The sequence below is a fragment of the Kitasatospora misakiensis genome, assembly GCF_042656005.1.
Lineage (GTDB): Bacteria > Actinomycetota > Actinomycetes > Streptomycetales > Streptomycetaceae > Kitasatospora > Kitasatospora misakiensis.
In genome coordinates, this window is record NZ_JBHSOF010000015.1 from 57672 (window position 1) to 113490 (window position 55819).

Annotated in this window: 50 protein-coding genes (2 of these 50 only partly in view); 28 read left to right on the forward strand and 22 right to left on the reverse strand. The window is 75.0% G+C overall.

Annotation, left to right across the window (positions count from 1 at the left end; all coding sequences use genetic code 11):
- Together ACFP3U_RS14300 and ACFP3U_RS14305 are read right to left on the reverse strand one after the other, a co-directional pair.
- Positions 1 to 618, reverse strand: the 5' portion of a protein-coding gene (locus ACFP3U_RS14300) for a right-handed parallel beta-helix repeat-containing protein (protein WP_380225854.1). It extends 471 nt beyond the left edge of the window; only the first 618 of its 1089 coding nucleotides appear in the window; it begins with the start codon at positions 616 to 618; its stop codon lies off the left edge, out of view.
- A gap of 322 nt (positions 619 to 940) precedes the next feature.
- The gene (locus ACFP3U_RS14305) at positions 941 to 2239 is read right to left on the reverse strand and encodes a cytochrome P450 family protein (protein ID WP_380225855.1); all 1299 of its coding nucleotides are present in this window, start codon (positions 2237 to 2239) and stop codon (positions 941 to 943) included.
- Between the two features lie 181 nt (positions 2240 to 2420).
- On the opposite strand from ACFP3U_RS14305, the gene ACFP3U_RS14310 reads away from it, so the two are divergent.
- Positions 2421 to 3482, forward strand: a complete 1062-nt coding sequence (locus tag ACFP3U_RS14310; protein ID WP_380225856.1) for a deoxyribonuclease IV — start codon at positions 2421 to 2423, stop codon at positions 3480 to 3482.
- Here the strand turns inward: ACFP3U_RS14310 and ACFP3U_RS14315 are convergent.
- Positions 3472 to 4890, reverse strand: coding sequence for a lamin tail domain-containing protein (locus ACFP3U_RS14315; protein WP_380225857.1), 1419 nt, complete (start codon positions 4888 to 4890; stop codon positions 3472 to 3474). The two genes, ACFP3U_RS14310 and ACFP3U_RS14315, sit on opposite strands and share 11 nt — an antisense overlap.
- Positions 4891 to 5210: 320 nt before the next feature.
- Here ACFP3U_RS14315 and ACFP3U_RS14320 point away from each other — a divergent pair, with 320 nt between their 5' ends.
- The gene (locus ACFP3U_RS14320) at positions 5211 to 7307 is read left to right on the forward strand and encodes an MMPL family transporter (protein WP_380225858.1); all 2097 of its coding nucleotides are present in this window, start codon (positions 5211 to 5213) and stop codon (positions 7305 to 7307) included.
- Between the two features lie 97 nt (positions 7308 to 7404).
- Here ACFP3U_RS14320 and ACFP3U_RS14325 read toward each other — a convergent pair whose 3' ends face one another.
- Positions 7405 to 7617: a hypothetical protein gene (locus tag ACFP3U_RS14325; RefSeq protein ID WP_380225859.1), complete on the reverse strand. Its 213-nt coding sequence runs from the start codon at positions 7615 to 7617 to the stop codon at positions 7405 to 7407.
- A 4-nt stretch (positions 7618 to 7621) separates the two neighbouring features.
- Positions 7622 to 10795 carry a DEAD/DEAH box helicase gene (locus tag ACFP3U_RS14330; RefSeq protein ID WP_380225860.1) on the reverse strand — a complete coding sequence of 1058 codons (3174 nt, stop codon included), beginning with the start codon at positions 10793 to 10795 and terminating at the stop codon, positions 7622 to 7624.
- 236 nt (positions 10796 to 11031) lie between these two features.
- Here ACFP3U_RS14330 and cspE point away from each other — a divergent pair, with 236 nt between their 5' ends.
- The 9 genes from cspE to ACFP3U_RS14375 all read left to right on the forward strand — a co-directional run bounded on the left by cspE (position 11032) and on the right by ACFP3U_RS14375 (position 20137).
- Entirely contained in the window at positions 11032 to 11235 is a 204-nt protein-coding gene (gene cspE / locus ACFP3U_RS14335; protein WP_465261963.1) for a transcription antiterminator/RNA stability regulator CspE, read from the forward strand.
- 143 nt (positions 11236 to 11378) lie between these two features.
- On the forward strand, positions 11379 to 13124 hold the full coding sequence (locus tag ACFP3U_RS14340; protein ID WP_380225862.1) for an RICIN domain-containing protein: 1746 nt from the start codon (positions 11379 to 11381) through the stop codon (positions 13122 to 13124).
- A gap of 120 nt (positions 13125 to 13244) precedes the next feature.
- A complete protein-coding gene (locus ACFP3U_RS14345) occupies positions 13245 to 13691 on the forward strand; it encodes a nitroreductase family deazaflavin-dependent oxidoreductase (protein ID WP_380225863.1) in 447 nt (148 codons plus the stop codon).
- Between the two features lie 111 nt (positions 13692 to 13802).
- Positions 13803 to 13994, forward strand: coding sequence for a YegP family protein (locus tag ACFP3U_RS14350; RefSeq protein ID WP_380225864.1), 192 nt, complete (start codon positions 13803 to 13805; stop codon positions 13992 to 13994).
- 121 nt (positions 13995 to 14115) lie between these two features.
- Positions 14116 to 15363: a glycosyltransferase family 4 protein gene (locus tag ACFP3U_RS14355; protein WP_380225865.1), complete on the forward strand. Its 1248-nt coding sequence runs from the start codon at positions 14116 to 14118 to the stop codon at positions 15361 to 15363.
- Complete coding sequence (locus tag ACFP3U_RS14360) at positions 15360 to 16508, forward strand: glycosyltransferase (protein ID WP_380225866.1); 1149 nt, start codon at positions 15360 to 15362, stop codon at positions 16506 to 16508. Before ACFP3U_RS14355 ends, ACFP3U_RS14360 begins: the two co-directional genes overlap by 4 nt.
- A 240-nt stretch (positions 16509 to 16748) precedes the next feature.
- A complete protein-coding gene (locus ACFP3U_RS14365) occupies positions 16749 to 17594 on the forward strand; it encodes an SGNH/GDSL hydrolase family protein (RefSeq protein WP_380225867.1) in 846 nt (281 codons plus the stop codon).
- Positions 17595 to 18435: 841 nt separating this feature from the next.
- Positions 18436 to 19578, forward strand: coding sequence for an NUDIX hydrolase (locus ACFP3U_RS14370; protein WP_380225868.1), 1143 nt, complete (start codon positions 18436 to 18438; stop codon positions 19576 to 19578).
- Positions 19579 to 19684: 106 nt separating this feature from the next.
- Positions 19685 to 20137 (forward strand): DUF6188 family protein, encoded by a 453-nt coding sequence (locus ACFP3U_RS14375; protein ID WP_380225869.1) that lies wholly within the window; start codon positions 19685 to 19687, stop codon positions 20135 to 20137.
- A gap of 6 nt (positions 20138 to 20143) precedes the next feature.
- On the opposite strand, the gene ACFP3U_RS14380 is transcribed toward ACFP3U_RS14375, so the two are convergent.
- The 4 genes from ACFP3U_RS14380 to ACFP3U_RS14395 form a co-directional block, all read right to left on the reverse strand.
- Positions 20144 to 20518: a hypothetical protein gene (locus ACFP3U_RS14380; RefSeq protein ID WP_380225870.1), complete on the reverse strand. Its 375-nt coding sequence runs from the start codon at positions 20516 to 20518 to the stop codon at positions 20144 to 20146.
- Positions 20519 to 20642: 124 nt separating this feature from the next.
- Positions 20643 to 21044: a roadblock/LC7 domain-containing protein gene (locus ACFP3U_RS14385; RefSeq protein ID WP_380225871.1), complete on the reverse strand. Its 402-nt coding sequence runs from the start codon at positions 21042 to 21044 to the stop codon at positions 20643 to 20645.
- Positions 21045 to 21126: 82 nt separating this feature from the next.
- Complete coding sequence (locus ACFP3U_RS14390) at positions 21127 to 22236, reverse strand: hypothetical protein (protein WP_380225872.1); 1110 nt, start codon at positions 22234 to 22236, stop codon at positions 21127 to 21129.
- Positions 22233 to 22616: a hypothetical protein gene (locus ACFP3U_RS14395; RefSeq protein ID WP_380225873.1), complete on the reverse strand. Its 384-nt coding sequence runs from the start codon at positions 22614 to 22616 to the stop codon at positions 22233 to 22235. The genes ACFP3U_RS14390 and ACFP3U_RS14395 overlap by 4 nt, the downstream gene beginning before the upstream one ends.
- 861 nt (positions 22617 to 23477) lie before the next feature.
- Between ACFP3U_RS14395 and ACFP3U_RS14400 the strand changes: the two genes are divergently transcribed.
- The 4 genes from ACFP3U_RS14400 to ACFP3U_RS14415 all read left to right on the forward strand — a co-directional run bounded on the left by ACFP3U_RS14400 (position 23478) and on the right by ACFP3U_RS14415 (position 25358).
- Complete coding sequence (locus ACFP3U_RS14400; RefSeq protein ID WP_380225874.1) at positions 23478 to 24296, forward strand: YVTN family beta-propeller repeat protein; 819 nt, start codon at positions 23478 to 23480, stop codon at positions 24294 to 24296.
- Between the two features lie 56 nt (positions 24297 to 24352).
- The gene (locus tag ACFP3U_RS14405; RefSeq protein ID WP_380225875.1) at positions 24353 to 25000 is read left to right on the forward strand and encodes an alpha-ketoglutarate-dependent dioxygenase AlkB; all 648 of its coding nucleotides are present in this window, start codon (positions 24353 to 24355) and stop codon (positions 24998 to 25000) included.
- Positions 25001 to 25071: 71 nt separating this feature from the next.
- Positions 25072 to 25242: a VOC family protein gene (locus ACFP3U_RS14410; RefSeq protein WP_380225876.1), complete on the forward strand. Its 171-nt coding sequence runs from the start codon at positions 25072 to 25074 to the stop codon at positions 25240 to 25242.
- Positions 25221 to 25358, forward strand: a complete 138-nt coding sequence (locus tag ACFP3U_RS14415; RefSeq protein WP_380225877.1) for a VOC family protein — start codon at positions 25221 to 25223, stop codon at positions 25356 to 25358. The genes ACFP3U_RS14410 and ACFP3U_RS14415 overlap by 22 nt, the downstream gene beginning before the upstream one ends.
- Before the next feature lie 30 nt (positions 25359 to 25388).
- Here ACFP3U_RS14415 and ACFP3U_RS14420 read toward each other — a convergent pair whose 3' ends face one another.
- The gene (locus ACFP3U_RS14420; RefSeq protein ID WP_380225878.1) at positions 25389 to 25916 is read right to left on the reverse strand and encodes a nucleotidyltransferase domain-containing protein; all 528 of its coding nucleotides are present in this window, start codon (positions 25914 to 25916) and stop codon (positions 25389 to 25391) included.
- A gap of 317 nt (positions 25917 to 26233) precedes the next feature.
- On the opposite strand from ACFP3U_RS14420, the gene ACFP3U_RS14425 reads away from it, so the two are divergent.
- On the forward strand, positions 26234 to 26965 hold the full coding sequence (locus ACFP3U_RS14425; protein ID WP_380225879.1) for a dienelactone hydrolase family protein: 732 nt from the start codon (positions 26234 to 26236) through the stop codon (positions 26963 to 26965).
- Between the two features lie 622 nt (positions 26966 to 27587).
- Here the strand turns inward: ACFP3U_RS14425 and ACFP3U_RS14430 are convergent.
- The 5 genes from ACFP3U_RS14430 to ACFP3U_RS14450 all read right to left on the reverse strand — a co-directional run bounded on the left by ACFP3U_RS14430 (position 27588) and on the right by ACFP3U_RS14450 (position 35646).
- Positions 27588 to 28952 (reverse strand): MFS transporter, encoded by a 1365-nt coding sequence (locus ACFP3U_RS14430; RefSeq protein WP_380225880.1) that lies wholly within the window; start codon positions 28950 to 28952, stop codon positions 27588 to 27590.
- Entirely contained in the window at positions 28949 to 29320 is a 372-nt protein-coding gene (gene nirD, locus ACFP3U_RS14435; protein WP_380225881.1) for a nitrite reductase small subunit NirD, read from the reverse strand. The genes ACFP3U_RS14430 and nirD overlap by 4 nt, the downstream gene beginning before the upstream one ends.
- Positions 29317 to 31920 carry a nitrite reductase large subunit NirB gene (nirB, locus tag ACFP3U_RS14440; protein WP_380225882.1) on the reverse strand — a complete coding sequence of 868 codons (2604 nt, stop codon included), beginning with the start codon at positions 31918 to 31920 and terminating at the stop codon, positions 29317 to 29319. The genes nirD and nirB overlap by 4 nt, the downstream gene beginning before the upstream one ends.
- Positions 31921 to 32029: 109 nt before the next feature.
- Complete coding sequence (locus tag ACFP3U_RS14445) at positions 32030 to 33367, reverse strand: NAD(P)/FAD-dependent oxidoreductase (protein ID WP_380225883.1); 1338 nt, start codon at positions 33365 to 33367, stop codon at positions 32030 to 32032.
- Entirely contained in the window at positions 33367 to 35646 is a 2280-nt protein-coding gene (locus ACFP3U_RS14450) for a molybdopterin oxidoreductase family protein (RefSeq protein WP_380225884.1), read from the reverse strand. The genes ACFP3U_RS14445 and ACFP3U_RS14450 overlap by 1 nt, the downstream gene beginning before the upstream one ends.
- Positions 35647 to 35838: 192 nt before the next feature.
- Here ACFP3U_RS14450 and ACFP3U_RS14455 point away from each other — a divergent pair, with 192 nt between their 5' ends.
- The 5 genes from ACFP3U_RS14455 to ACFP3U_RS14475 all read left to right on the forward strand — a co-directional run bounded on the left by ACFP3U_RS14455 (position 35839) and on the right by ACFP3U_RS14475 (position 42095).
- Positions 35839 to 36984, forward strand: a complete 1146-nt coding sequence (locus tag ACFP3U_RS14455) for a uroporphyrinogen-III synthase (RefSeq protein WP_380225885.1) — start codon at positions 35839 to 35841, stop codon at positions 36982 to 36984.
- Positions 36984 to 37838, forward strand: coding sequence for a sirohydrochlorin chelatase (locus ACFP3U_RS14460; RefSeq protein WP_380225886.1), 855 nt, complete (start codon positions 36984 to 36986; stop codon positions 37836 to 37838). The genes ACFP3U_RS14455 and ACFP3U_RS14460 overlap by 1 nt, the downstream gene beginning before the upstream one ends.
- A 168-nt stretch (positions 37839 to 38006) precedes the next feature.
- A complete protein-coding gene (locus ACFP3U_RS14465; RefSeq protein ID WP_380225887.1) occupies positions 38007 to 39506 on the forward strand; it encodes a carboxyl transferase domain-containing protein in 1500 nt (499 codons plus the stop codon).
- Positions 39507 to 40231: 725 nt separating this feature from the next.
- Entirely contained in the window at positions 40232 to 40627 is a 396-nt protein-coding gene (locus ACFP3U_RS14470; protein WP_380225888.1) for an aggregation-promoting factor C-terminal-like domain-containing protein, read from the forward strand.
- A gap of 250 nt (positions 40628 to 40877) precedes the next feature.
- A complete protein-coding gene (locus ACFP3U_RS14475; RefSeq protein ID WP_380225889.1) occupies positions 40878 to 42095 on the forward strand; it encodes an ROK family transcriptional regulator in 1218 nt (405 codons plus the stop codon).
- A gap of 428 nt (positions 42096 to 42523) precedes the next feature.
- On the opposite strand, the gene ACFP3U_RS14480 is transcribed toward ACFP3U_RS14475, so the two are convergent.
- On the reverse strand, positions 42524 to 42979 hold the full coding sequence (locus tag ACFP3U_RS14480; protein WP_380225890.1) for an HD domain-containing protein: 456 nt from the start codon (positions 42977 to 42979) through the stop codon (positions 42524 to 42526).
- Between the two features lie 150 nt (positions 42980 to 43129).
- On the opposite strand from ACFP3U_RS14480, the gene ACFP3U_RS14485 reads away from it, so the two are divergent.
- Entirely contained in the window at positions 43130 to 44056 is a 927-nt protein-coding gene (locus ACFP3U_RS14485; protein ID WP_380225891.1) for an AEC family transporter, read from the forward strand.
- A 17-nt stretch (positions 44057 to 44073) separates the two neighbouring features.
- Here the strand turns inward: ACFP3U_RS14485 and ACFP3U_RS14490 are convergent, their stop codons facing one another.
- Positions 44074 to 44544 carry a MarR family transcriptional regulator gene (locus ACFP3U_RS14490; protein ID WP_380225892.1) on the reverse strand — a complete coding sequence of 157 codons (471 nt, stop codon included), beginning with the start codon at positions 44542 to 44544 and terminating at the stop codon, positions 44074 to 44076.
- A 127-nt stretch (positions 44545 to 44671) separates the two neighbouring features.
- A complete protein-coding gene (locus ACFP3U_RS14495; protein WP_380225893.1) occupies positions 44672 to 45265 on the reverse strand; it encodes a TetR/AcrR family transcriptional regulator in 594 nt (197 codons plus the stop codon).
- A gap of 170 nt (positions 45266 to 45435) precedes the next feature.
- Here ACFP3U_RS14495 and ACFP3U_RS14500 point away from each other — a divergent pair, with 170 nt between their 5' ends.
- Together ACFP3U_RS14500 and ACFP3U_RS14505 are read left to right on the forward strand one after the other, a co-directional pair.
- Complete coding sequence (locus ACFP3U_RS14500) at positions 45436 to 46455, forward strand: aldo/keto reductase (RefSeq protein WP_380225894.1); 1020 nt, start codon at positions 45436 to 45438, stop codon at positions 46453 to 46455.
- Positions 46456 to 46560: 105 nt separating this feature from the next.
- On the forward strand, positions 46561 to 47256 hold the full coding sequence (locus ACFP3U_RS14505) for an alpha/beta fold hydrolase (protein WP_380225895.1): 696 nt from the start codon (positions 46561 to 46563) through the stop codon (positions 47254 to 47256).
- A 121-nt stretch (positions 47257 to 47377) separates the two neighbouring features.
- Here the strand turns inward: ACFP3U_RS14505 and ACFP3U_RS14510 are convergent, their stop codons facing one another.
- Complete coding sequence (locus ACFP3U_RS14510; protein ID WP_030303654.1) at positions 47378 to 47641, reverse strand: dsRBD fold-containing protein; 264 nt, start codon at positions 47639 to 47641, stop codon at positions 47378 to 47380.
- Positions 47642 to 47973: 332 nt separating this feature from the next.
- Between ACFP3U_RS14510 and ACFP3U_RS14515 the strand changes: the two genes are divergently transcribed.
- Positions 47974 to 48876, forward strand: coding sequence for a DMT family transporter (locus ACFP3U_RS14515; RefSeq protein WP_380225896.1), 903 nt, complete (start codon positions 47974 to 47976; stop codon positions 48874 to 48876).
- A gap of 47 nt (positions 48877 to 48923) precedes the next feature.
- Positions 48924 to 49595: a DUF6629 family protein gene (locus ACFP3U_RS14520; protein ID WP_380225897.1), complete on the forward strand. Its 672-nt coding sequence runs from the start codon at positions 48924 to 48926 to the stop codon at positions 49593 to 49595.
- Positions 49596 to 49627: 32 nt separating this feature from the next.
- Here ACFP3U_RS14520 and ACFP3U_RS14525 read toward each other — a convergent pair whose 3' ends face one another.
- From ACFP3U_RS14525 to ACFP3U_RS14535, 3 genes are all read right to left on the reverse strand, one after another.
- The gene (locus tag ACFP3U_RS14525) at positions 49628 to 51067 is read right to left on the reverse strand and encodes an MFS transporter (protein WP_380225898.1); all 1440 of its coding nucleotides are present in this window, start codon (positions 51065 to 51067) and stop codon (positions 49628 to 49630) included.
- Positions 51064 to 51693 carry a helix-turn-helix domain-containing protein gene (locus ACFP3U_RS14530; protein ID WP_380225899.1) on the reverse strand — a complete coding sequence of 210 codons (630 nt, stop codon included), beginning with the start codon at positions 51691 to 51693 and terminating at the stop codon, positions 51064 to 51066. The genes ACFP3U_RS14525 and ACFP3U_RS14530 overlap by 4 nt, the downstream gene beginning before the upstream one ends.
- 88 nt (positions 51694 to 51781) lie before the next feature.
- Positions 51782 to 52702, reverse strand: a complete 921-nt coding sequence (locus ACFP3U_RS14535) for a histidine kinase (protein ID WP_380225900.1) — start codon at positions 52700 to 52702, stop codon at positions 51782 to 51784.
- A gap of 359 nt (positions 52703 to 53061) precedes the next feature.
- Between ACFP3U_RS14535 and polX the strand changes: the two genes are divergently transcribed.
- Together polX and ACFP3U_RS14545 are read left to right on the forward strand one after the other, a co-directional pair.
- On the forward strand, positions 53062 to 54792 hold the full coding sequence (polX, locus tag ACFP3U_RS14540; RefSeq protein WP_380225901.1) for a DNA polymerase/3'-5' exonuclease PolX: 1731 nt from the start codon (positions 53062 to 53064) through the stop codon (positions 54790 to 54792).
- Positions 54793 to 55251: 459 nt separating this feature from the next.
- Positions 55252 to 55819: the 5' portion of a (2Fe-2S)-binding protein gene (locus tag ACFP3U_RS14545; RefSeq protein ID WP_380225902.1), read on the forward strand. 215 nt of this gene lie beyond the right edge of the window; 568 of the gene's 783 nt are visible here — the first part of the coding sequence; the start codon lies at positions 55252 to 55254; its stop codon lies off the right edge, out of view.

Sequence of the window (55819 nt, forward strand, 5' to 3'; positions counted from 1 at the left end):
GGCGCTGACCACGGTGCCGTCGGCGGAGAGGGCGCCGCCCTCGCTGTCCACCGTGTTGGCGAGGAAGACGCCGGACTGGCCGTTGCGGGTGGACTCGTTGGCGGTGATCACGCCCCGGGTGGACTTCTCCTGGCTGATGCCCTGCTGCCCGTTGTCGTGCACATAGGTGGCGCGGACGGTCAGGCCGGTGGTGCCGGTGGCGTTGATGCCGTTCTTGCGGAAGCCGGTGACGGCGAGCGCCTCGACGGAGACGTCCGCGAGCGGCCGGGCGTCGGTGCCGGCCACGCAGAGTCCGTGGCCGCCCGCCGCGCAGGCCGCGGCGGCGTCGGCGGCGGGCGCGGCGGCGGGGACGATCACGCTGGCCCGGCCCGCGCCGCGCAGGGTCAGGCCGGGCGTGGTGATCCGGACGCTGCCCCGGTACTCGCCGGGGAGCAGTTGCACGGTGTCGCCGGGCAGCGCCGCGTCGACGGCCTGCTGAATCGATTCGCCCGGCAGGACCACGTGCATCGCGCCCGCGGCGTGGGCGGGCGCGGCGCCGACGGCGGTGAGGACGGTGGTCAGGGCGGTCGCGGCGGCGGCGGTGGCCGCGGCGAGGTGATGGAGCCGTCGCGTGGGCATGAGTGGTGACCTGCTTTCTGGCGCGCCGACGCGGGGGCGCGCTCGCGGGGACGTCGGCACGATGACGCGGAGTGGGCGGGTGGTGACGGCCGGTGGGGTGTCGGCCGAACCGACGCTAGGGGCCGGTGGGTGCCCCCGCCACCAGGGTTGGGCTGCCGGACTGACGGAGCGTCGGCCGGCCGGGTCACTCAGGGGCCGTCTTCAAGCCCCCGCCTGCGGGGCGACGCCGGGGCCCGGAACGCGACGGCGCGCCCGGCCGCGGGGTGCGGCCGGGCGCGCCGGGGAAGAGCGGAACCGGTGGTGGGTGGTCGGTGGCGGGGCGTCAGCTCGCCGGTGCCCCCAGCCGGACCGGCACGGCCGCCAGGTGCCAGGCGACCGGGTTGGGGCCGCGCCGCACCTCCGCGGGCGGGACGGCGAGCGCGAGCCCGGGGTAGCCGCGCAGCAGCGCGCCGAACGCCACCACCGCCTCCTCGTGGGCGAGCACCGCCCCGAGGCAGCGGTGGGTGCCGTGGCCGAAGCCGAGGTGGACGTCGTGGTGCGGCGCGGTGGCCCGGCCCACGTCGAGCCGCCCGGGGTCGGCGAAGACCCGGGGGTCGTGGTTGGCACCGGCCAGGATCGGCATCACCGCCTCGCCCCGGCGGATCAGCCGCCCGGCCAGCCGGACGTCCTCGACGGCGTAGCGCGGCAGCGCGCCGAGCGTCGGACCGCACCAGCGCATCAACTCGTCGACGGCGGCCGGGAGCAGACCGGGATCGGCGCGCAGCCGGGCCAGCTGCTCAGGGTGGGCGAGCAGGGCGGCCGTCCCGTTGCCGATCAGGGTGGCCGTGGTCTCGTGGCCGGCCACGATCAGGTTGAGGATGAGCGAGACCGTCTCGACCGGGTCGAGGGTGCCGCCCTCGGCGGCGGCGAGCTGGGAGACCAGGCCGTCGTCCGGCTCGGCGCGGCGACGTTCGATCAGCTCACGGGCGGCGGCGACCATCGCGCGCAGGGCGTCGTCCAGGCCGGGACCGGCGCCGCGGCCGAGGTAGGAGCTCCACTCGCGCCACTGCGGCCGGTCCGGCTCGGGGATGCCGAGCAGCTCGCAGATGACGGCGACCGGCAGCGGGTAGGCGAAGTGGGCGACGAGGTCGACCACGCCGTCCTCGTCCACGTGGTCGCGCAGAGCGCGGACGCGCTCCTCGGCGATCCGCTCGATCACGGGCCGCAGCCGGCCGACCGATCCGGCGGTGAAGGAGGGGTGCACCAGGCCGCGCAGCCGCCGGTGCTCGGCGCCGTCCGCGTCGAACACCCCCGCGCGCAGGTACGACGCGCACTCCGGGGGCAGTCCGCGGGCCCGCCAGACCTGCTCGGTGCGGTGCGCGGGGCAGCCGCCCGGCACGTTGGCGGCGTCGTTGACGAAGCGCGGGTCGGTGAGGACGGTGCGGACGTCCTCGTAGCGGGTGACGATCCAGAACGGCTCGACCCCCGGGACGGTGCCCCGGGCGAGCGGGGACCGTTCGCGGATCCGGGCGAAGGTCTCGAACGGATTCCGCACCAGCTCCGCGTCGCGCAGGTCGACCGTCTCGACCGTTTCGACCGTCTCGACGGATTCCACGGACCCGGCGGACTCGGTGGTGGTCATGGGCGCCTCCCTCGGCACTCGCCCCGGCACTCGTCCCGGTGCTCTCACGGATACGGACGGCACCGGCACCGTCCGTGGACGACCCGGCTCCCGCTTTTCACCCGATCGGGTAATAACGGTCCGACCGGGGGCGCGGGCCCGGGCGGACGAGGGCCACCGCCCGCGTGCCATGCTCGGAACCATGAGCACCGTCACCGCCGCGCCCGCGACCCCCGCCGCCCCCGTGATCCCCGCACCGGGGGCCGGCCCGCGGCAGCCGTCCCCGGCCGGCGGCGACCCCGCGGTCCGCGCGGCCACGCTCCGCAACCCGGTCGGCGCCCATGTGCCGGTGGCCGCCCGGGGGCTGGCCGGGACCGGTCTGGCGTACGCCCGGCGGGTGGGCGCCGAGACGGTGCAGGTGTTCGTCGCGAACCCGCGCGGCTGGGCGACGCCGGCCGGCAACCCGGCCCAGGACGAGGAGTTCCGCGCGGCCTGCGCGGAGGAGGCGATCCCCGCCTACGTACACGCGCCGTACCTGATCAACTTCGGCTCGGACAACCCGGCGACCCGGGAGCGCTCGGCCGACTCGCTGCGCCACTCCCTGCGGCGCGGCCACGCCATCGGCGCGCTCGGCGTGGTGCTGCACACCGGTTCGGCGGTCGGCTCCGCCCCTGGCGGCGGCTCGCGACGGGCCGAGGCGATGGCCCAGGTGCGGGCGGACGTACGGCCGCTGCTGGACGAGCTCGACGCGCTCGGCGAGGACGCGCCGTGGCTGCTGTTGGAGCCCACGGCCGGCCAAGGCAGCTCGCTCTGCGCGCGGATGGAGGACCTCGCCGCCTACCTGGACGCGCTGGACGGCCACCCGAAGGTCGGGGTCTGCCTGGACACCTGCCACGCCTTCGCGGCCGGCCACGACCTGGCGGCGCCGGGCGGCGTCCGGGAGACGCTGGACGCCCTGGTCGCGGCCACCGGCCCGGGGCGGCTGCGGCTGATCCACGCCAACGACTCCGAGGACACCGTCGGCGCCCGCAAGGACCGGCACGCCAACATCGGCGCGGGCCACATCGGCGCCGAGCCCTTCCGCGCGCTCTTCGAGCACCCCGCCACGGCCGGCGTCCCCCTGATCGTCGAGACCCCGGACCGCAAGCACGGCGGCGAGGGCGCCGGCCACACCCTCGACATCGCCACCCTGAAGGGACTCCGGGCGCGCGCCACCTCGCCCACCTCGCCGCGTCCGGCCACGGTGGGCGGGGTCAGCAGCTGATGGTGCCCCGGCGAAGGGCGTGGCCGCCGGTGTTGCTGTCGTCGGACCAGTAGACGGGCTTGCTGCCGCCCGCGCACTCGGTGGCGCCGGCGATCGAGAAGCCCTCGTTGTTGAGGTTCGGCATGCCGGTCGGGCGGTTGTAGACGGCGGTGGTGGCGAACACGCCGGACGCGTCGACCTTCAGGGTGCGGTGCTGACCGTTGCAGGTGTCGTCGCAGACCACCCAGAGCCGCGCGGCCTGCGGCTCCCACTGCACCTCCATCACCCCGGCCAGACCGGTGCCGATGGAGGCGACCCGGGTGAAGGAGCCGCTGTCCTGGAGGACGAAGCCGTACACGTTGCCGGTGCCCTCGACGCCGAGGAAGAACACCCCGCCGGTGTGGGCGGCGTACCCGGCCGGGTCGTAGGCCGCGCCGGTCGACTCGTCCCTGAACCCGGCGGCGGTCAGCGCGCCGTCCGGGACCCAGGCGATGCCCTCGAAGCCGGCGTTGGAGCCGACCGACGGCAGGTTGGCGGTGAGGTTCCACTCCCTGGCGGCGGTCAGCGTGCCGCCGGTGCCGCCGACGTCGTAGCGCAGGACGGACAGCCGGCTGGTGCCGGACGCGTCGCCGTCGCGCTCGCTGGAGACGAAGACGCCGCCCGCCGCGCCGGCCGAGGTGACGGTCACGCCCTCGCTGTCGGGGCTGCCCGTGCCGCCCGGGAAGCGCAGCGTCTTGCCGGAGCTCCAGCCGGAGGCCGGGTCGGGCGTCCAGCCGCCGGAGCCGTCGGGCAGCAGACGCCAGAGCTTGCCGGAGTTCTGCGCGCCCCACAGCACGCCGCCCTCCTGGTAGAGGCCGCTGAGGTCGGACCCGAAGACGTTCGAGGCGTCGGCGGTGGCGACGGCGCTGCCGCCGGGCCACGCCACCGGGGTGCCGCCGCCGGCGCCGCAGCTGTTGGCCGCGCCCAGGGTGAGCTGGGCCTGGGCGAAGGCGCCGGTGCCGTCGGGGCAGCGCGACCAGGACGGCGCGGAGTGGGTGCTCCAGGTGAAGCTGTCGACCAGGGTGCTGCCGTTCGGCAGGTACAGCCGGGCCTTGTCCGCGGAGCCGAGGCCGAAGGCGTTGTGGACGTCGAAGGCCTTGAACGCGCCGGCGGCCAGGGTGGTGCCGGCCGCGATCTGGTAGCGGGAGCCGTTGTTGTCGTCCTTCAGGACCCAGCCGGAGAGGTCGACGGCGGCGGTGCCCTTGTTGACGAGCTCGATCGAGTCGTTGACGGATCCGGTGGTCACCACCTCGTTGATCCGGATGTCGTCGGCCGGCGCGGCACCGGCCGGGGACACCCCGAACACGCCGGTGGCCAGCACGGGGCCGAGGGCGGCGGCGAGGAGGAGGGCGAGGCTCCGGCGCCGACGCGGTGCACGCGATGCGGTCACGATGTCCGTCCTGGGGGGAGTGCTGACAGGGCGGCACCACGGTCCCGGTGGCCCGCCAACGCAGCGACGCCGGCAGGCGAGCGTCGTGTGAACGCCGGACGAACCACGGCACGCGGTCACCCCCTTCCAGCAGTCTGCGCGCACCCGCCCCACCCGCACCACCGGGAGGAGCGGCCCCCGCACACCGCGCCGTGCGTACGCCGTCGGCCGCGCTCGGGCTGCCGGGTCACGCGGCCGGTGCGAGGCTGGGACGAGTGATGCCCACGCGTGGTCCCGACGCGTGGTCCCGACGCGTGACGCCGACGAGCGAGGGTCCCCCGATGAGTCCGACCCGGAAACTGGCCGAGCTGCCCTGCGGACACCGCAGCAAGTGGGTGGTACTGGCCCTGTGGCTGGTGCTGCTCGTGGTGGCGGGCCCGCTGGCGGGCAAGCTCACCGACGCCGAGGACAACCAGGCCTCCAGTTGGCTGCCCGGCAGCGCCGAGTCCACCCAGGTGCTCAACGAGCAGCGCGCGTTCCAACCCGTGGACACCGCCCAGGCGGTGGTGGTCTACGTCCGGGACGGCGGCATCACGGCCGCCGACAAGGTCGAGGCCGCCCGGGACGCCGCGGCCTTCGCCGCCACCCCGCACGTGGTCGGCCGGATCACCGGGCCGGTGGAGTCCGCGGACGGCCAGGCCCTGCAGACCATCGTGCCGGTGGACATCGGCACCGGCGGCTGGCAGGACCTGCGCCCGGCGGTGGACAGCATGCGCGCCACCGCCGCCGAGAACAGCCTCGGCATGACCACCCACGTCACCGGCCCGGCCGGGATCGGCGCCGACCAGGCGGAGGCCTTCGCCGGGATCGACTCCACCCTGCTCGCCGCCACCGTCAGCGTGGTGATCGTGCTGCTGCTGCTCACCTACCGCAGCCCGGTGCTGTGGATCCTGCCGCTGTTCTCGGCGGCCGGGGCGCTGGTGGTCTCCCAGGCGGTGATCTACCTGCTGGCCGACCACGCCGGGCTGACCGTCAACGCGCAGAGCGCCGGCATCCTCATCGTGCTGGTGCTCGGCGCGGGGACGGACTACGCCCTGCTGCTCACCGCCCGCTATCGCGAGGAACTGCGCCGGCACGAGGACCGGCACGAGGCGATGGCCTTCGCCCTGCACCGGGCCGGTCCGGCGATCCTCGCCTCCTCCGCGACCGTGGTCGCCTCGATGCTCTGCCTGCTGGTCGCCGAGATGAACTCGACCAGCGGCCTCGGCCCGGTCTGCGCGATCGGCGTACTGGTGGCGCTGGTCGCGATGCTGACCCTGCTGCCCGCGCTGCTGGTGATCCTCGGACGCTGGGTGTTCTGGCCGGTGAAGCCCGCCTACGGCACACCCGAACCGACGAAGACCGGGCGCTGGGCGCATGTCGGCGGGTGGATCGGGCAGCGGCCTCGCAAGGTCTGGATCGGCACCGCGCTGGCCCTCGCGGCCTGCTGCGTCGGGCTGGTCTCGCTGAACGCGACCGGGCTGAGCACGGCCGGCACCTTCACCGGGAAGCCGGACTCGGTGGTCGGCCAGCAGGCGCTGGCGGCGCACTTCCCGGCCGGTACGGGCGCGCCGCTGACCGTCATCTCCGCGGGCGGCGAGGCCGGCGTGGTCCGCGAGGCGACCCGGGCGACGCCCGGGGTGGCGAGCACCACGGATCCGGTGGTCCACGACGGGCGGGCGCTGTTCCAGGCGACGCTCACCGATCCGCCGGACAGTCAGGCCGCCGAGGACACCGTGGACCGGCTGCGGACCGCCGTGCACGCCGTGCCGAACGCCGATGCCCAGGTGGGCGGTTCGACGGCGGTGATCCTGGACGCGGGCCGGGCCGCGACCTCGGACAACCGGACGATCATCCCGCTGGTGCTGGGCGTGGTGCTGGTGATCCTGGCGCTGCTGCTGCGCGCGGTCACCGCGCCGCTGGTGCTGATCGCCACCGTCGTCCTCTCCTATGCGGCGGCGCTGGGCATCAGCGCGTTCTTCTTCGAGCACGTCTTCCACTTCGAGGGGCAGGACAACGCCTTCCCGCTGTTCGTCTTCGTCTTCCTGGTGGCGCTGGGGATCGACTACAACATCTTCCTGATGACCCGGGTGCGCGAGGAGGCCGCCCAGCACGGCACCCGGCCGGGGGCGGTGGCCGGGCTGGCCGCGACCGGCGGCGTCATCACCTCGGCCGGTCTGATCCTGGCCAGCACCTTCGCCGTCCTGGGCACCCTGCCAGTGGTCGGGTTCGCCGAGATCGGCTTCGCGGTGGCCCTCGGCGTGCTGCTGGACACCCTGGTGGTGCGCTCCGTCCTGGTGACCGCGCTGACCATGGACCTGGACCGGCATATGTGGTGGCCGAGCCCGTTGTCCGGACAAGTTCCGCCGTCCAGGGAGGAGTTGGCCAGACAGCTTTAGGTTGCCGACGAGTTCATGTGGTTGTCGTTCGCCGTCTGGACGAGCGTGGCCCCGCCGCGGGCTGAGACCCTTCGCGTCGCCCGGCGGTCCGCCGGGGTCAGCCGGCCCCGGTGAACCGCCGGTAGGCGGCGGCCAGCCCGGCGTCCAGCGGGCGGCCCCGCACCGTGATGCCGGACGGGCCCAACTCGTCGAGGGCGGTGGGTGCTTCGCCCTCCGGCCGGTCGGCGGGGGCGGGCACGCTGCCGCGCCAGAAGACGTCGAGCAGTTCGGCGAGCGGTCGTTCCGCACGGTCCACGAGGTCACGGTCCACGAGGTCACGCTCCGATCGGGTCGGCGGACAGGGTGAGCAGCTCGCGCAGCCGCTCGGTGGGCAGTTCGGCCAGCCACTGCTCGCCGCCGCCGACCGCCGCCTCGGCCAGGACGCGCTTGGCGGCGAGCAGTTCGTCGATCCGCTCCTCGACCGTGCCCGCGCAGACCAGCCGCCGCACCTGCACGTCGCGGCGCTGCCCGATCCGGTGCGCCCGGTCGGTGGCCTGGTCCTCGACCGCCGGGTTCCACCAGCGGTCCAGGTGGACGACCTGGTTGGCGGCCGTCAGATTGAGCCCGGTGCCGCCCGCCTTCAGCGACAGCAGGAACACCCGCGGCCCGTCCGGCGACTGGAACCGCTCGACCATGGCGTCCCGCTTCCCGCGCGGCACCCCGCCGTGCAGGTAGAGCACCTCCTCGCCCAACTTCCGCCGCAGATAGGGGCGGAGCATCGTGCCGAACTCGGCGTACTGGGTGAAGACCAGCGCCCGGTCCCCCTCCGCCAGCGCCTCCGCCAGCAGCTCGACCAGCCGCTCCACCTTGCCCGAGCGGCCCGCCACCGCCGTGCCGTCGTGCAGCAGTTGGGCCGGATGGTTGCAGACCTGCTTGAGCCGGCCGATCGCCGCCAGCACCGCGCCCTTGCGCTCGACGCCGCGCAGCCCGGCCAGCCGCTCCAGCAGGTCGGCCACCACCGCCCGGTAGAGCCCGGCCTGTTCGGCGGTCAGCGAGCAGTGGACGGTGAACTCCTGCTTGGCGGGCAGGTCCTGGACGATCAGCGGGTCGCTCTTGCGGCGGCGCAGCAGGAACGGTCCGGTGACCCGCCGCAGCCGGGCCGCCGCGTCCACGCTGCCGGTCTGCTCGACGGGGTTGGCGAACCGCTCCCGGAACGACTCCGCGCTGCCGAACAGCCCCGGGTTGGCGAAGTCCAGGACGGCGTGCAGATCGGCCAGCCGGTTCTCCACCGGGGTGCCGGTGAGCGCGATCCGCGGGCCGGAGCGCAGCGAGCGCAGGGCCCGGGACTGCCGGGCCGCCCGGTTCTTGAGGTGCTGCGCCTCGTCGGCGACGATCCGCCGCCAGTGGACGCGCCGCAGCGCGGCGACGTCGCGTTGGACCACGCCGTAGGTGGTGATCACCAGGTCCGCGAGGTCCTCGTGCGCGTCATGAGCCTCGTGGTCCGCCGCTCCGGGCGCGGTGCGGTCGGGGCCGTGGTGGACGTGCACCCGCAGGCCCGGCGCGAACACGGCGGCCTCCCGGCGCCAGTTGCCGACCAGCGACATCGGGCAGACCAGCAGGACCGGGCCGCGCGCCCCGCGTTCCCGCTCCAGGGCGAGCAGGGCGAGGGTCTGCACCGTCTTGCCGAGGCCCATGTCGTCGGCCAGGACGGCGCCCAGGCCGAGCCGGCCGAGCGCGTCCAGCCAGGCCAACCCCCGTCGCTGGTACGGGCGGAGGGTGCCGGTGAAGCCCTCGGGCAGCTCCGGGACGCGGTCCGCCGGGCCCGGCCGACCGGCCAGCAGGTCACCGATCGGCCCGGTGGCGTGCACGGCGGTGACCGGCAGCCCGTCCACCGCCGCGCCGTCATCCACGGCCAGCCGCAGCAGCTCGACGGGCGCCATGGTGCCGCTGCCATGCTCGGCCAGGAACCGTACGGCGGCGGCGAGTTGGGCCTGGTCGACCTCGACCCAGCGGCCCCGCAGCCGGACCAGGCCCTGCTGGGCGGCGGCGAGGTCCGCCAGCTCCCGCTCGGTGAGCGTGACCTCGCCCAGGGCGACGCGCCACTCGAAGGCCAGCACGGCGTCCCGGTCGACCTGCGCGGTGCGCCGCACGGCCGCCGTGCCGTCGGCGGGGGAGCCCGCCGTCAGGACCAGGCCGAGCCGGGGGCGGCGCTGCCACCACGCGGGCAGCAGCACGCCGAAGCCCGCGGCGGTGAGCGCGGGCGCGCCCTCGCGCAGGAAGCGCAGCGCGCCGGCCCGGTCGAGCCGGGCCTCGGTGGGAAAGGCGCCGGTGAGCAGGGCCCGCAGCTCGGGGGCCACCCGGACGGCGCGCGCCAGCTCGGCGTGGAAGGCCTCCGCCGGGTCACCCGCCGAGGCGGGGAGGACGCGGTCCAGGGCCTCGCGGGCCGGATCGACGGCGCCGGGCCGCAGCGCGGCGGCGGGGACGACCAGGGAGGGGCGGTCGACGGCGCGGACCAGCAGGTCGAGCCGCCAGGAGTCGGCGCCGTCGGGCTCGCCCGGGTCGGGGAGCTCCGCGTCGTGGCCGAGCGGTTCGGTGAGCCGGAAGTCGAGCCGCAGCGGCCCGTCCGCCGGACGGGCGGCCTGCCAGGCGGCGAGCCGTTCGGGCAGCCCGGCGGGCGGGGCCTGGCCGAGCCGGCCGTCGGCGGAGTGGAGGGCGGCGAGGAACGGCTCGGCCGGCGGGCCGAGATCGGCCAGCGCGACCCGGGCCTCCTGGTCGACCAGGGCGTCGAGCAGCCCGGTGAACAGCGCGGCGGCCGACGGCGGCGCGGGCACGGCGGCGGACGCCGTCGCGGATGCCGTCGCGGATGCCGTCGCCGGGTGCTCGGCGCGGCAGACCGGCGGGCAGCCGGCGACGAGCGCGGTCGCCTCCCGGCGGGCCGGCGCGTCCGGGGCGGGCCGCCAGCGGGCGTACCACTCCCCCGCCTCCTCGACCGGCACCGGCAGCAGCCGCCCCCGCCCGACCAGCCGCCACGCCAGGTCGTGCACGGCGGCCAGCCAGCGCACCGAGGCGCCGTACACCAGCTCGGTGGGCGAGCCGTCGGGCAGCTGGACGGTCGCGCCCGGCCAGTGCGGATCGTGCAGCGCGCCCAGCAACTGGGCGGCCTGCGAGCGGTCGAAGAGCAGCGCGGGCACCCGCCACGGGCTCAGCCCCACCCCGCGCGGCACGGCCCCCACCGGCAAGTCGGGCGAGGGGGCGGGCCGCCCGCCGAGGCTGGGCAGCAGCAGCCCGGTCCACCGCTCGACGGCCTGCTCCGCCAGCCAGCCGGGCCCCGGCCCGACCGCCCCCAGCAGCCGCGCCACCTCCCCGGCCGGACAGGCGAACGGGTGCGCCGCCCCGCCCCGGCCGGCCCGCTCGCCCGGTTCGTACCGCTCCCCCCGGTAGACCGCCGCGTCCTCCACCCAGACGGCGAGCCGGCCGTCGGCGCGCCAGAGCGCGTGCAGGGCGTACATCGGGGGCGGCACCTCTCCACGGGACGGACCGGACGACGGGCTTCCCACCCTAGGGGGTGGCTCCTCGAACAGCCCGACCGCTCCGATGGCGGGCCCCGGCGGGGGTCTGTGCCGTGGCTGGAACAGGTTGGCGTGATTCCACGGTTGACTGATCCACTCCGTGGGCACGACGAAGGAGTCCCGGCCGCTTCAGGGCCGGGCATCGGAACTCGATCAAGGGGATGCGGATGTCGGCGATCATTCAGGGCCAGGTCAAGTGGTTCAACGAGAGCAAGGGGTTCGGCTTCATCACCCCCGCTGACGGCAGCAAGGACGTCTTCGTCCACTTCTCGGCGATCCAGGGCAATGGCTTCAAGACCCTCGCCGAGGGCCAGAACGTCCAGTTCGAGATCCAGGACGGCCAGAAGGGCCCCTCCGCCGTCAACGTCACCGCCATCTGACCGGCACCGCACCTGGTGACCCTACCTACCCGGCGGCCCGTCACCACCCGGTTTCCCGGAACCTCCTCCGGTAGCTCCCGTTGCTCCTTACGCTCGCGGCTGCGCCGGGCACACCGTGTGCCCGGCCAGGGAGGAATGCTGTCGTGACGGATCTGCGGACGTACCACTACTACGCCCTGCACGAGGCGGACGCGGAGCGGAGGGGGTACTGGGCCGTGTCGGCGGTCTCTCCGGAGTCGGGCGAGGTGCTGGGCACGATGGCCGGCGAGCTGGCGGTCGGGAGCAGCATGGGGCGGGGCATCCTGTGCGCGAACTCCCGGGGCACCCACCTGTACGCGGGACTGGACGACGGCCTCCACCTCGTGGACACGCAGACCCTCACCGAGGTGTGGGCCGACGACTCCGAGCCGGGGCCGATCCTGAACGACTCGGTGTGGGACGCAGTCGTCGACCACCGGCGGGAGCGGCTCTACGTCGCGGTCGGCAGCGGCGGCGTCGTCGAGATCGACACCACCACCAACACCGTGCTGCGCCGGCTGGAGAGTGCCGACGTGTACGCGGGCGTCGCGGTCTCGTCGGACGGCACGCGGCTGTACGCGGGAAGCTCCGAGGGCGCCCCCAGGGTGAAGGTGCTGAACCTGGCCGACGGGACGGTGGCCGCCACCGTCGAGCTGGCCGGGCTGGAGGTCGGGGTGCTTCCCGACGTCAGCGTCGCACTGAGCGAGGACGGATCGCTCCTGTACACCTCCAGCCGAGACCGCAAGGACTCCCTGGCCGTGGTCGACACCGCCACCTTGACGGTCACGGCCCGAGGGAGCGGGTACACCGAGCTGGTGTGCCCGGACAGGGCCGGGCAGCGCGTCTACGCCGTCGTACGCCGTGGCGTCGGCTTCGAGGGTGTCGTCCTGGCCGCCCGGACCCTGGAGAGGCTCGGAGACTTCCCCCTGGCTCCGGAAGGGAAGGAGTCGGCGGCGGAGATGAGGGCGATGACGGTCGGCCCCGACGGTGCGCTGTGCGTGGCCACTCCAGGAGGGTTCGTCGTCGCCACCCCCGCGGGCGAAGGCCGGTGGGGGTACCAGCAGGTCGAGACCGAAGGCATCGGGGGCGCCGCCGTGGTGGCGGGCGCGGCAACCCGGTACCGGAGTCCGGCGCCCGAGCGGCCCGCCCGCACAGTCGGCGTGATCAAGAGGATCACGCCCGCCTACTTCCACCACGTCCAGACCGGCGAGATGGTCGCGAACACCTACAGCAGCAAGTTCCAGCCCGGCGAGCGGCTGCCGGAGACCACCGAGGTGGTGCAGGGCCACTACACGCGGGGCAGGCAGTTCACCTTCGTCTGGTACCCGATCGGCCTCAGCACCTACAAGTACTTCTACTACGTGCCGTTCTGGGGCATCTACATCGACGGCGACGACATCACCTGGGACGACGCGGCCAGCGCCGCGATCCCCTCGCAGGCCGGCCTCGTCGCCCGGCACAGCGGCAAGCTCGTCGAGGTCACCGGAAGCGGCACCGATGGGCTCGCCGACGGAGCCAGGGCGCAGCAGTGGGAGCGCCGCGACGCGGACCACCAGCGTTTCACCCTGGAGCCGGTGGAGGAGGGCTTCTACCGCATCACCGCCCGGCACAGCGGCAAGGTCCTGGAGGTCGGCGACGCCAGCACCGACAACGGTGCCGCCGTGCGGCAGTGGGAGTGGGACGGCGGCGTCCACCAGCAGTGGCGCCCCGAGCCGGTCGGTGACGGCTGGTACCGCCTGGTGGCGCGGCACAGCGGCCGGGTCCTGCAGATCGCCGTGGGCACCGACGGCGCGCGCAACGGGGCGCCGGTGCGCCAGCAGGAGTGGGCCAACGCCGACCACCAGAAGTTCCGCCTCGACCCCCTGGTCTGAACGCCCGGTGGGACCGCCGAACGGCCACCGGTCCCGATATGCTTCCCCGGCTGGGAGGTGCTTCCGACCCCCTGTCGGGCACCGCACTTCATGACGTGACTTGACGATGGGGTGAGCGCGATGCCTCTTGAGGGCGAGTACGAGCCGAGTCCGGCGCAGTGGGTGCGCGATCAGGTCGAGTTGTACGAGAGTTCGGGCGGTACGGAGGGGTTGACGCTCTGGGACACGGGCCTGCCCGTCATCATCCTCACGACGCGCGGCGTGAAGAGCGGCAAGATCCGCAAGATCCCGCTGATGCGGGTGGAGCACGAGGGGCGGTACGCGGCCGTGGCCTCGAAGGGCGGCTTCCCGGAGCACCCGGTCTGGTACTTCAACGTCAAGGCCGACCCGCTCGTGGAGCTCCAGGACGGTCCGGTCCGCCAGGACATGACGGCCCGCGAGCTCGCCGGGGAGGAGAAGGCCGAGTGGTGGGCGCGCGCGGTCGCCGCGTTCCCGCCGTACGCCGAGTACCAGGAGAAGACCGACCGGGTGATCCCCGTCTTCGTGCTGGAGCCCGTGGGCGGGTAGGAGCCGGGACCCCGGGGGGGTGCACCCGAACGCATCGCCCGACGGGCAGGCCCGGGTGATTGCTCCTACGTTGCGTTGCGAGGGGGTCACCGAAGGAAAGGCGAACACTCCATGGCCGGCAAGTTCGAGCTGTACACCGATGAGAGCGGCATGCACCGGTTCCGGCTCAAGGCGAGCAACGGAACGATCGTGGTGACGGGCGACCCGCAGGAGAACCGGGACGACTGCCTCAAGAGCATCGAGTCGATCCGCAAGCTCGCGCCCTACGCGGAGCTGAAGGAGGCGGCCGCCGGGGTTTCCTAGCCCCTCGGTGGCGCCCCTTCGAGGGCGGGACGCGGGTCGGTGGACAATTCGCCGACCCGCGTTCGTTTGTACGAAAGATCCCTTTGGCCGCCTGCACGCCGGACCCGGACAGAACAAGGTCATGCGTGTCGTCATCGTCACCGAGTCCTTCCCTCCCGAGGTCAACGGCGTCGCCCACAGCGTGCTGCGGACCGCCGAGCACCTGCTCCGCCGGGGACACCAGCCCCTCGTCGTCACACCGGCCCCCGCGCGCGGCGCGCAGAGCCCCTCGCACACCTTCGGCGCCGGCGGGGTGCCGGACGAGCTGCCGGTGGTGCGCGTCCCCTCCGTCCCGCTGCCGGGCTACCCGCAGGTCCGGATCGCGCTGCCGAGCCGTCAGCTCGCCGCCGCGATCGAGGGCCACCGGCCCGACCTCGTCCACCTGGCCAGCCCGTTCGTGCTCGGCGCACGCGGCGCGCAGGTCGCCGCCCGGCTGGGCCTGCCGATCGTCGCCGTCTACCAGACCGACCTCGCCGGGTACGCGCACGCCTACCGGGCCGGGCGCGGGCTCGGCGAGGCCGCCGCCTGGCACCGGATCCGCACCGTCCACGGCCTCGCCGCCCGGACCCTCGCGCCGTCCACCCCCGCCGCCCAGGACCTCACCGCGCACGGGGTCGGCCGGGTCCAGCTCTGGCCGCGCGGCGTGGACTCGGCGCGCTTCCACCCGCGCCACCGCGACGAGGCGCTGCACCGGGCGCTCGCCCCCGGCGGCGAGGTGCTGGTCGGGTACGTCGGGCGGCTCGCGCCGGAGAAGCGGGTGGACCTGCTGGCCGAGACCGCGCGGCTGCCCGGCGTCCGGGTGGTGGTCATCGGCGACGGGCCGTCCGCGCCCGGGCTGAAGGCCGCCATGCCGGGCGCGGTCTTCCTCGGTCGGCGCACCGGCGAGGAGTTGGCCCGGTGCTTCGCGACCCTGGACGTGTTCGTGCACACCGGGCCGCTGGAGACCTTCTGCCAGACCATCCAGGAGGCGATGGCCAGCGGTGTCGCGGTGGTCGGCCCGGCCGCCGGGGGCCCGCTCGACCTGGTGGCGCACCACCGCACCGGCCTGCTCGTGCCGCCCCGCGACGGCGCGGCGGTGGCCCGGGCGGTGACCGCCCTGGCCGGGGACGCGGAGCTGCGGGCCGCGTACGGGCGCGCCGGGCGGGCCGAGGTGACGGCCCGCACCTGGGAGGCGGTCGGGGACCTGCTGCTGCGGCACTACGCCGAGGTGCTGGCGGAGCACCGCGGGGTGCCGGTCGCGGACGTGCTGGGCAGGGAGGCGGCGGCACCGGCGGCCGAGGGTTCGGCGGTCGGACCGGTCGCCCCGCTGACGGAGGAACTGCCCGCATGACCACCGGCCCGCTCCGGATCGTCCGGGTGGCCAACTTCGTCACCCCCGTCTCCGGCGGGCTGCGGACCGCCCTGCGCCACCTCGGCGCGGGCTACCGCGCCGCCGGACACACCCCCGTGCTCCTCGTGCCCGGCGAGCGCCGCACCGTCGAGGAGGACGAGCAGGGGCTGGTCGTCACCCTGCCCGGCCCCGTGCTCCCCGGCAGCGGCGGCTACCGGCTGCTCACTGACCGCCGGGCGGTGGCCGCCGAACTGGAACGGCTCGCCCCCGACCGGCTGGAGGTCTCCGACCGCACCACCCTGCGCTGGACCGGCGCCTGGGCTCGGCGGCATGGCGTGCGCGCCGCGATGGTCTCGCACGAGAGCGCCGTGGGGCTGCTGCGCACCTGGGGCCTGCCCGGCCCGGTCGCCGGGGCGGCGGCGAACCGGCTCAACGGCCGCACCGCCCGGTCCTACGACACGGTGATCTGCACGACCGACTGGGCCGCCGCCGAGTTCCGCCGCCTGGGCGTGCGGAACCTGACGCGCGCGCCGCTCGGCGTGGACCTCGCCACCCTGCGTCCACCGGAGGACGGCGCGCGGGCGGCGGAGCGCGCCCGGTACGCGACGCCGCAGGAGGTGCTGCTGGTGCTCTGCTCCCGGCTCTCCCCCGAGAAACGCCCCGAGCTCGCGCTCGACACCCTGGACGCGCTCCGGTCCGCCGGGCTCGGGGCCGTCCTGGCGGTGGCCGGCACCGGGCCGCTGCGGTCCCGACTGGCCGCGACGGCCGCGCGGCGGCGACTGCCCGTGCACTTCCTCGGCCACCTGGCCGGGCGGGCCGCCGTCGCCGACCTGCTCGGCTGCGCCGACGTGGTGCTCGCGCCGGGCCCGGTGGAGACCTTCGGCCTGGCCGCGCTGGAGGCGCTCGCCTGCGGCACCCCGGTCGCGGTCCACCGCGGATCGGCGCTGCCCGAGTTGGTCGGCACGGCCGGCGTGGCCGCCGAACCGACCGGCGCGGGGTTCGCGGAAGCGGTGCGCGAACTCCTCGCGCGCCCCGAGCCGGCCCGCCGCGCCGCCGCCCGCGCCCAGGCCGAACGGTACGGCTGGCCGGCGGCGGTGGCCGCCTTCCTCGCCGCCCACGGCGCGGCGCCGGTCACGGCCCGCTGAGGCGGTCGGCGGCGCGGCGCGACGGAGTGGGAAGTCGATCCCGCCGACTTCCCACTCCGGTGGACGGACGACGGCGGGACAGCGGAAGGAACGGCCGGGCCGGAGGGTCCGGGAATGGGTGTGGGAACGGGTGTGGGAGGTGCGATGAACACGATCGCGGCGGTGGACGACGGAGGCGGCACCGTACCGGGTGCCGCACAGGGAGCGAACCGCCCGGACGGGCGAAGGACCGGCGGACCCGTGCGGTTCGTGGCCCTCGGCGACTCGCTCACCGAGGGCATCGGCGATCCGATCGCCGACGGATGGCGCGGCTGGGCGGCCCTGCTCGCCCGGTCGCTGGCCCCGCCGCAGACCGGGGTCGAGTTCACCAACCTGGCGCGCAGCGGCGCGCTCGCCACCGACCTGACCACGGAGCAACTGCCGTCGGCCCTCGCGCTGCGGCCGCAGTTCGCCGCTGTGGTGGCCGGCGGCAACGACACCCTGCGGTCCGGCTTCAATGTGGAGCACACCACCCTGGCGCTCGACACCGTCCTCGGTCGGCTCACCGACAGCGGCGCCCTGGTGCTGACCGCCTGTCTGCCCGACCCGGGCGCCCTGCTCCGCCTGCCCCGGCCGCTCGCCCGCCCGCTCGCCCGACGGATGCGCGCGGTGAACACGGTGGTGCACGCCCTCTCCGTCCGCCACCGGGCCGTCCACCTGCACCTCGCCGAACTGCCCTGGACGGCGGAGCGGCACCTGCTCAGCGTCGACCGGCTGCACCCGAGCGCCGAGGGCCACCACCTGATCGCCCGCGGGTTCCACGACCTCCTCGCCACCGCCGGCCGCCCGCTCGGCCCGGCACCCGTCCCGCAACCGACCGAGCCCCCGCCCGGCACCCTGGCCGACCTCTGGTGGATGGCCACCCGGGGCACCCGCTGGGTCGCCGACCGCAGCACCGACCTGCTCCCGGGCCTGCTCGCCCTCGCCGCCGTCGAGGGCTACGCCCACCTGCGCGGCACCACCGACCACCACGACCGCCGAATGACCCGGGCAACCACCACCGCCCTCGCCACCCTCCCCCACCCCACCAGGGAGGAGCCGGCCTGACGCCACGCACACCCGGAGCAGGAAGTCGACGACGTCGACTTCCTGCTCCGCACCGCCCGTCGGGCGCTCACATCCACGGCTCAGCGACTCGGCGAGCCCGTCCGCCATCCCGCCCGACCAGCCCAGCTCACCGCGGACGCAGCCCCGGCACGCGGGCCTGCACCCCGACGGCGGACACGCCGTCGGCCAGCCTCGGCGACCACGGCGAGGAGGTCGAGCCGCCGATGCGCCGAGGTCGTCGGCTGCGAGCAAGGTCTCGTGGCGGCTGCGCAGGACCGTGGTCGCGTCGTAGGCCGGGTCACCCGCGTGTCCCTCGGGGTCGATGGCCGGCCAGGGTTCGCGTTCGGCCCGCAGCACGTTCCCGACGTGCTGCGGGCCGCCGTGGACGAGGGCGTCCGGTTGGTCGCGGTCGGGCTCGCGAGTGGCCGCGACGGCAGCCGCGATCACCCGACACGGGAGCGAGTCCGGCAACCGTGCCGCGTCCCGGCGCAGTCGCGCGGCCGGGCAGCCGGGACGGCGAGCCGGCCTGCCAGAGCCACCGCCTCGTCGACGTCCGGGTGATCGGCGAGGCTGTCCGTCGACGCCCGCTTCCGCAGCATCGCGCAGCAGTCGTCGGTACTGCGGCGCGGAAGGGCCGCATCACGCCCCGTCGGCCGTCCGCGTGGGGAGGAGCATCGCGACACCCGCCGTGCCTGACCGGCACGGCGGGTGCGCAGTCCCGGCGCTCCGGCAACTCCGCGAGCAGCGGTGGCAGCCCGGCGAGCCACACCCGGGCGACCCGGCCGACGGGCGGGCGAACGGGTGCCTGGAACCGGGGCACCGCATCAGCGTGTCGTGACTCATGACCGACTGGACGAAGGGGGCGCAGATGGTGGCGGAGGGCTCGGGGCGGGAGTTGTTGGCGGCGGCCGGGGTGCTGTTTCCGGACGAGCGGGGGCGGGTTCTGGTGGTCCGGTTGCCGTACGACCGGAAGCACCCGGTGGCGGTGCCGGGCGGGGGTTGGGACCCGGAGGACGGTTCGCCGCGGCGGACGGCGTTGCGCGAGATCGAGGAGGAGTTGGGCTTCACGCCCCGATTGGGGCCGCTGGCCTGCCTCGACTGGACCCTGGACGACCACCGCCCGCCGATCGCCGCCCACCTCTACTGGGCCGATCCGCTGACACCGGAGCAGGCCGCGGCGTTCACGCCGGACCGTGCCGAGGTGGGCGGCTGGGCCTGGCTGACACCGGAACAGGCGAGCCGTGCGCTGCCGCCCCGGCTCTCCCGGCGGGTGACGGCCTGTCTGCGGGCACCCCGCTCGGCCGGCCCGCTGGAGCTGGAGGACGGCCTGCCGGTCGGGCCGGCCGGCGATGTGCCGGCCCCCGGGCCGGTTCCCGTGTACACCGGCGCGGCGGGGCTGTCCGAGCTCTCCGCCTGGTGGCCGTCGGCGGCCGGAGGCCCCGCCCCCGACGGGCCGCCGCTCCTGGAGCGGGACGCCTACATCGCCAGTCGGCCGCGGATCCGGGCCAAGGCGCGGACGGTGTTCACGGACCGCGCGGGCCGCGTCCTGCTGGTGCGGCAGCGGCCGTGGGACCTTCCGGGCGGAGAGGTGCCGTACTGGACCCTGCCGGGCGGCGGCATCGAGGCGGACCGGGAACTGCCCCGAGCGGCGGCCCGCCGGGAGGTCCGGGAGGAGCTGGGCTGGTCCTGCGAGCCGGGGCGGCTGCTGGCGCTGGACTGGCTGCCCGGCCGGGCGGCCGATCCGACGGCGGTCCGGAACACCGCCTTGCTGGTGTACCTGTTCGACGGGGGCACGGTGGACGAGGAGCAGCTCGCGTCGATCGTGCTGCCCCCGGAGGAACTGGTCGAGTGGCGGCTCTGCGAACCGGCGGAGGCGCGGGCGCTGCTGACGCCCGCGTCCTGGTCCCGGACAGCGGCCGCGCTGGCGGCGCGGAACCGGCCGGGCGGCCCGGCCGAACTGGTCGGCGGGTACCCGGCCGGCTGAGCCCTGCCCTCCGCGACGGCCCTCCGCGACGGCCGTTCGCGACGGCCGTCCGGGCCGGCTCCCGGCCGGTGGGACAGGCGGCGTCCCGCCGGTCCACACTGGCCGTATGCAGAACATGCAGAACACGCGGCACCCGGCACCTTCCGGGGATCCGCTCGACGTCGCCCTGGTCGGCCGCCGGGTGACGGCGGTCAGCGGCGGCGACCGGCTCGACCTCACGCTCGACGGTGCGGTGACCGTCCGGGTGGCGCACGAGTTCCGCTTCGCCGGGCGGGCGGCCGTCCAGCACTTCTTCCCCGCGCTGACCTTCCGGCCCACCGGACCACTGCTCGGTCTGGTCGGCCGCGAGGTCGGCTCCGCGCGGGTGACCCGGGCCGGCGGACTGGAGCTGTCCTTCACCGGCGGCCCCGTGGACGACCGCGAGGCCGACGGCGGCGAGACACTGTCCGTCCCGCCGCACGCGCTGATCGCGCCGTGGAGCGTGTTCACACCCGACGGCACGATCAGCGCGGGGCTCCCCGGCGGCGCGGTCGCCGGACCGGAGGAGCCCCTCGGCTGACCTCGGTCAGACCTCCAGGTCGGCCTCGATCTTGGTGAGCTGGTGGCGGGCCATCGCCAGGTTGGCGCGGTTCTTGTCCAGCGCCAGGTAGAGGAAGAGGCCCTTGCCGCTGCGGCCGGTGAGCGGGCGGATCAGGTGGTACTGGCTGCTGAGGGTGATGAGGATGTCCTCGATCCCGTCGCCCAGGCCCAGCATGTCCATGGTGCGCATCTTGGCCCGGACCACGTCGGTGTTGCCCGCGGCGGCGATGTTGAGGTCGAAGCCGCCGGGGCCGTCGAGGGTCGCCAGGGCCATGCCGCTGTTGTAGTCGACCAGAGCGGCGCCGATGGCGCCCTCGATCACGGTCATGGCCTGCTTGAGCGCGCCTGCGGCGTCGGTCATGTCACTGTCTCCACTTCGTCGGTGCATCGGTACGTCGGTACGTCGTCAGCGTCGGTATGTCGTCAGGTCGGTGCAGCGGTATGTCGGTGAACCGGTGCACCGGTGGGCCGGGAGGCCCGGGGTGTCAGTAGTCCCGGGCCTCCCGGGCGTCCTTGGGCAGAAGGGTGTCGTTCAGGAGCGCGGTGATGCGCTGGGCGGAACGGCGGGCCTCCAGGTGCAGGCGGCCGACGTTCGCGTCCGGGTGGGCGAGGAGGGTGAGCACGCAGCTGCCTCCCGCCGCGTAGGTGGCGACATAGCCGTGCTCACCGCGGACCAGCGACTCCCGGAAATCCCCCTGGCCAGTGGTGTCGGCGAGCCGTTGGGCCAGGCTGAGCGAGGCGGCGGTCATCGCCGCCAAGCCCGAGGGCTCGGTCCCGTGGGTGTCGTGGGCGACCAGCAGGCCGTCCACACTGGCCACCAGGCCGCCCGCGAGGTGCGGCACCCGGTGCTTGATGGCGCGGAGTTCGGCCAGCAGCTCGGTCTCCAAGGCGATCAGTTGTCTCCTTCCGACACGCTGCTTGAGCGCCCGCCTCATGGCCGTGAGGGCGGGGTCGCGGGCGGAGAGTGGTTCAAAGTCGGGCCTCCAGAAGGGTTCGGACCCGGATCAGCAGCGCGATGTCCGGGTCGGCGGCGGTGAGCGGGAGGGCGGTGGTCTGCGGCCCGGCCGCGGGCGGGGCGGACGGGGCGAAGGGAGCTGGCGGCACCGTCGGCGCGACCGGCGCCGGCCCGTGGCCGGTGAGCGCGGCGAGCGCCGCACCGGGAACGCGAAGGAGCAGACCGCCCGGCTCGCGCGGCGCCGACACCCCGCCGAGCGCACCCGCGACCGGCCCCGACCCCGCCGCACACCCGGCGCCGGGTCCGGGTCCAGCGGTGGCACCAGGTCCGGCCAGCAGACCGCCGGCGCCGAGCCGGCGGACGTCCGCCGTGGTCGCGAACGCGGAACGGCCGAGCAGCCGGGCCAGCTCCGCCGGGGTTCTCCGGCCGTCCGCGTGGTCGAGCAGCTCGCACTGCCGCCGGGTCGGCGGCCGGACCCGGCGGGCGTGGCGCCCCGGGGCGGCGGCGGCCTGCGGGGCCGCCCTTCGCAGCGGCGCGGTGTCGAGCTGCGCCGAGGGCCAGATCCGGTCCAGCAGGTGCCGCCGACGTTCGGCCTCCCGGCGGAGCCGCTCGGCGCCGACGGCGGCCACCGGGCCGAGCCAGTGCCGCATGCCCGGGGCGAAGGTCCAGGAGGCGAGGGTGGCGGGGGTGTCGAGCAGGAAGCAGGCGGCGTCATAGAGGGTGCCGAGGTGGCAGAGTTCGAGTTCGCCGCGGGTGAGCCGGCCCTGCTCGACCAGTGCCTCGCCGACCCGCGCGTACGGGCCGAAGCGGTGGACGGCCTCCTGCCAGGTGTCGCGGTCGAGTCGGCCGCTGACGGTGAGCAGGGTGGCCAGGTCGGGGGCGCGGTCGGACTCGGCGTGGGTGACCAGGCCGTCGACGAGGTAGACGGTTCCGGCGGGCCCGCGCAGGGCTCCGGTGGCCCGTTCGCCGGCGAGCCGTTCGACGGCCGCGCCGGGGGTCCAGCCGGGGGCGACGGCGACCGGGAGCACGGGCGCCACCGGCCCGGCCGGTGGCCGAAAGCCGACCTCGGTGCCGACCTCGGTGCTCGCCTCGGCGGCCGGGTCGCTGGTGACGGGGTTCGTCATCCGAGCACCAGTTCCTCGGCGAGCGACTGGAGGCGGTAGCGGGCGCCGGCGAGGTTGCCCTCGGCCCGGTCCAGCCAGAGGTGCAGGACGAGTCGGCTGTCGAAGACGGTATCGATGAAGCAAAGGAGGTGGTAACTGCGGCCCGCGGTCAGGATGATGTCCTGCAACGGTGCCTTGTGGTCCTCCGCCGCGGTGAAGGTCGAGCCCTCGACGGCTGCCCGGACCAGGTCGGTCGCCTCCGCCGCCGTGGTGTCGTGGTCGCCGGTCGGACTGACTCCGACGCTGCCCAGGGCGAGTCCGCTGCTCCAGTCGATCAGACTGGCGGCGCGGGCCCCGGTGATCGCCATCGCCTGGGACAGGCACTCGTCGATACCCGGCACTCGGGCTCCTTCGGAGGGTTCGGGGAGGAAGCGGCGCAGGAGGCCGGCGCGGGGCATGGCCCCCGGGCGCCGGGTCGACCGCCACGACCAGTGGCGGGTTCGACACGGAAGGCTACTGCCGGATCCCGTACGACGAACATTCCAATGGCATATTCACACCACAATCAGGTGTTTTCAGCCATCCTTTGACGGACCGTCAGGTCGAGATCCTCGGCATCACCGCTGCCCGGACGCCCGTACGTGACACGAACGAACGAGCCACCTGCTGCGGGACCTTGGCCGATTGTCGGCCACGACGGCGGGTTTCGAGCCACGGGTGCGATAGGGCCGAAGGCACCCGGATCCCCGGCACAACGGCAGGCACAACGACGGACACAACGAAGAAGCGGCCGCTCCCCCGAGGGGGAACGACCGCTTCCGATGGAGCGCCAGGCCCGGGTTGCACGGACTCTCCCTACTGAAAGTAGGACGTGCTCTGGTAGCACCGCTGACGCCTGGTCGAGCTGGTCCCGATCCCCGCTTCGCGAAGATCGTTTCCTCTCGACGGACAGAACAGTAGCAGGGCGGTGCGCCGGAGCGGAAATCGGTTCCCCAGGTCAGGCCGGTCAGGCCGGTCGCACGGACAGAGGGTCGGCGTACGATCGAATTACGGCGACCACCTGCGTGCCCACCCAGGGAGCGTCCGATGCTGCCCACACCCCTGGAGACGACCGGCCTCACGCCGGCGCCCGGATTAACCACCGCACTCGACCGCGCCACCCCGCGCGGCGTACTCGCGACGGCCGCCGCCGGGATCGAAGCCCGGACGGGCGGCCCGCCGCTGTCCGAGGACTCCGGCGCGAGACGACGAAAGAGCGGACCATGTCAGTCACCATTCCCACGACCGGCCCGGACCGGGCCGGCGCCCCGGCCTTCGAGACGATCCCGGTCGGCCAGGGCCCGCACAGCGTGGCCGCGAGCAGCGACGGCCGGCGGGTCTACGTCACCAACTTCAACGACGGGACGGTGACCGCCGTCGACACCCCGGCGAACACCGTCGCCATGACCTTCGAGGTCGGGCCCAGTCCGTACGGCGTGGCCGTGGCCCCCGACGGCGAGCGCCTGTACGTCGCCGCGAACGCCTCCACCTTCATCAAGGTCTACGAGACCGCCACCGGCGACCGGGCCATCAGCACCGGCACGGGCGCCCGGCCGTACGGGCTGACCATCACCGTCCACCCCGAACAGCTGCTGATCGCCAACGCCGGCGACGACCAGGTGATGATCTCCGACCTGCTCACCAAGAGCCACGGCACCCTGACCGGCATCGACTTCCCGGTCGGTCTCGCCTCCGATCCGAGCGGCAACCGGTTCTACGCCAGCAACTACTTCAGCAGCTCCGTCACGGTGTACGACGCGACCGAGCTCATCCACGTCGACGGGCCGACGCCCGCCGAGCCGCTCGCGGTGATCCCGGTCGCCCGGGGCCCGTACGGGCTGGCCGTCGGCCCGCACGACTCGCAGCTGTACGTGGCGCACTTCCCGTTCGACACGGTCTCCGTGGTCGACCTCAACAGCCGTACGGTCACCCGCAGCATCGCCGTCCCGGGCGGTCCGCGCGGTGTCGCGGCGAGCCCGGACGGCACCCGCCTCTACGTCACCAACTTCTTCGAGCGGACCCTGTCGGTGATCCCGCTCTGAACTCACTCAAACAGATATTCGCACTTGCGTTCGATTTCAAGGCGTAGGCTGGGCGCATGAGCACCACCGCCGCCGTACACCTCCAGCCGTCGCTGTTCGACGACCCCGGGCCGGCCGGACCGGCCCTCGGGCCGCTGGCCGGGGTGCGCCGCGAGGTGCTGGGGGCCGGCGCCTGGGTGGACGTCCTGCCCGGGTGGCTGCACGGCGCCGACCGGCTGTTCGAACAGCTGGCCGCCGAGGTGCCCTGGCGGGCGGAGCGCCGCGAGATGTACGAGCGGACGGTGGACGTCCCCCGGCTGCTCGCCTCCTACCGGGAGGAGGACGCACCACCGCACCCGGTGCTGGGCGCGGCCCGGACGGCGCTGAGCACGTACTACCGGCGCGAGCTGGGCGAGCCGTTCCGCACGCTGGGGCTCTGCTACTACCGGGACGGCCGGGACAGCGTGGCCTGGCACGGCGACCGGATCGGACGCGGGGCGCGCGAGGACACCCTGGTGGCGATCCTCTCGGTCGGTGAGCCCCGGGCCCTGCTGCTGCGGCCCCGGGGCGGCGGCGTGCCGGTGGTCCGCCACCGGCTCGGACACGGGGACCTGCTGGTGATGGGCGGCTCCTGCCAGCGGACCTGGGAGCACGCGGTGCCCAAGACGGCCCGGCCGACGGGGCCCCGGATCAGCGTCCAGTTCCGGCCGCGCGGCGTCGCCTGACCCGCCGCGCCGGAGCGCTGGACCCCTTGGCCGACCCGACACCCCGGGCGCCCCGACGAGGAGGCCGCCGCATGCCGAAGGCGGGCAGGTACCACGAGGGCGTCCCCTGCTGGGTCGAGCTGGGCGCGGCCGGCCTCGGGCGGGCCCGGCGCTTCTACGGCGGGCTGTTCGCGTGGGAGTTCGTCGAGCTGCCCGGCCGGACCGTCTCGCGGTCGAGCGGGTGCGGGAGCTCGGCGGCGTAGTCCTGGCCGGGCCGGAACCGACCCCGTTCGGGCGGCGCGCGGTGGTCGCCGACGACGGCGGCGCGGTGTTCACCCTGGTCGGCGTCCCCTCGGCGGAGCAGACCCTGGCAGCCTGAACCGCCTCGGCCGGACAGGGCCTACACGCCCTACACCGCCTCCAGGGCCGTCCGGAGGCGGGCGATGTCCTCGGCGTCCTTCGCCCGGCGGGGGCGGCGCGGGTCCCAGACCGGCATCATCCGCTTGATCTCGATCTGCGCCTCGGGGGCGACGATCGGGCAGACCAGCCAGCCGAGCCGGCCCGGCGGCCCGTCCAGCAGCCCGGCCGGCCACGGTGTCCCGGCCCAGGGGCCGCCGGCCACCAGCGCCCGGCCGTCCGGCGCGAGGTCGACCAGGGCGAAGCTCGACTCCAGGCCGTCCTTGACGAAGTCGAGCTGCTGCTCCGGCGGGACGCCCTCCAGCGGCGCGTACCCGAGGGCCGTCAGGCCGGCCGCGAGCGCGGCGGCGTCGGCGGCCGGGGCGAACCAGTCGATGTCCTCGTGGTCGCGGGTCAGCTCACCGAGGAAGAAGTCCATCGCCCAGCCGCCGCGCAGCCAGACGCGCGTGCCAAGACGGTGGGCGAGGCCCACCGTCTCCGCGATCTGCGCGAGTTGCCCGTCGGCACGTTCCCGGTCCATGTCCCCCACCTCCACGGCCGGACGCTACACCCGCCGCAACTCCGCCGTCGCGACGGTTTCCGTCGCCGTACAGCGGCTCAGCGCACCGACCGCCCCGTCCCGCAGCCCCAACGCGAACGGGGCCCGGCCCCTCCTGCTGGAGGTGCCGGGCCCCGCCCGATCCTGGAGCGCCAGGCCCGGGTCGCACGGACTCTCCCCACTGAAAGTGGGACGTGCTCTGGTAGCACCACTGACGCCTGACGAGAGATCATTTCCCTCGCGACAAGAAGAACCCTACCAGTCCGGGATCACCGGTCCGAACCACAGGAGAACCGCGCATGTCCGTCACCACCCCGACCGAGACCGTCGAGTACGCCCTCGGGCGGCTCATGGACGTCCACCGCCCGCCGGCCGGTCTCGCCGGCCCCTGGCCCGTCGTCCTCCTCTGGCACGGCAAGGCCCCCGACACCCGCTTCGAGGTCACCCCGCTCGCCCAGGAGGCGGCCGGGCACGGCCTGCTGGTGCTCGCCCCCGACTGGCGCTCCGACGCGCCGGACAGCGGCCGCGCCGACCTGTTGACCTCCCTGGACCACGCCCGGCGGCACGCGGCCGACCACGGCGGCGACCCGGCGCTCGGCTTCGTCCTGGCCGGCTGGTCGATGTCCGGCCGCGAGGCGATAGCCGTGGCCACCGGCCGCGACATCCCCGAGGACCGCCGCCCCACGGCGGCCGTCGGCATCGCCTCCAACTACGCCCGCCCCGCGGTCACCACCGGCGAGGCCCCCCTCACCACCCTCGCCGACCGCCCGTCCCCCGTCCCGCTGTTCCTGGTCCACGGCACCGGGGACGACCTCGTCCCGGCCGACGCCACCCGCGCCCTGGACACCGCCCTGCTGACGCCGTCGGCCGAGTTCCTGCAGCTCGACACCGACCACGCCGGCGTCATCCTCGCCGAGTACGACCCCGCCCTCGACCACTGCGTCGCCGCCCGCACACCCCGCGCCGTCGCGGCCGGCCGCGCCACCGCCGCCCTCCTGGCCCGCGCCGCCGGGCTCCCGTCCGACTCCTGACGGAAACGCGAGCGGGCCCGGCACCTGAGGAGGTACCGGGCCCGCTCGAACTGTGGAGCGCCAGGCCCGGGTTGCACGGACTCTCCCCACTGAAAGTGGGACGTGCTCTGGTAGCACCGCTGACGCCTGGCGAGGGATTCTGTCCGTCTCCCTCGCGACAGGAAGAACACTACCAGGCCAGAGGGGGTGCGCCGGACCACGAACGGGCCATCACAGTCTCATGACGTCACGTCAGTTGAGTGGAAGCGAATCGAGCCCGAGGCCGTCCACCGACGGAAACGCGAGCGGGCCCGGCACCTGAGGAGGTACCGGGCCCGCTCGAACTGTGGAGCGCCAGGCCCGGGTTGCACGGACTCTCCCCACTGAAAGTGGGACGTGCTCTGGTAGCACCGCTGACGCCTGGCGAGGGATTCTGTCCGTCCCCCTCGCGACAGGAAGAACACTACCAGGCCAGAACGGGTGTCCGAACCACGGGCAAAGGCCGGGTGACCCCGGGTCACCCGGCCGTCGTGCCGTCAGGCCGTCATCGTGAGGCGGGTGTGGGGGTGGCGCTCCAGGGCTTCCGGTTCGCCCTGACACGGCGGCGGGCCCCCGGCCGTCGGCCGGGGGCCCGGGGCGGGTGTCAGCGTCGGGCGCCGGGCCGGAGCCAGACGACCCAGGTGAGGGCGGAGCAGAACAGGTAGGCGGCGAGGAAGGCCAGGTAGGCGTTGTCGCCGTTGTGGCTGCTGAGGAAGGACTGCCGGAAGGCCAGGTTGACCAGCACCCCGCCGAAGGCGCCGATCGCGCCGGCCAGGCCGATCAGCGCGGCGGTGCGGCGGCGGGAGGTGGCCTCGGCCTCGGCCGGGTCGGCGCCGGCGGCGACGGCGAGGCGGGCCCGGCCCTCGTAGTGGGCGGGGATCATCTTGTACGTCGAGCCGTTGCCGATGCCGCTGAGGACGAAGAGCACGACGAAGCCGGAGAGGAAGAGCGGCAGCGAGTGGGCCCGGGAGGCGGCCAGGACGACGGCGGTGCCGGCGCCCATCCCGAAGAAGGTGCAGAGGGTGACCCAGGGGCCGCCCCAGCGGTCGGCGAGCCGGCCGCCGACGGGCCGCACCAGGGAGCCGAGCAGCGGACCGAGGAAGGTGAGCGCGGCGGCCTTGACCGGGGTGTCGAAGCGGTCGTGGAACTGCACCTGGAGGACCTGCCCGAAGGCGAAGCCGAAGCCGATGAACGAGCCGAAGGTGCCGATGTACAGGGTGGAGACGGCCCAGCCGTACGGGTCGCGGGCGACCTCGCGCAGCGAGCGGTCGGCGGGGGCGCCGGGCTCGCGGGGCGCGGTCGGCAGGTTGTCCATCCGGGCCCAGGCGAGCGCGGCGGCGGCCAGGATCAGCGGCAGGTAGATCAGCGGCAGCAGCCGGGGGTGGGACGCGCCGGCGGTGGCGAGCACCAGCAGGCCGAGCAGCTGCACGGCGGGGACGCCGAGGTTGCCGCCGCCCGCGTTGATGCCGAGCGCCCAGCCCTTGAGGCGGTGCGGGTAGAAGGCGTTGATGTTGGCCATCGAGGAGGCGAAGTTGCCGCCGCCGACGCCGGCGACGCAGGCCACCGCGAGCAGGGTGCCGTAGGAGACGCCGGGGGTGAGGATCAGGGCGGCCAGACCGGTCGGGACGAGCAGCAGCAGGGCGCTGACCACCGTCCAGGTGCGCCCGCCGAAGCGGGCGACGGCGTAGGTGTACGGGAGGCGGAGCAGGCCGCCGAGCGCGGTGGGCAGGGCGGTCAGGGTGAACTTCCCGGCCGGGTCGATGTGGTACTTCGGTCCGAGGAACAGCACCAGGACGGACCAGAGGCTCCACACCGAGAAGCCGATGTGCTCGGAGAGGACGGAGAGGATCAGGTTGCGGCGGGCCACCCGGGCGCCGGTGCGGTCCCAGAACTCGCGGTCCTCCGGGTCCCAGTGGGTGAGGGTGGCCGCGGCCGAGCCTCTCGGCGGCGTGCTGAGGGTGGTGGTCATGTCCGGTCCTCCTGGGGGGTGTCCGCGCCGGCGCGGACCGGCCAACGGCGGAGTACGGCGGGGGTGCCGTCGGGGGCGGTGTCCTCGTCCAGGCAGCGGCCGTCGATGAGGTCGAAGGTCTGCTTGTACATCGGCGAGGCGAGCGTCGGCCGGCCCTCGCGGCTGCCGAGCAGGCCGCGGGAGAGCACGTACGCGCCGCTGAACGGGTCGCGGTTGTCGACGGCGTGCAGGGTGCCGGAGCGGTCGACGAACAGCGCCACCTGGGTGTCGCCGTCGGGCAGCAGGACGGCGACGCCGCGGCCCGGTTGAAGGTCGTCGAGGGTGCAGACGGGCTGCCAGCTGGTTCCGTCGTGGATCTCCACGGTCACTTGGCGAGCACCTCCAGTCGGGGACCGGCCACGAGGACCGGGGTGGGGGAAGGGAGGACGTAACCGTCCTCGTCGGGGCGGGCGGGGCGGATCTGGCCGCGTTCGGGGACGAAGGTGACGGCCGGGTCGGGGGTGCCGGGGGCGTTGACGAAGGAGGCGAAGCGGCGGAGCCGGTCGGGGTCGGCCAGCGTGGCGGCCCACTCGTCCTGGTAGGAGTCGATGTGACGGGCCATCAGGGCGTCGAGCTCGTCGGCTATGCCGAGCGCGTCGTCGAGGACCACCGCGCGCAGGTGGTCCAGACCACCGTCGAGCCGCTCCAGCCAGACCGAGGTGCGCTCCAGGCGGTCGGCGGTGCGGATGTAGAACATCAGGTAGCGGTCGATGGTGCGGATCAGCGTCTCGCGGTCGAGGTCGGCGGCGAGCAGGTCGGCGTGCCGGGGCGTCATGCCGCCGTTGCCGCCGACGTAGAGGTTCCAGCCGGCGGAGGTGGCGATGATGCCGAAGTCCTTGCTCTGCGCCTCGGCGCACTCGCGGGCGCAGCCGGAGACCGCCGACTTGAGCTTGTGCGGGGAGCGCAACCCCCGGTAGCGCAGCTCCAGTTCGATGGCGAGGCCGACGGAGTCCTGGACGCCGTAGCGGCACCAGGTCTCGCCGACGCAGGACTTCACGGTGCGCAGCGCCTTGCCGTAGGCGTGGCCGGACTCGAAGCCGGCGTCCACCAACCGGGCCCAGATCGCGGGGAGTTGGTCGACGCTGGCGCCGAAGAGGTCGATCCGCTGGCCGCCGGTGATCTTGGTGTAGAGGCCGAAGTCGCGGGCCACCTCGCCGATCGTGATCAGGCCGTCGGGGGTGATCTCGCCGCCGGGCACCCGGGGCACCACCGAGTAGGAGCCGTTGCGCTGGAGGTTCGCCAGGAAGTGGTCGTTGGAGTCCTGCAGGGAGGCCTGTTCGCCGTCCAGGATGTGGCCGTTGGAGAGGCTGGCCAGGATGGAGGCGACGGTCGGCTTGCAGATGTCGCAGCCCTCGCCGGTGCCGTACCGGTCGACCAGCTCGGAGAACGTGGTGATGCCGGTGACCAGCACGACCTCGTACAGCTCGGCGCGGCTCTGGGTGAAGTGCTCGCACAGGCCGGTCCGCACCTCGGCGCCCGAGGCGGCCAGCTCCTCGGTGACGACGGTGGTGATCTGCTTGAGGCAGCTGCCGCAGCCGGTGCCGGCCCGGGTGCACTTCTTGACGGCGGCGACGCTCTCGCAGCCCTGCTCGTGGACGGCGGCCCGGACTTCGCCCTGGGTGACGTTGTGGCAGGAGCAGAGCACCGCGTCGTCGGGCAGCGCGATCGGGCCGGCGGCGGCGAACCCGGCGGGCAGCACCAACTGCTCGGGCGGGGTGGTGAGCGGCTTGCCGCCCATCGCCAGCGGGCGCAGGGTGCCGTAGGCCTCGGTGTCGCCGACCAGCACGCCGCCGAGCAGGGCCCCGTCGGTGCCGATCACGAGCTTGCGGTAGACGCCGAGCCGGCTGTCGCTGTAGAGCACGTCGAGCGCGCCCTCGGCGTTGCCGTGCGGGTCGCCGAAGCTGGCGACGTCGACGCCGAGCAGCTTGAGCTTGGTGGAGGTGTCGGCGCCGGTGAAGCCGGAGCCGGGGCGGCCGGCGAGTTCGCGGGCGGCCGTCTCGGCCATCTGGTAGCCGGGCGCGACCAGTCCGTAGACCCGGCCGTCGGCGGCCTGGGCGCACTCGCCGATGGCGAGGACGGCCGGGTCCTCGGTGCGGCAGCGCTCGTCGACCACGATGCCGCCGCGCGGGCCGACCGGCAGGCCGCAGTCGCGGGCGAGCTGGTCGCGGGGGCGGACGCCGGCCGAGAACACCACCAGGTCGGCGGCGAGTTCGCGGCCGTCGGAGAGGGTGAGGCCGCGCACCGCGCCGTCCGGGTCGGTGGCGACCCCGCTCGCGGCGGCCGCGGTGTGGACGGTGACGCCGAGGTCCTCGATCTTGCGGCGGAGCAGTTCGCCGCCGCCCTCGTCGACCTGGACGGCCATCAGCCGGGGGGCGAACTCGACGACGTGGGTGGCGAGTCCCATCGCGCGCAGCGCCCCGGCGGCCTCCAGGCCGAGCAGGCCGCCGCCGACCACGACACCGGTGCCGGCACTGCCGGCCTCGGCGGCGCCGGCCCGGATCCCGTCGAGGTCCTCGATGGTGCGGTAGACGTGGCAGCCCGCGGCGTCCTTGCCGGGGACCGGCGGGACGAACGGGACCGAGCCGGTGGCCAGCACCAGGGCGTCGTACCGCAGTTCGGCGCCGGACCGGGTGGTGACGGTGCGGGCGGCGCGGTCGACGGCGGTGACCGGGTCACCGAGGCGCAGGTCGATGCCGTGCTCGGCGAGGAAGCCGGGCGGGCAGAGGGTGAGGTCCTCGGGGGTGCGGCCGTCGAAGAGCGAGCTGAGGTGGACGCGGTCGTAGGCGGGGCGCGGCTCCTCGGCGAGCACGGTGACCCGCCAGCGCTCGGAGCCGGGCTGCTCGGTCCAGGCCTCCAGGAAGCGCTGGCCGACCATGCCGTGGCCGACCAGGACGAGGTCCAGCGGCCGCTCGGCCGTGTGCGACGTCATGCGTGACTCCTCGGGTGGTGCGGGGTGCGCCGGGCGGTGCGGGGCGGGGCCGGCGGCGCCGACGGGGCGCGGGGGGTGGGGTGCGGGGTGGCAGCCGGAGGAGATCCGGTCACGGCGGCGGGGCTCCCGGGCCGGCCGCGGTCAGCAGGTGGAGCGGATGGCCGGTGAGCGGGTCGTCGCGGTCCCAGGCGTCGGCGAGCGCGTCCAGGCCGGCCAGGTCGCCGAGCAGGATCGCGCCGACCAGCCGGTCCCCGCGCATCACCAGCTTCTTGTAGCTGCCGCGGGTGGCGTCGGTGAGCCGCAGCACGTCCAGTCCCGCGTCGAGCGTCTCGTCGACGTCGCCGAAGGCCGCGTACTCCAGGCCGCCGGTGGAGAGCCGGGCCGGCGGGCGGGAGCCGGTGTAGCGGGCGTCCGGATCGGCGCCGGACAGCCGCAGCGCCAGCACGTCCGCCTGCTCCCAGGCCGGGATGGCCAGGCCGTGGACGGCGCCCCGGTGCTCGGCGCAGTCGCCGATCGCGGACACGTGCGGGACGGCGGTGGCGAGCCGGTCGTCGACCAGGACGCCGGTGTTGACCGGCAGGCCGGCCGCGTGCGCGAGCGCGGTGCGCGGGCGGGTCCCGCAGGCGAGAACGACCAGGTCGCAGTCGAGCAGGTAGCCGTTGGCCAGGTGCACCCCGGTCACGCGGACGGCGCCGGTGTCACCGTCGACGGCGGTGGCGAGCGACCGGGCCCGGTTGCGGCAGTAGGTGGCGACGCCCAGCGCGTCCAGCCGCTCGCGCAGCACCGCGCCCGCCTCGGCGTCGAGCTGACGCTCGATCAGGTGCGGTGCCTGGTGCACGATCTCGGTCCGTACGCCGAGCGCGGCCAGCGCCCGGGCGGCGCTGACGCCGAGCACCCCGCCGCCGATCACCACGGCCCGGCGGGCGGCGACGGCCTCCTCGGCGAGCCGGGCGCAGTCGTCCAGCGAGCGCAGGGTGTGCACGCCCTCGGCGAGCCCGGGGCCCTGGGCGGACCGGTCGGCGAGCCTGTCGGACGAGTGGGGCTGGCCGGCCGGGTGGCGTACGTCGGCGCGGCGCAGGCCGCGGATCGGGGGCAGCACCGGGTTGGCGCCGGTGGCCAGGACGAGCTCGTCCCAGGGCTCCACGGTGCCGTCGGCGAGGCCGAGCGTCCGGGCCACCGGGTCGAGGGCCACCGCCTCGCAGCCGGCGCGCAGCCGGGCGGTGCCGAGCGGCAGGGCGATCGCCTCGGCGTCGTACCGGCCGGTGAGCACGTCCGCGAGCAGCACCCGGTTGTAGGGCGTGCGGGCCTCGGCGGCGTAGACGGTGACGGTGCCGGGGCCGCCGAGCGCGGTGTACCGCTCGGCGAAGCGGGCGGCCGCCATGCCCCCGCCGACCACGGCGATCCGCGGGCCGGGCGCGGTGGCGCCGGTGGAGGTGGTTCCGGGCATCACGCCACTGTCCTCTCGTCATCGGGGCCGTGGCCGGCGGCCCGGTGGTGGGCCGTACCTGCCGGGGCGCCGGCCGGCTCCGCCCGCTCGACCCGCACCGCGCAGGTCTTGAACTCCGGCATCCGGGAGACCGGGTCGAGTGCCGGATTGGTCAGGCTGTTGGCCCGCCCGGCGCCGGGCCAGTGGAACGGCATGAACACCGTGTCCGGCCGGATCGCCGCGCTCACCCGGGCCGGCGCCACCGCCCGGCCGCGCCGGCTGACCACCGCGACCGGCTCGCCGTCCGCGACACCGAGCCGCTCGGCCAGCCGGGGGTGCAGTTCGACGAACGGCCCGGGCGCCGCCGCGTTCAGCTCGGCGACCCGGCGGGTCTGCGCGCCGCTCTGGTACTGCGCGAGCACCCGGCCGGTGGTCAGGTACAGCGGGTACTCCCGGTCCGGCTCCTCCGCCGCCGGGCGGTGGGTCACCGCCGCGAAGCGGGCCCGGCCGTCCGGGGTGGCGAAGCGGTCCAGGAAGAGCCGGGGCGTGCCGGGGTGGGCGGGATCCGGGCAGGGCCAGAACACCCCGTCCTCGGCCGCGATCCGCCGGTAGCTGATGCCCGCGTAGTCGGCGTCGCCGCCGGCCGAGGCGCGGCGCAGCTCCTCGAAGACCTGCTCGGCCTCGGCCGGGAAGCCGCGCGGCACGCCGAGCCGTCGGGCGAGTTCGCCCAGCAGCCACAGCTCGCCGCGCACCCCCTCGGGCGGGTCGACGGCCCGCCGGCGCAGGATCACCCGGCCCTCCAGGTTGGTGGTGGTGCCGTCCTCCTCCGCCCACTGGGTGACCGGCAGGACGACGTCGGCCAGCCGGGCCGTCTCGGAGAGCACCAGGTCGGCGACGACCAGCAGGTCCAGGCTCCGCAGCCGGGCCGTGACGTGCGCGGCGTTCGGTGCGGAGACGACCGGGTTGGAGCCCATCAGCAGCAGCGCGCGGGCGCCGTCCGGTCGGCCGAGCCCGTCCAGCAGCTCGTACGCGGAACGGCCGGACCGGGGCAGCGTCTCCGGGTCGACGCCCCAGACCCCGGCGACGTGCGCCCGGGCCGCCGGGTCCTCGATCGAGCGGTAGCCGGGCAGCTGGTCGGCCTTCTGGCCGTGCTCGCGGCCGCCCTGGCCGTTGCCCTGGCCGGTCAGGCAGCCGTAACCCGCGTACGGGCGGCCCGCGTTGCCGGTGGCGAGGCAGAGGTCGATCCAGGCGCCGACGGTGTCCGTCCCCTTGCTCTGCTGCTCCGGGCCACGCGCGGTCAGCACCATGCCGGCCGCCGCCCGGCCGAACAGTTCGGCGGCGCGCCGCAGTTGTGCCACCGGGACTCCGGTGATCCGCTCCACCCGGTCGGGCCAGTGCGCCATCGCGGCGGCCCGGGCCCCGTCGAAGCCGGTGGTGCGGGCCGCGACGAACTCCTCGTCCACCAGGCCGTCGGCGATCACCAGGTGGAGCAGGCCGAGGGCGAGGGCGAGATCGGTTCCGGGGCGGGGCTGGAGGTGCAGGTCGGCCTGTTCGGCGGTCCGGGTGCGGCGCGGGTCGACGACGATCAAGGTGCCGCCGTTCTCCCGCAGTTCGCGGAAGTAGCGGAGCGCGGGCGGCATCGTCTCGGCCGGGTTGCCGCCGACCAGGATCAGGCAGCCGGTGTGCGGGACGTCCGCCAGCGGGAACGGCAGCCCGCGGTCCAGGCCGAACGCGCGGCGGTGCGCGGCGGCGGCCGAGGACATGCAGAACCGGCCGTTGTAGTCGATGTTGGCGGTGCCGAGCACCACCCGGGCGAACTTGCCGAGCTGGTAGGCCTTCTCGTTGGTGAGACCGCCGCCGCCGAACACGCCGACCGCGTCCGCGCCGTGCCGCTCGCGGACGGCGGTGAACCCGGCCGCCACGCGCTCCAGGGCCTCGTCCCAGCCGGCCGGGCGCAGCGGACCGCCGGGGCGGTCGCGGACCAGCGGTTCGGTCAGCCGCACGCCCCGGGCCAGCAGCGCGGGCGCGGACTGTCCCTTGCCGCACAGGGCGCCCCGGTTGACGGGGAAGTCCGGGCGCTCCACCACCTCGACGGGCAGCAGCTCGGCGGGGGCTGGGGTGGCGGCTGTGACGGCGGTGGTCGCCGTCGGGCGCAGCCGCATGCCGCACTGCAGGGCGCAGTACGGGCAGTGCGTGTCGGTCTCCGCACCGGTGCCGGTACCGGTGCCAGTACCGGTGCCGGCTGCGGCAGCGGTGCCGGGGTCGGAACCGGCGGCGGGGGCGGTGGCAGCGGAGGTCATGACGAGAAATCTCGCCCGTGGTCGTTTCACCTCCGGGTCCGCCGTGTTGCGCGCACGGTACGCGTCGCTCACGCCCCCCACCGTCCGAGGTGCGGCTTCGGACATCCCCCGTAACCGGAGTGACCATTTCGCTAACGCCCGGGAGACGGGTGGGCAATCTCCTCGTAACGATCGGACCGCACCCTTTCGGCCATGGCAACAATCACCCTCCCCGGACCGCGCCCCACCCCGCAGCCCGGACCCCTCACCGGGTTCACCATCGGGGTGACCGCCGCCCGCCGCCGGGACGAGCTGACCGCGCTGCTCACCCGGCGCGGCGCCCAGGTCGTCGAGGCGCCGGTGCTGCGGATCATGCCGCTCGCCGACGACCTGGCGCTGCGCCGGGCGACCGAGGCCTGCCTGGCCGCGCCGCTCGACTACGTGATCGCCACCACGGGCGTCGGCTGGCGGGGGTGGATGAGCGCCGCCGAGGGCTGGGGGCGGGGCACCGCCCTCGCCGAGGCGTGCCGGCAGGCCGTCGTCCTCACCCGGGGCCCCAAGGCCACCGGCGCCGTCCGGGCCAGCGGCCTCGGCGAGGGCTTCTCCCCCAACTCCGAAGCCACCGACGAACTGCTGACCTGGCTGCTCGCCCGCCCGCTGGCCGGCCGGCGGATCGCCGTCCAGGAACACGGCATTCGGCTCGACGACTTCGCGGCGGCACTGCGCGAACGCGGCGCCGAGGTGATCTCCGTCCCGGTCTACCGCTGGGTCCCGCCGGACGACCCGGCGCCGGTGCGCCGGCTGGTCGAGCAGACCGTCCGCCGCCAGGTCCACGCCCTCGCCTTCACCAGCGCCCCCGCGGTCACCGCGTTCGTCGAGACGGCCGCCGCCGACGGCCTGCGCGACGAGTTGCTGGACGCGCTGCGCGAGGACGTCGTGCCGGTCTGCGTCGGCGCGCTCTGCGCCCGGCCGTTCGCCGACCTGGGCCTGCCGGCCGAGTTCCCCGAGCGCGGCCGGCTCGGCTCCCTCGTCCGGCTGCTCGCGGAGACCCTGCCCGGCCGGAACCGCCGCGAACTCACCCTGGGGAACACGCAGTTGACCCTCCAGGGGAACGCCGCCCTGGTCGACGGGGAGAGCCACCTGCTCAGCCCGCGCGGCGCCGCCGTCCTGCGCGCGCTCGCCGAACGCCCCGGCCACGTGCTCAGCCGCGCCGACCTGCTGCGCACGGCCTGGCTCGACGCGGCCGCCGACGAGCACGCCGTCGAGGCGGCGGTCGGACGGCTGCGGGCCGCGCTGGGGCCGCACGGGAAGCTCATCCGCACCGTGCCCAAGCGCGGCTACCGGCTGGCGGTGGGCTGATGACCGCGCCGTTCCCCGCCCTGCGCGGCGCTCCGGGGGCCTTCGGGCCGGGGCCCTTCGTGCCCGGCTCCGGTGCGTCCGGCCCCGATGCGCCTCGCACCCCTCGGCCCCCGCGCTCCGCCGCGCCCCGCGCGCACGCACCGCGCTCCCCCGTCCTGCTCGCCGTCGCCCACGGCAGCCGCTCCGCCGCCGGGGTCGCGGCGAGCCACGCGCTGCTGCGCCGGGTCCGCGCGCTGCGCCCCGGGCTCGACGTCCGCTGCTGCTTCCTGGACCTCGCCCGCCCCTCCCTCCCGGAGGCGCTCGCCGCGCTGGACGGGCGGGAGGCCGTGCTCGTCCCGCTGCTGCTCGCCGGCGGCTACCACCTGCGCGTCGACCTGCCCGAGGCGCTCGCCACCGCCGGGCTGACGCACCTTCCGCTCGCCCGGGCGCTCGGGCCCCACCCGCTGCTGGCCGCCGCGCTCGCCGACCGCCTCGCCGCGGCCGGGCGGCCGGCCGGCGCCGGACCGGTGGTCCTGGCGGCCGCCGGCTCCTCCGACCCGGCCGCCAACGCCGACACCACGCGGATGGCCGAACTGCTCGCCGACCGCCTCGCCGACGGCCGGCCGGTCGTCCCCGCCTACCTGTCCGCCGCCCGCCCCAGCCCGCAGGAGGCGGTCGCCGCCCTGCACGCCGCCGGCCACCGCGGGGTCGCCGTCGCCACCCACCTGCTCGCCCCCGGCTTCTTCGCCGACCGCGCCGCCGCCACCCCCGCCCACTGGACGAGCGCCCCCCTGGGCACCCACGACGCCCTCGCCCGCCTGGTCGCCCACCGCTACGACGAGGCCCGCACGAGCGCCCGCGCCGCCGTCCGCTGAGCCTCGGCGCTGCTGAGCCTCAGCGCCGGCCATCGGGCCCGAAGGCCTCCCCCAAGCTGTCGACCTCCTCACACCCGCCGCCCAATCCCCCACCGCGCCCGCCCCGCGCCCTATCGTGATCTTCGTCGGCGCGCACGCGGATCGGACGATGGGGTGGAGCAGATGGGCATGTCCCTCACGGCACATCAGCTGATCGGACTACTGGCCGACCCCGGCACCTTCGTGAGCTGGGACGAACCGGTGACCGCGGAGCCGCGCGACGCCGAGTACCGGGCGAGCCTGCTCCGGGCGCGGGAGCGGACGGGCGCGGACGAGGCCGTGCTCACCGGACTCGCCCGGATCGGCGGGGGTCAGGTCGCCCTGATCGCCTCCGAGTTCGGCTTCCTCGGCGGCTCGATCGGCGTGGCCACGGCCGAACGGATCACCCGCGCCGTCGAACGGGCCACCGCCGCGCGCCTTCCGCTGATCGCCCTGCCGGTCTCCGGCGGGACGCGGATGCAGGAGGGCTCGGCGGCGTTCCTCTGCATGCTGCGGATCACCGCCGCCGTCCAGGCCCACCGCGCCGCCGGCCTGCCGTACCTCACCTACCTGCGCAACCCCACCATGGGCGGGGTGTTCGCCTCCTGGGGCACGCTCGGGCAACTCGTCTTCGCCGAGCCGGCCGCCCGGCTCGGCTTCCTCGGCCCGCGCGTGTACGAGGAACTGCGGGGCGTCGAGCTGCCGCCCGAGGTGCAGCGCGCCGAGACCCTCGCCGAACGCGGCCTGGTGGACGCGGTGGTGGCGCCCGAGGAACTCCGCGAGGTGCTGCGCCGCTCGCTCTCCGTCCTGACCCGCCGCGCCCTGCCCTCCCCTCCGCCGCCGCCCGCGCCTCCGGCCACCGACCCCGTCGAACGCCCCGACGCCTGGGAGGCCGTCCTCCGCACCCGGCGCCCCGACCGCCCCGGCACCCGCGAACTGCTGCGCCGCACCACCGAGGAACTGGTCCTCCTCGACGCCCCCGGCGGCCGCGACGGCGCGCTCGTCCGGGCCCTCGCCGTCCTGGACGGGCAGCCCGCCGTGATCGTCGGGCAGCAGCGCCAGGCCGGCGCCCAGGAACGCCCGTTCACCGCCGCCGACCTGCGCGCCGTCCGCCGCACCGCCCGGTTCGCCGAACAGCTCGGCCTCCCGCTCGTCACCGTCGTCGACACGGCGGGCGCCGAACTCTCCGTCCAGGCGGAGCTGGACGGCGTGGCCGTGGAGATCGCGCACTGCCTCACCACCCTCCTCTCCCTCCGCACCCCCGTCCTCGCCGTCCTCCTCGGCCAGGGCTCCGGCGGCGGCGCACTCGCCCTCCTCCCCGCCGACCGGGTCCTCGCCGCCGGCAACGCCTGGCTCGCCCCGCTCCCCCCGGAGGGCGCCTCCGCCATCGTCCACCGCGACGGCACCCACGCCCCCGCCCTGGCCCGCACCCAGGGCATCGGCGCCCACGACCTCGCCGCGGTCGGCCTCGTCGACACCGTGGTCCCCGAACTCCCCGACGCCGCCGACGAACCCGCCGCCTTCTGCGCCCGCCTCGGCCACGCCATCTCCACCACCCTCGCCACCCTCACCACCACCCCCACCCCCGACCGCCTCACCACCCGCACCCACCGCCACCGCCGCCTCGGCGACACCGTCTACCACCCCTGACAACGACCGCCGGCCCCCGAGCTCCCTCCCGAAGCCCGGCACCACCCGCCCCTGCCCCTGCCCCTGCCCCTGCCCCTGCCCCTGCCCCTGCCCACCCTCACCGACCGGCTGGACGTTCCACTCCGCGACCCGCTGGATCCGCCTACTCCTTGGGTGCCATCTCAGTTCCGGTGGCCCCTTGCGAACGCAAGGGGCCACCGGAAGGAGGGATGGGAGGGGTGGGAGGTCGGCCCCGTCGACTTTTCGTGCCGTGCCGGGTGGCGGAGTTGTGGTGCCGGTCTCAGATCAACGGCGACTTGGTGTGGTGGCGGTGGCAGCCCTCGGTGACGGGGGGCGGGCGCAAACGGTGAGTGCGCTCACAGGGAATCCAAGGGAACGACGGGGCGTAGTGGTCGTCCGGTGGGCGGGGTGGATCGGAAGGACGGGGCGGCGGCAGGGGGAACAGCGCAGGTCAGCGGGCCTGTCCGGGGGCCGATTCGGTGACCTTGGAATCGACAGCGCGAAGCCCCGCTACGACCGGGCGTCGTAACGAGGGGGTCTTGGCGGGGGCCGTTCCGGTCTGGCAACAATGGCTCTCGTCGCCAGCTGTACCCGGTACCTGTCACACCGGAGAGCGGCTTCCACGAACTACTGCCGATGCGCGCCCCGCGACCGTCATGGCCCCTGTCCGGCCACGGTCCGAGCGGGGCGAGCACCGGCCCAACCTGATTGAGGTCTTGTTCTTCATGCCCACTTTCAAGCTTCGTATGCGCACCTCTGCCGCCCTTCTTGCCGGCGCCGCCGGTCTGACCGCGATCGGTGCCGGCGTGATGCCCGCCACCGCCTCCGCCGCGACCGTCTCCCCGAAGACCATCGCCGCGCAGATCGTCCCGGCGAACCAGCTCGCCTCGTTCAGCCAGATCATCGCCCACGAGTCCAGCTGGAACGTGACCGCGACCAACCCGAGCTCCGGCGCGTACGGCCTGGCCCAGGCGCTGCCGGGCTCGAAGATGGCGAGCGCCGGTGCCGACTGGCGGACCAACCCCACCACCCAGATCCGCTGGGCGCTGGACTACATGAACACCCGCTACGGCAGCCCGAACGCCGCCTGGGTCTTCTGGCAGAACCACCACTGGTACTAAGCCCGACCGAGGACCCCTCCACGGCAACGGCATCCGGACCATCTGTCCCCCCTCACCCCGGGGTCGGACAGGGATCACCGGGGTGACCCGAGGCCCGACCGCGCGTGATCCGCGCGGTCGGGCCTTCGGCCGTTTCCCGGCGGACGCACCGCCCCTCCCCCGATATACCGCCCCTCGCCGGATATATTCGGGCCGAGACGAAGTCCCCGCCGCCGTTCGGGCCCGCCCGGCCCCGTCCGAGGAGCACCCGGTGTCCAGAGCCCCGCGCCCGGCGACCGCCACCACGCGGACCGTGGCGCAGGTCAACCAGACCGTGCTGCTGGAGGTGCTGCGCCGGAACGGGTCGCTCTCCCGGCAGCGGCTGGCGGCCGAGAGCGGGCTGTCCACCGCGACCGTGCACCGGCTGGTCGAGGGGCTGCGCGCGGCCGGGCTGGTGGTCGTGGAGGCCGAGCGCGCGCCGTCCGGCGGCGGCCGGCCGCCGCAGCTGATCCGCTACAACGCCGGAGCGCAGACCGTCCTGGCGGTGGCGCTGCGGCCGCGCCGGATCGTCGGCGTGGTCGCCGACCTGCACGGCACCGTCCTGCACGAGGCCGAGCACCACTGGGCCCCCGGGCTCGGCCCGGACCGCACCCGTGAGCCGTCCGCCGAGGACCTCACCGGGCCGCTGCTGGCGCTGGCCGACGGCCTGCGCACCTGGGCCGGACGGCACGCGGGCACGGCCCGCGCGCTGGTGGTCGGGGTGCCCGGGGCGGTCCGGGACCGCACCGGGCTGGTGGAGTTCGCACCGGCGCTGGACTGGCCCGGGCTGCGGCTGCGCGCACCGCTCCAGGAACGGCTGGGCATCCCCGTGGCGGTCGAGAGCAGCGTCGACCTGGTCGCGCTGGCCGTCCAGCGGAGCGAGGCGGGCGCCGGGGTGAGCGACCTCGTCGCCGTGCTGGTCGGGATCGAGGTCGGCGCCGGGCTGGTCCTCGGCGGCCGGCTGCACCGGGGACGGCTGGGCTCGGCCGGCGCCCTCGGCCACCTGATGGCCGACCGCCGGGCGCTGGACCGTCCGGCGGGGCGCGTCGGCGACACCCAGGCGCGGATCGGCGACCACGCCGTCGACCGGCGGATCGCGGAGGCCGGGCTGGGCGTGTCCGGGACGTCGGCCGAGCGGGTCGCCGGGCTGTTCCGGCTGGCCCGGGAGGGGGCGCCGGCCGCGGTGCGCCTGGTGGACGAGCTCATCGACGACCTGGCCCTGCTGGTGGCCGGGCCGATCAGTGTGCTCGGGCCCGAACTGGTGGCTCTGGGCGGGCGGTTGTTCCGGGAGGGCGGCGGCGTGCTGCTGCCCGCGATCGAGTCCCGGCTGCAGGGCCGGGTCCCGGTGCTGCCGCGGCTGACGGTGGTGGACCCGGCCGCCGCCGAACTGGTCGGCGCCGCCGCGGCCGCCGTCCGGCTCGCCGACGGGGCCACGTTCATCACGCGCTGAGGGGGGCGGGCTCCGCGTCGGCCCGGTCGCGCCGCTCTGTCGTGCCGCTCTGCCGCGAGCGCGGGGTCCGACCATTCTCCCCGGATTCTTCTCGGTGTGAGAGAAACCGCCCGTGGCCGTTCGGCCGAGGCGGTCCGGGGGCGGCGCCTGCTGTTCACGCACCGGCCGGTCCGGACGATCCCTTTCGCCACCGCCCTACGAACGGTACGAACGGACGGCCCGCCGTGACCGCACAACGCCCCATCGTCCTGGTGGTCCTGACGGGCCAGAGACCCGCGAGTACATCTGCTACGCCTGGGGCAACCACCGCGAGCAGTTCTTCGACCTCGCCGAGGATCCGGGCGACCCGTTCGCGCGCTTCGTGTCCGCGCCCGTACCCGTACCCGTGCTGCGGCCGGCGACCGCGCCGAGCGGAGGCTGACCGGAGGTCAGTCCGACTCCGCCGCCAGACCGAGCAGTTCACGGGTGCGGCGGTACTTGGCCGCCAGGCGCTCGGCGGTCGCCGGGTCGAGGCTCGCCAGTCGGGCCGGGTCGGAGTTGTGCGCGAGGTCGGCCTGCTTGACGACGAGGGCGCCCGGCGTGGCGAGGATGCGCGCGGTGTACTCCTCCAGCGGCTCGCCGGGGCGCTTGGTGAGCGCGTCCACGATGGCCTTGGTGGTGTCGCTCAGGGCGGCCTCGGCCAACCACTCGCGGGTCAACGCGTCGTCCTCGACGGCGTCGTGCAGCCAGCCGGCCGCGATCTGCTCGACGCTGCCGCCGCGCGCCGCCACCCCGTGGGCGACCGCCGACAGGTGCTCGGTGTACGGGTGGCCGTTCTTGTCGGTCTGCCCCGCGTGCGCGCTCCGGGCGATCCGCTCGACCTCGGCCAGGCTCAGGTAGTCCACCCCGCCATCGTAGGCACCCGGTCGGCCCGACCGCGCGGGGGCCTGCCCGTCGGCACCGCCCGACCGGCTGATTGACTTTCGGCGTCCCACCCGCCCCGCGGGCCGCGCGGCTGCCCCGCCACCCGCACCGACGACCGCACCGAGGAAGCCATGTCGAGCCTGCACCCGCTGCTGTCCGGTTTCGCCCCGATCTGGGCCCTGACCGGCGTCGGTTACCTGCTCGGCCGCAGCGGGCTGCTCGGCGAGCACGCCGAGCAGGTGCTGAACCGGTTCGTCTTCCACGCGGCCATGCCCGCGGCGCTGTTCCTGATGATCTCCCGCACACCGCTGGACCGGTTCGCCAACCCCTCCATGGTGGCGTTCACGGCGAGCACGGTGGTGGCGTGCGGGCTCGGACTGTTCGTCTCGTACCGGCTGTTCGGCCGCGGGCTGCCGGAGCGGACCCTCGGCGGGATGGCGGCCGGGTACGTCAACTCGGCCAACCTGGGCATCCCGGTGGCCGTGCAGGTGCTCGGCGACGCCTCCTTCGTCGGCCCGGTGGTGCTGTTCCAGATCCTGGTGGTCACGCCGACGGTGCTGACCGTGCTGGACTCCGGCCGCGCGGGGCTGCGGGCGGCGCTCACCCTGCCGCTGCGCAACCCGATCCTGCTGGCGGTGGGCCTCGGCGCGGTGCTGTCGGCGACCGGGTGGCGGCCGCCCGCCGAGCTGAATCGTTCCTGCGAACTGCTCGGCGGCGCCGCCGTACCGACCGCCCTGGTGGCGCTCGGCCTCTCGATCTGCCACCCGCCCGCCGTCACCGGGGTCTCCCGCTACCTGGAGGTCGGATCGGCGGTCGCGATCAAGAACCTCGTCCAGCCGCTGACGGCCTGGGCGGTCGGCGCGCTGGTGCTCGACCTGCCGCCCCACCAACTGCTCACCGTGGTGCTGTTCGCGGCGCTGCCGAGCGCGCAGAACGTGTTCACCTACGCGCGCGAGTACAACCACGGCGCGGCCTTCGCCCGGGACACCGTGCTCGCCTCGACGCTCGTCTCGATGGCCACCCTGTCGCTGGTCGGCTGGGCACTCGGCCCGGTATAGCCCCGCCGCACGCTCCCTCACTCCGCCCGGGCCGCGGCCACCACCCCGGTCATCGCCACCAGGAACCGTCGCGCCACGGCGAGTTCCGCCTCCCCGAACGCGCCCATCGCGGCCATCAGATCGGCGATCAGGGCGCCGAAGAAGACCTCGCCGAGCTCGGTCGCGCGCTCCTCCACCAGCAGCCGGATCCTGCGGCGGTCATCCTCGTCACGCTCGCGCCGGATCAGCCCGAGCCGCTCCAGCCGGTCGATCAGCCCCGTCGTCCCGGCCGAGTTCAGCCCCAGCGCCTCACCGAGCCGCCCCGGGGTGACCACCGTCCCGGTCCGTGCGGCGTCCACCAGATGGATGAGCCCCCGCAGATCGGTCGGATGCATGCCGTTGCGCGCGGCGAACTCGGCCCCGAACAGGTCGAGTTCGGCGGTCAGCCCGCGCAGCAGACGGATCAGCTGCGTCGGCGTCGGCAGCTGTGTCGACGTCTGTGTCGGCATCGGTGTCGGCGTCTGTGTCGGCTCCACCTCGTGCACCCCTCCCCGGAGTCCCCTGAACACCTCCCTCGCCCCTACCCCCGGCCTCTCCCGTCAATGCGCCACCATCCCGCCCACCCGCCGGCCGATGTCAGGGTGACGGCGGCTGCCGCAGGCCCTGGAGCAGGAGGTCGACCAGCCGGCGGGGGTCGTAGCGAGGGTCACTGCCGCGTCCGATGCAGAGGTTGCCGACCCCGCGCATCAGCTCGTAGGCCTGCGTGCCGGGCCTGATCTCACCGGCCTCGGCGGCGGCGTCGAGCAGCTGCGAGCAGACCGGCACCAGGCGGTCGAGGAAGTAGGAGTGCAGCGCGTCGAAGCCGCTGTCCGACTGCAGGGCGTTGGCGAGTCCGTGCTTGGTGGCCAGGAAGTCGACGAAGAGGTCGACCCACTGACGGAGTGCCGCGAAGGGCGAGTCGGCGGCGGCCAGCAGGGTCAGGCCGGCCTCGGCGCAGGCCTCGACCTGGTGGCGGTAGACGGCGACGACGAGGTCCGCCCGGGTCGGGAAGTGCCGGTAGATCGTCCCGACGCCGACACCCGCCCTCGCCGCGATCTCGCGGATCGGCGCGTCGACGCCGGAGGTGGCGAACACCTCGGCAGCGGCACCGAGGAGCACCTGCTCGTTGCGGAGCGCGTCGGCTCGCTTGCTTCGGGTCGGCGCCTTCGCCGGCTCGTCTCCAGTGGGCACCACGTTCTCCGTCCGGGCGGTGGTTGACTAAGAGGAACGCTGTTCCGTATCGTATCTGGAACGACGTTCCGCTTCGGAAGCCTAGCCGAAGCGGGACCCTCCCGTCCGCCCGACCCACCGCCGGCCGGCACCACCCGACGCACCACAATCCGTCACGGAGGAACACAGCCATGCAGTACCGCACCTTGGGCCGCACCGGCGTGCAGGTCAGCACCCTCGCGCTCGGCGCGATGAACTTCGGCCGGATCGGCAGCACCACCCAGGGCGAGGCCACCGCCATCGTCGACGCCGCCCTCGACGCCGGGATCAACCTCATCGACACCGCCGACATGTACAGCGACGGCGAGTCGGAGGAGATGGTCGGCCGGGCCATCGCCGGCCGCCGCGACGACATCGTGCTGGCCACCAAGGCCGGCATGCCCATGAGCGAGGAGCGCAACCACCGGGGCAGCTCGCGCCGCTGGCTGGTCACCGCACTGGACGCCAGCCTGCGCCGCCTCGGCGTCGACCACGTCGACCTCTACCAGATCCACCGCTGGGACCCGCGCACCAGTGACGAGGAGACGCTCTCCGCCCTGACCGACCTGCAACGCGCCGGGAAGATCCGCCACTTCGGCTCCTCGACGTTCCCCGCCCACCGCATCGTCCAGGCCCAGTGGGCCGCCCGCGAACACCGCCTGAGCCGCTACGTCACCGAACAGCCCGGCTACTCGATCCTTCAGCGCGGGATCGAGGCCCACGTCCTGCCGGTGACCGAGGAGTACGGCCTCGGCGTGCTGGCCTGGAGCCCGCTGGCCTCGGGCTGGCTGTCCGGCGCGATCCGCGAGGGCCGGGCGATCACCACCAACCGCTCCACCTTCATGCCGCAGCGCTTCGACCCCGCCCTGCCGTCCAACCGGGCCAGGCTCGACGCGGTCGAGCAGTTGGCCAAGGTCGCCGACGATGCCGGACTGACGATGATCCAGCTCGCCCTCGCCTTCGTGACCGCGCACCCCGCGGTGACCAGCGCGCTCATCGGCCCCCGCACCCCGGAGCACCTGCACGCGCAGCTCGCCGCCGCCGACGTCGTGCTCCCTGCGGACGTACTGGACGCGATCGACGCCATCGTCGCCCCCGGCGTCGACCTCGCTCCGGACGAGAAGCACGACACTCCGCCCGCGCTGCTGGACCGGTCGCTGCGGCGCCGCTGACCCTCCCGGGGCGCCCGCTGGAAGGAGGCACCGGTGCGGACCGCGGCCCGTGAAGGGAGGGAACATGGTCGGCACGGGTCGATCGAAGCCGACGTGGAGGTGGCGATGAGAGTCGTGTTCGTGCACGGGGCGTGCGTGCGGGACGGAGCGTGGTGGTGGCACCGCACCGCCGGACTGCTGCGGGAGCGGGGAGTGCCGAGCGTCGCCCCGGCCCTGCCGAGCTGCGGCGAGACGGGCCGGCCCGGCGGTGTCGACGGGCCGGGGCTGCCGGAGGACGTGGCAGCGGTGCGGCAGGTGTTGCAGGCCGACGACGAACCGACCGTCGTGGTCGCCCACAGCTACGGCGGTGTCGTCACGGCGGAAGCGGCTGCGGGCGTCGGATCGGTGCGCCACCTGCTGCTGATCTCCAGCTACCTGCCCGAGGTCGGACAGAGCCTGTCGGAGTTCGGGGACGGCGGCCCGGCCCCGTTCCTGGACGTCGATCCCGACACCGGCACGTTCGGCGTCCGCCCCGAACTGCTCGTGGACACCTTCCTCCAGGACTGCGAGCCGGAGGTCCAGGCGCGGGCGGCGGACCACCTCGCCCGGCAGAGCGTGCACGTCACCGGACAGCCGGTCGGGGCGGCCGCCTGGCAGCAGGTGCCCTCGACGTACCTCGTCTGCGCCGAGGACCGGGGCACCCCGGCGCGGCTGCAGCGCGAGTACGCCCGCCGGGCCGGCCGCGTCGTCGAACTCGACGCCGGCCACCACCCGTTCCTGTCCCGGCCGAGCGCGGTCCGGGACCTGGTGCTGAGTCTGTGACGGAGGCTGTGATGGCGGCGGCTGCGACTGCGGGCGAACCGGGCCGGTGACCGAGCGCAGGGGGCCGGCACCCCACGACGGGGGCGTCGGCCCTCTACGACAGCCCGTTCTCCCGACGGCGTCAGTAGATCAGGTACCCCGGCCGGTGCCCCTCGTCCTCGATCTCCCCGGTCGCCTGCGCCCTCAGCTTGCGCGAGAGTTCCTCCAGCGCCCGGGAGGCCGCGACCTCCTCGCCGATCCTGGCGAGTGGACGGTCGTCCGCGCTCTTGGTCGACTCCCCGTGTGCGGTGAGGCCCGGCGCCCGGGCACCGGTCAGCCTCGCCTGGCATCCGGTGTGAACGCCGTCCTCCTCGAAGCTCAGCTCCACATCCCACTGGTTGTGCATGCCACACCTCCTGGCGCCGCGGCCCGGCCGCGCCCGCTCGGGCCGGTCCGGGCGTGCTCCCGTGCCGGCCACTCACACCAGCGTGCGCCCGTCGGCACGGCGGCGGCAAGCGGGCGCCGGACGCCGCCCCTCCGCGCACTGCGGCCGGACCGCCCCCGACACCCCGACCGGGCCACTCCGGGGGTCGGCGCCGCACCCCGGCGGTAGGCTGGCCACAGCGCGCCAATGCCGCGAACACCCCGCTCCGGAACACCGAACCGCCTGGGCGCACCAGACCGAGGCCCCGGAGCCCGGCGGTGCGGCGCCGTCGGCAACCATCGGGTGGTCCCTCCGTGGCGGTCTTCCTCCTCGCACTGAGTGCGGCCTGCTTCCTGGGCCTCGGATTCGTCCTCCAGCAGCACGCGGCGCAGCGGGCCCCGCGTGCCGACCTGCTGCACTGGCGACTGCTGCTGGACCTGCTGCGGATGCGGGAGTGGCTGCTCGGCACCGGGTTCATGGTCACCGGACTGATCCTCTCCGCCCTCGCCCTCAACCAGGGCGAGGTGTCGCTCGTCGAACCGCTCCTCGCCACCAACCTCATCTTCGCGATGGCGCTCGCGCGGATACTGACCCGCCAGACGCTCGGACGCTCCGGCTGGGCGGGGGTGCTGCTGCTCGGGCTGGGGGTGACGGTGTTCATCGTGGCCGGCCGCCCGACCGGCGGCGGCCCACCGGCGAGCGAACTGCGGCACTGGTTGGTGGTCGGGATCGTGGTCGGGCTGACGCTGCTGCTGGTCTCCACGGCCCGCCGCATGCCGCTGTTCGAGGAGGCGACCCTGCTCGCCCTGGCCGCCGGCCTGCTCTACGGACTCCAGGACGCGCTCACCCGCACCACCACCCAACGGCTCGACCACGAGGGACTGGACGCCGTGCTGCAAAGCTGGCAGCCGTACGCCGTCGTCGCGGCCGGGGTGGTCGGACTACTGCTGGTCCAGAGCGCGTTCGAGGCCGCGCCGCTGCGGATGTCCCTGCCCGCGCTGACCGCCGCGCAGCCGATCTCCGGCATCGTCTGCGCGGTCGGCTTCCTCGGCGACCGCCTCCGGGTCACCCCGTGGGCCCTGGCCTGGGAGGCGGTCGGCCTGGTGGCCATCGTGATCGGCGTCGTGGTGATCGGTCGCCACCCCGCCATGCCGGACACCGCCGGTGCCTCGACCGACGACACCCCCGACACCGGGCCGCCCGTCGACCCCGGCTGACCGACCGACCACCCCGACCACCCCGCCCGCCGACCACAGGAGCACCCATGTGCTGGAGCGCCCAGGCCGACCTCGTCGTCGGCGGTGCGGTGACGGCCGTCGGCGTGCTCTGCCTGGTGCGCGTCCAACGCTCCGGCCGGCCGGAACGCCTGCCGCTCGCCGCGCTTCCCCTCGTCCTCGGCGTGCACCAGCTGATCGAGGCCGCGGTCTGGCTCGGCGCCGACGCCGACCTGCCCGCAACCCCGGCCACCTGGGCCCGCACGGCCTGGGCGGTGATCGCCTTACCGCTGCTCCCGCTCCTGGTACCGATCGGCGTCCGCTGTGCGGCGGAGGTCGACCGGCCCCGTCGGCGGCTGCTGACCGGCTTCGTGGTCCTCGGCGTCCTCGTCGCCGTCCCCTTGGCGCACACCGTCGCCACTCACCCCGTCGGCGCCACCGCCCATGCCCACACCCTCGACTACCGCCTCGGCGCCCCACACCCCGCTCTCCTCCTGACCTGCTACCTCCTCGCCACCGTCGGCTCACTCCTCCTCAGCGGTGACCGCCACCTTCGCCGGCTCGGTCTGCTCACCGGCGTCGGTGCCCTGGTGTGCGCCCTCCTCTGGCAGCTCGCCTTCGTCTCCACCTGGTGCGCCCTGGCCGCCCTCACCTCCGTACTCCTCCTCCGCTGGACAACCTCCCCGCCTCCCGTTCCTCACCTCCGGGTCCCGCACCGGTAGTCCCCCATGGCCCACTGCCGGTCGGCCGGCGGTCAGCCGCCGACCGAGGCCGTCGGGGCCAGCACCTTCCGCTCCGGATCGCTGCTCGCGTCGGGCGCCGCCGCCGGGGTGCGGCCGCGCCTGCGGTCCATCTCCCGCCACTCGGACCGCAGGCCGGACAGGGCGGTGGTGGCGATGTACAGACCGCCGGACACGAGCAGCACCGGTATGAGCCCGACCACCGCCACCGTCGCGCCCGCGATCAGCCCGCCCAGCGGGATCCCGGCCCAGGCGAGCGAGTCGCCCAGGGCATTGACCCGGCCCAGCAGGTGGCGCGGCACCCGCTCGAACTGGATGGCACCCAGGATCGGGTTGAGGAAGCCGGCACCGAAACCGCTGACCGCGAAGACCACGGCCACCAGGCCCATCGGGGCGTCGACGGCCAGCATGAGGAAGCGCGGTGCCCCGGCGAGCAGGAAGCCGACGAAGAACACCGCCCGACGCGGCAACCGGTGGGCGACCGCCGCCGCGATCAGGCTGCCGGCCACCGCCGCCGTCCCCCAGACGCTCCCGGTCAGGCCGATCGCGGCCGGGCCGCCGCCCGTCTCCTGGGCCCAGACGGGCAGCAGTACGGTCGCGAAGGCAGCGTCGAGGAGGTTGGTCACCGCGACCGTCACGATGACGGTCATCAGCAGCGGCTCGCCCCGCAGGAAAGCGAAGCCTTCCCGGAACATCCGCCAGTAGCCGACCGGCCGGTCCGCCCCGGCATCGGCGTCAGCCTCAGCGTCGGCACCGGCACCGGCACCGGCACCGGCACCCGTGTCGGACACAGAGGCACCGGTCGGCGCGGCGGCGGACCGGCCCATCCCGCGCGGAAGCGCGACGGCGATCACCAGCGAACCGAGTGCGAAGGCGACCGCGTTGACGGTCAGACCGGCCATCGGGCCGAGCAGGGCGATCAGCCCGCCGCCGACCGCCGGACCGATCGTGGTGGCCAGTCGCTCCGTCACCCCGGACAGACCGGTGGCCCGTTCCATGGGGATCCGGCCCCGGTCGGCCGCCTCGGCGACCATGACCTCCTTGGCCAAGTCCCCCGGCCCGCGGGCGCCACCGATCACCGCGACCATGACCAGCAGCAGCCAGAACGGCAGCAGGTCCAGCGCGTGCAGCAGCGGGACCAGGCCCGCCGCGACGGCGCTCACCGCGTCCGTCGTCCAGGAGACGACCCGCGGGCCCAGCCGGTCGATCACCGGACCGGTGAACGCCTTGACCAGCACGTAGGGCGCCAGCTCGACGAACGCGACCACGCCCGTCATGGTGGCGCTGCCGGTGGTGGCGAGCACGAACCACGGCAGGGCGATCGCCGACACCCGGGTGCCGGTCAGCGAGATGGCCATCGCCGTCAGCACACCGACCAGCGGCCGGAGACTGCGCGGGCCGACGGCCGTCCCCATGGCCGCCTCCGGGGCCGGCGTCTTGGTATGCGCGCTCATGACCGCCCCTCCTGCTCGTCCTCGTCGGTGGCCTGCGGCTCGGGCAGCACGTGGACGACCACGGCCACCCGGTCCGTGCCCTCGGGGGCGGGGCCCTCCGGGTCGATCCGGCGGTAGCGGGCGATCACCGCCGACAGCTCTCCGGCCAGGGTCCGGGCCTCCTCCGGGGTGAGCTGGAGCACCATGTCGCTGAGGTCCACCGCCTGGCGCCACTCGGCCGTCATGGTCTCGTAGGCGTTCAGCGCCGTCTGCGCGGTGAGGGTGTGGGCCGCGACGATCGACCGCAGGTAGCCCAGCGCCGCCTCCGGCTCCTCCTCCGCGAGATCGGTGTCCGTCCACCACGTCACCTGGTGGACGGCCTTCCACCAGCGGTCGCGGGCATTCCCGCGCTCGGTGTCCTCGGCGACGAACCCGGACGCCGCGAGCTGACGCAGGTGGTAGCTGGTCGCGCCCGAGTTCAGCCCCAACTGCTCGGCCAGCCTGGTGGCGGTGGAGGGGCCGTTCTTGCGGAGCAGCCCGATCAGCTGCACGCGCACCGGATGAGCCAGGGCCCGCAGGCCCTTGGCGTCGATCACGACATCGGTGTGCGGGTCCGGACTGTGCGGCCACCTGCGGTCATCGGTCATGGCAGCACTCTAGAACCACAAAGAGTTCTTCGCAAAGGTTTTTTGCGAAGAACTCTTTGCAGTGGCCCCCGGTCCCGCACGACGCCGCTCAGTCCCGCGCGACGGCCAGCACCAGCACCACGGTGAGCCCACCCCCCGGCGTCTGCTCCACCCTCAGCCGACCCCCGGCCGCCCGCACCAGCGCCGACATCGACGACCCGATCCGCCCCGGCCCGCCGCCCGCGCCCCACCCGGCGCCCGACAGACCCGGTGCACCCGACGGACCCGGCTCGACGCCGTACCCCCCGCCGAGCAGCCACTCCCGCGCCTCCGGCAGCTCCGACAGCCCGCGGTCCACCACCCGGAGCTCGACCCGGGCGGGCTCCACCGTCCAGGCGTCCGGCCCAGCGAACGCCCCACCGCCGAACGCTCCCCCACCGGAGGCCCCGCCGTCGAACGCCCCGCCGAGGCCCGAGCCGCCGAAGCCCGAGCCGCCCCGGGCGCCGAACAGGCCGTCCGGCCCCGGCAGCGGATCGGCCCGCACCACCACCCGAGCCCCCGCCGGGGTACGGCGGATCGCATGGTCGACCAGCGCGGCCAGCGCCGCCTCCAGCCGTGGAGCGTCCGCGACCACCACCGGCAGCCCCACCGGCACGCGCACCGCCACCGACGACGCCCGGCCACCGCCCCGCAGCACCCGCCCGACCACCTCGGCCACCTGCACGTGGCGCGCGTCCGGCACACAGCCGCCGGCCCGGTCGATCCAGCGCAACCGCTCCAGCTCGGGCCGCGACAGCAACTGCGGTCCGGCCATGCCGCCGGACGCCGCGCGGCCCGAACCCCCGGCCGCCGCCATCGCCACCGCCGCGCCGAGCACCGCCCCGCGTCCGACCGGTTCCGGCCGGACGTTCCCACCCACGCCCTTGAGCAGCCGCGCACCCGCCAGTGCCCCGGACCGTCCGAGCGGGCCGAGCCCGCCCAGCGCCCGGGCACCCGACGCGACGTAGCCCCAGAGCTTCCCGCCTGTCATCGTCCTGCCCTCGTCCTTCGCGGAGTCTTCGCGAACCCGGTCCGCCACCCCGGGGCGGACCGCGCGCGGGCCGCTTCCCCGGCCCTGCGCCAAGCCTGCGCCCCCGCCGCCCGGGTGACAATCCGGCTCCGGAGCCACATCCGCCGCCGGCCCCCCGCCGACCAGCGGGGTCGCCCTCCGTCGCCCGACGGGAGCACCGCACCGGCGCACGCCCGTCCGCGCGCGCCCCCGGCCCTCGCCACCCACCCCGCCCCGCGCCCCGTCCACGGAGGCCCACGGAGGCCCACGGAGACCCCCGGACGCCCCCAGACGCCCGCGGACGCCCGGCCCGATCCGACCCGCGAACCTAGACTGGCCCCATGGCCCGGCTCAACGACAAGGTCAGGGAGCTGCTCCAGGAGTACGCCGACCTGATCTCGATCACCGGCGGCGACGCCTTCCGCGCCCGCGCCTACGAGAAGTCCGCCCGAGCGGTCGGCGGCCACCCCGAGGACATCGACGGCATGGACGTGAAGGCGCTCCAGCAGATCCCCGGGGTCGGCAAGTCCACCGCCGAGAAGATCGCCGAATACCTCGCCGACGGGCGGATCGAGGCGCTGGAGAAGCTCCGGGCCGACATCCCGGCCGGGGTCCGCGCGATGATGTCCGTCCCCGGGGTCGGCCCCAAGCGCGCCCTCGCGCTCTACCGCGACCTGGGCATCGCCTCCGTCGACGAACTCGCCGAGGCGATCCGCGCCGACCGGCTGAGCGAGGTCCCCGGCCTGGGTGAGCGCAGCGGCGAGAAGATCCTGCACGGCATCGAGCTGATGCGGCAGTCCGGCGGACGGACCCTGCTGGACGCCGCCTCGGCGCTGGCCGACCAGCTCGTCGACGCGCTGACGGCCGTGCCGGGGTGCACCCGCTGCGCGTACGCGGGTTCGCTGCGCCGGATGCGCGAGACGGTCGGCGACATCGACGTCCTGGCCACCGCCGAGGATTCCGCTCCCCTGATGGCCGCGCTCACCGCGCTGCCCTACACGGCCGAGGTGATCGGCACCGGACCGACCAAGACCTCGATCCGCACCACGGACGGCATCCAGGTCGACCTGCGGGTGGTCCCGGAGGAGGACTGGGGCGCGGCCCTGGTGTACTTCACCGGCTCGAAGGCGCACAACATCAAGCTCCGGACGATGGCGGTCCGGGCCGGCCTGAAGCTCTCCGAGTACGGGCTGTTCGACGCCGAGAGCGGCGAGAAGATCGTCTCGGCGGGCGAGGAGGAGGTGTACGCGGCGCTCGGCCTGCCCTGGATCGCGCCGCCGTTGCGCGAGGACCGGGGCGAGATCGAGGCGGCCCTGCGCGGCGAACTGCCGGAGCTGGTGGCCGAGGCGGACCTGCGCGGCGATCTGCACACCCACACCGACCTGACCGACGGGCTGGCCACCCTGGAGGAGATGATCGACACCGCGGCCGCCCGCGGCTACACGTACTACGCGGTCACCGACCACGCCCCCGACCTGGTGATGCAGCGGATGACCGACGAGAAGATGCTCGCCCAGCGTGAGCGGCTGCGCGAACTGGCCGGGCGCCACCGGCGGATGCGGCTGCTGCACGGCACCGAGCTGAACATCGGACCGGACGGCACCGTCGACTGGCCGGCCGAGTTCCTGTCCGGTTTCGACGTCTGCGTGGCCTCCGTCCACTCCCACTTCGGCGCGGACCGGGACGCCCAGACCCGTCGGCTGATCCGCGCCTGCGAGAACCCGCACGTGCACGTCATCGGCCACCTCACCACCCGGCGGATCGGGCGGCGCGGGCCGATCGACGTCGACCTGGACGCCGTCTTCGCCGCCGCCGCCCGGACCGGGACGGCCATCGAGATCAACAGCTCGCCGCAGCGCCTCGACCTGCGGGACGAGGACGTGCTCCGGGCCAAGCGCCACGGCGTGAAGTTCTCGATCGACAGCGACGCGCACGCCACCCCGCACCTCGCCTATCCCCGGTACGGGATCGGCACGGCCCAGCGCGCCTGGCTGACCACCGAGGACGTGATCAACGCCTGGCCGTGGCAGCGCCTCAAGCGGTTCCTCCGCAAGGACGCGCTCCGCGCCTGAGCGCCACAGGACCCAAATGTCCCGATTTGTTGGAATATTTCCCGGAAACCCCTGGTGCACCGGCCGCCGGAGGCGCATCATGGTGGTGGACCTGCGAGGTAGCAGAGGAAGTTCGACCGCAGGAGGCAGTGGCGACAGATCGAGACGGATCAGGGTCTGCCGCTGGTACCTCGGTCGACGATCGAACTAGAGGCCGGAGGACGCGACGTCCGGAGGCCACCCCCACCTCGCAGGTTCCGCATGTCCGGCCGGACCCCTCACCGGCCGGACTTGCTGTGTCGGCACCCGTTCGCCGCCCGTCCGGAAGCACCGGCGGGCCCTCGGGCCGCCCGTCCGGACGCGCTGGGGCGGGCACGGTACCGTTCATCCGGACCGAGACCGGTACGTCGCCGCACGGGGCCCGACTCCCGCTGCACACCGGTTCCCCACCCCGCCGCACGGAGCCGGAGGACCACCCCGATGCCCGACTACGGCCGACTCGCCGCCGTGGGCCCGTACTTCGCGCTGGCCGCCGCCGAGGGGCCCGACCAGGGGCCACCGCCGGGCTTCCGACCCCTGCGGGAGCTCTACGCCCCGGGCCCCGACGGCCTGTTGGCGGACCGGGTGCGCGAGGTGGGCCGGCGGCTGGGTACGACCGAGGCGCGGGTCGCGGCGTCGGTCCTGCACCTGGGCCTGGCCGCCAGGTTCTGCTCGGTGGGCCTCGCCGCCGCCGTCCTGCTCGGCGAGGTGCCCGACCTGTCCCCCGACGAGGCGTGGGTCAGCGTCCCCGAGCAGGGCCCGATCGACCTCTGGACGCCGTACCGACACACGCCGCACCGGCCCACGCCGACGGACCAACCCACGCCGACGGACCGGGGCCCGCTCGCCAGCCGGTTCCGCCGGGCCGTCGTCGAGGGGCAGCTGACGGAGCTCGCGGCCGCCGTCCGCTCCGTCGTCCCGCTCTCCGACGGGCTGCTCCGGGGCAACGCCGCCTCCGCCCTGGCCGGCGCCCTGCGCATGCTGGACGCCCACCTCGCGCAAGCGGCCC

Excerpts from the sequence above, each read along its gene's own strand:
- ACFP3U_RS14465 (WP_380225887.1), top strand. The coding sequence starts at position 38,007 with ATGTCCCTCACGGCACATCAGCTGATCGGACTACTGGCCGACCCCGGC.
- ACFP3U_RS14530 (WP_380225899.1), bottom strand. The coding sequence starts at position 51,693 with ATGACCGATGACCGCAGGTGGCCGCACAGTCCGGACCCGCACACCGAT.
- ACFP3U_RS14375 (WP_380225869.1), top strand. The coding sequence starts at position 19,685 with ATGCAGAACATGCAGAACACGCGGCACCCGGCACCTTCCGGGGATCCG.
- polX (WP_380225901.1), top strand. The coding sequence starts at position 53,062 with ATGGCCCGGCTCAACGACAAGGTCAGGGAGCTGCTCCAGGAGTACGCC.
- ACFP3U_RS14380 (WP_380225870.1), bottom strand. The coding sequence starts at position 20,518 with ATGACCGACGCCGCAGGCGCGCTCAAGCAGGCCATGACCGTGATCGAG.
- ACFP3U_RS14330 (WP_380225860.1), bottom strand. The coding sequence starts at position 10,795 with ATGTACGCCCTGCACGCGCTCTGGCGCGCCGACGGCCGGCTCGCCGTC.
- ACFP3U_RS14525 (WP_380225898.1), bottom strand. The coding sequence starts at position 51,067 with ATGAGCGCGCATACCAAGACGCCGGCCCCGGAGGCGGCCATGGGGACG.
- ACFP3U_RS14345 (WP_380225863.1), top strand. The coding sequence starts at position 13,245 with ATGCCTCTTGAGGGCGAGTACGAGCCGAGTCCGGCGCAGTGGGTGCGC.
- ACFP3U_RS14535 (WP_380225900.1), bottom strand. The coding sequence starts at position 52,702 with ATGACAGGCGGGAAGCTCTGGGGCTACGTCGCGTCGGGTGCCCGGGCG.
- ACFP3U_RS14455 (WP_380225885.1), top strand. The coding sequence starts at position 35,839 with ATGGCAACAATCACCCTCCCCGGACCGCGCCCCACCCCGCAGCCCGGA.
- ACFP3U_RS14505 (WP_380225895.1), top strand. The coding sequence starts at position 46,561 with ATGAGAGTCGTGTTCGTGCACGGGGCGTGCGTGCGGGACGGAGCGTGG.
- ACFP3U_RS14450 (WP_380225884.1), bottom strand. The coding sequence starts at position 35,646 with ATGACCTCCGCTGCCACCGCCCCCGCCGCCGGTTCCGACCCCGGCACC.
- ACFP3U_RS14400 (WP_380225874.1), top strand. The coding sequence starts at position 23,478 with ATGTCAGTCACCATTCCCACGACCGGCCCGGACCGGGCCGGCGCCCCG.
- ACFP3U_RS14485 (WP_380225891.1), top strand. The coding sequence starts at position 43,130 with ATGTCGAGCCTGCACCCGCTGCTGTCCGGTTTCGCCCCGATCTGGGCC.
- ACFP3U_RS14425 (WP_380225879.1), top strand. The coding sequence starts at position 26,234 with ATGTCCGTCACCACCCCGACCGAGACCGTCGAGTACGCCCTCGGGCGG.
- nirB (WP_380225882.1), bottom strand. The coding sequence starts at position 31,920 with ATGACGTCGCACACGGCCGAGCGGCCGCTGGACCTCGTCCTGGTCGGC.
- ACFP3U_RS14510 (WP_030303654.1), bottom strand. The coding sequence starts at position 47,641 with ATGCACAACCAGTGGGATGTGGAGCTGAGCTTCGAGGAGGACGGCGTT.
- ACFP3U_RS14390 (WP_380225872.1), bottom strand. The coding sequence starts at position 22,236 with ATGACGAACCCCGTCACCAGCGACCCGGCCGCCGAGGCGAGCACCGAG.
- ACFP3U_RS14430 (WP_380225880.1), bottom strand. The coding sequence starts at position 28,952 with ATGACCACCACCCTCAGCACGCCGCCGAGAGGCTCGGCCGCGGCCACC.
- ACFP3U_RS14445 (WP_380225883.1), bottom strand. The coding sequence starts at position 33,367 with ATGCCCGGAACCACCTCCACCGGCGCCACCGCGCCCGGCCCGCGGATC.
- ACFP3U_RS14355 (WP_380225865.1), top strand. The coding sequence starts at position 14,116 with ATGCGTGTCGTCATCGTCACCGAGTCCTTCCCTCCCGAGGTCAACGGC.
- ACFP3U_RS14350 (WP_380225864.1), top strand. The coding sequence starts at position 13,803 with ATGGCCGGCAAGTTCGAGCTGTACACCGATGAGAGCGGCATGCACCGG.
- ACFP3U_RS14320 (WP_380225858.1), top strand. The coding sequence starts at position 5,211 with ATGAGTCCGACCCGGAAACTGGCCGAGCTGCCCTGCGGACACCGCAGC.
- ACFP3U_RS14460 (WP_380225886.1), top strand. The coding sequence starts at position 36,984 with ATGACCGCGCCGTTCCCCGCCCTGCGCGGCGCTCCGGGGGCCTTCGGG.
- ACFP3U_RS14370 (WP_380225868.1), top strand. The coding sequence starts at position 18,436 with ATGACCGACTGGACGAAGGGGGCGCAGATGGTGGCGGAGGGCTCGGGG.
- ACFP3U_RS14520 (WP_380225897.1), top strand. The coding sequence starts at position 48,924 with ATGTGCTGGAGCGCCCAGGCCGACCTCGTCGTCGGCGGTGCGGTGACG.
- ACFP3U_RS14310 (WP_380225856.1), top strand. The coding sequence starts at position 2,421 with ATGAGCACCGTCACCGCCGCGCCCGCGACCCCCGCCGCCCCCGTGATC.
- ACFP3U_RS14420 (WP_380225878.1), bottom strand. The coding sequence starts at position 25,916 with ATGGACCGGGAACGTGCCGACGGGCAACTCGCGCAGATCGCGGAGACG.
- ACFP3U_RS14500 (WP_380225894.1), top strand. The coding sequence starts at position 45,436 with ATGCAGTACCGCACCTTGGGCCGCACCGGCGTGCAGGTCAGCACCCTC.
- ACFP3U_RS14360 (WP_380225866.1), top strand. The coding sequence starts at position 15,360 with ATGACCACCGGCCCGCTCCGGATCGTCCGGGTGGCCAACTTCGTCACC.
- ACFP3U_RS14410 (WP_380225876.1), top strand. The coding sequence starts at position 25,072 with ATGCCGAAGGCGGGCAGGTACCACGAGGGCGTCCCCTGCTGGGTCGAG.
- ACFP3U_RS14470 (WP_380225888.1), top strand. The coding sequence starts at position 40,232 with ATGCCCACTTTCAAGCTTCGTATGCGCACCTCTGCCGCCCTTCTTGCC.
- ACFP3U_RS14405 (WP_380225875.1), top strand. The coding sequence starts at position 24,353 with ATGAGCACCACCGCCGCCGTACACCTCCAGCCGTCGCTGTTCGACGAC.
- ACFP3U_RS14490 (WP_380225892.1), bottom strand. The coding sequence starts at position 44,544 with ATGCCGACACAGACGTCGACACAGCTGCCGACGCCGACGCAGCTGATC.
- ACFP3U_RS14305 (WP_380225855.1), bottom strand. The coding sequence starts at position 2,239 with ATGACCACCACCGAGTCCGCCGGGTCCGTGGAATCCGTCGAGACGGTC.